The sequence below is a fragment of the Brevibacterium sp. CSND-B09 genome (genome assembly GCF_052906525.1).
The window spans coordinates 3,326,207-3,383,877 of record NZ_JBREGI010000001.1; the positions used below are offsets into that span (position 1 = coordinate 3,326,207).

Sequence of the window (57,671 nt, forward strand, 5' to 3'; positions counted from 1 at the left end):
GGTCGAGGCCGAGCTTCTCCAGGGATTCTCCGAGGGCCCGCTTGGATTCCTCCGCACCGTGGCGGTCATTCCACAGCTTGGTCGTCACGAAGAGTTCGTCGCGGGAGATCCCGGACTTCGCGATGGCCCGGCCTACGCCTTCCTCATTGCCGTAGACGGCAGCGGTGTCGATGTGGCGGTAGCCGACTTCGAGGGCGTCGGTGACGATGCGTTCGGTCTCGTCGGGGTCGACCTTGAAGACGCCGAATCCCAGCTGCGGGATCGTCTTGCCGTCGTTGAGAGTGAGTGTGGGAACCGTCATGGTGCCGCCTTTCGTCACGTATGCACTGGTCAGGACGGATCCGAGACTGATCGGGTCCGCCGGTTCGGCACCCGGTGAGGGCACCGAACCGAGCGTATAACGTCACCGGGCCCCGGAGCATTCCATGGACGGTCAGCTTCTGCCCTCGTCCTGTGCGCGCTTCTTGCCCGTGGACTCTTCGGCGGCGATCTGGGCTTCGTCGAAGACCGAAGGAGCACCGGTGCCGGTGTCGGTCTCGTCCTCGCGGCCCGGGGTGTGCAGATTGAACTTGATGATCGCCCACCGGAACAGGAAGTAGTAGATGACGGCATAGGCCAGGCCGATGACCAGCAGAAGCAGGACCGGTCCGATGCCGCCGGACAGTTCCGACGCTCGTCCGAGGTTGAGCAGATAGTCCAGCGCACCGGCCGAGAAGCCGAACCCGGATTTGATGCCGAGCGCATTCACCAATGCCAGAGATGTGCCGGTGAGTACGGCGTGGACCGCGTAGAGCGGGAATGCGACATAGGCGAAGGCGTATTCGAGCGGCTCCGTGATTCCGGTGATGAAGGCGGTCAGCGCCACCGAGAGCATGATGCCGCCGACGACCTTGCGGCGCTTGGGATGGGCGGTGCGATAGATCGCCAGGGCCGCGGCCGGCAGCGCGAACATCATGATCGGGAAGAAGCCGGTCATGAATGACCCCGTCCAGTCGGCCGTGCCGTCCACACCGGAGAAGAAGCAGGTGATGTCGCCGTGTGCGGTGTCCCCCGAGGAGGTGGTGCACGAACCCAGTTGGAACCAGGGCAGATTGTTCAGCAGATGGTGCAGTCCGAAGGGGATGAGGAGACGGTTGATGGTGCCGAAGACGAAGCCTGTGCCCGGGTTGGCTCCGTGCTCCATGAGGAAGCCGCCCACGCCCTTGTTGATGAGGGCGTCGAAGACAGGGTAGATGAACGCCATGATCACGGCGATGACCATCGACGCGACCGCAGTCACGATCGGGACGAAACGGCGACCGCCGAAGAAGCCGAGGTAGGTCGGCAGCTTGATCCGGTGATAGCGCTGATAGAGCAGGGCGGTGATGATGCCGACGACGATTCCGCCGAGCACTCCGAAGTTGATGACGTTCTCGCCTTCACCGTTGTCCGAGCCGAAGCTCGGAGCCATGGCGGTGAAGACTCCGGTGAGGACCATATAGCCGACGACGGCAGCCAGTGCCGTGGAGCCGTCGGCCTTCTTCGCGAAGCCGATGGCCACACCGACGGCGAAGATCAGCGGCAGGTTGTCGAACAGAGCCGAACCGGCGGCCGCGAAGACCGTCGCCACCGGCAGCAGCCAGTCCGCGAACTGGCCGAGTCCGTCGGCGCCGAGCATGTCCGGCTGGCCGAAGCGCATGAGCAGGGCCGCGGCCGGCAGCACGGCGATCGGGAGCATGAGGGAGCGCCCGACGCGTTGGAGCTGGGCGAATCCTGGTATCGCCTTCCTGCGCTTCTTCGGTGCCTCAGCGGATTCGGTGGTCATCGGGTTCCTCCTCGGAAATGGGGCAGTCGGTCACGAGTCGCCGTAGACTTGTGACGCAGATCGCAGAACGTGAAATCGACGCCGGCGCGTGGACGCCGGAGATGAAGGTGACAGACATGGACAAAGCAGCGCAGATCCTCGCCGGACTGGGCGGTGCCGACAACATCGACGACATCGAAGCGTGCATCACTCGCCTGCGCGTCGAGGTCGACGATGACTCTCTCGTCAACGAACAGGCGCTCACGGCAGCCGGTGCCTTCGGCGTGGTGGTGCAGGGGAGCGCGGTCCAGGTCGTCGTCGGTCCGGAGGCCGACAACCTCGTCGATGACATCGAAGACCTCATGGGCTGAGTCACGTCTTCGTCTCCTCTGCTCGCCGGTGAGCATCTGCTGGTCGACAGTGATCCTTGTCTGTAGTCTGAGGTCAGTCTAGGCGAAGTACAACTGATTTTGGAGAAAGGCGGCCTGCTGACTATGGCAGTCACGATCGCTGCACCCATCACCGGCACGGTGATCCCATTGACGGAGGTTCCCGACCCCGTCTTCGCAAAGGCGCTCGTCGGCCCCGGTGCGGCCGTCGACCCCGGCGAGGCCGCGACCCTGACGGTCACGGCTCCTGTCTCAGGAAAGCTGACGAGCCTCAAACCCCACGCGTTCGTCATCTCTCACCGGCCCGATCAGGGTGTGCTCGTTCACCTGGGCATCGACACCGTTCACCTGAAGGGAGGGGGTTTCACGCTCCGTGCCGAGGCCGGGCAGCAGGTCGAGGCCGGCGAAGAGATCGTCGTCTGGGACTTGGCCGCCGCCCGGGAGGCGGAGAAGTCCGTGGTCGTTCCGGTCGTCGTCCTCGAAGCCGACGCCGAGAACCTGACCCTCGCCGAGGCGGGTCCGATCTCTGCCGGCGACGCCCTCATCCGAATCAGCTGAGGACGTCCGAGTCAGCTGAGGCGTCTCACTCCGCGAAGAGGGTATGAACCTCGCCCGTATGCTCGCGTCCGCCGAGCGCGGTGAGCTCAAGGACGACGGCTGAGCCGATGACCTCGGCGCCGAGATCGGCGACCAGGGACTGGGCCGCTGTGAGCGTTCCGCCGGTGGCGAGGATGTCATCGATGAGCAGCACGCGCTCGCCCTCCTTCAGAACATCGGGACCTTCGATCGTGGCAGTGCCGTATTCGAGCGTGTACGACACAGCAGCCGCTGGGCGGGGGAGCTTTCCAGCCTTGCGGATCGGCAGGATTCCGACTCCCGTCATCGCGGAGATGGTACCCGCGAAGAGGAAGCCACGGGCCTCGAGCCCGCCGACGATATCGAACTGACCTGCGAAAGGCTCGATGAGCGCCTCGGTGACGGCCCGCATCGCCGGACCATCGGCGAGCAGCGGGGAGATGTCGCGGAAGACAACTCCCGGTTCGGGATAGTCAGGAATTGAGGTGATGAGGCTCTGGGCGCGGCCGAGATCAGATTGAGTCACGGCACAACGATACTCGGTGACGCCATTGTGCCCTCAGCGCGGATCGGCACAATGGGAGGTGCCGGGGGGGGTCGCTGGGGATCGGAGGAACCATGACAACGGATGAGACGCACGATCGAATCGCCGAGGCGTTCGCCCGGGTTCCGCGCGAACCGTTCCTGCCGGTGGCGGAACGTCAGAACGCCTCAGACAATGTGCCCCTGCCGATCGGGCACCGGCAGACGAATTCGCAGCCGAGCACCGTCGCGGACATGCTCCGGCTGCTTGATCCGCAGCTGGGGGACACCGTCCTCGACCTCGGATCTGGCTCCGGATGGACCTCGATGCTGCTCGCCGTCCTCGTCGGGCCGACCGGGCGGGTGCTCGGGGTCGAACGGCATCCCGAGCTCGTCGAATCCTCGCGGGCGGCCATCGAAGCTGTCACCGCCGATTCCGCTGGCCGAGAGACCCTCGCCGAGGTGGTCCTCCACGAAGCCGTTACAGGTGCCCTCGGCCTCCCGGCTGAGGCACCGTTCGACCGGATCCTCGTCTCCGCCGGGGCAGAATCACTGCCCGACCAGCTCGTCGATCAGCTGACTGTCGGCGCCACCATGGTCATTCCCGTCGCAGGGGAGATGCTCCGCGTCGTTCGAGACGGTCCTGGCTCCGACGAGCTGACGGTCACTCGTCACGGCTGGTATCGGTTCGTGCCGCTCGTCGTCGGCGAATGAACCAGGAAACAGTGATGGCCAAGCCGGCAAAGGCCATCGGCATAACCATGTACAAGTCCTCCGAGTCGTAGAGGGGAGTCCTCCACGACCACGGTAGCAGGGGGTGGCCGAGTTTCGCCTCGGCCACGATGAGTCCACAGAGTGCGGGGAAGAAGACCACGCCGATGAGCAGCCCTGACCAGGAGGTCTTCTCGGTCTCATCAATGGAAGGAACGTCCAGCTCGATTCCACGCTTGCGCGCATAGCCTTGGACCGCACGGCGTGGCAGATCGAATGTCGTTGCGACCATCACAAGCATTCCTGCCCACCACAGTCCCGAGGCAATCAAGAGCAGGGCGATGATCGCCGCGGTCCACCTCGTCACCTGACCGCCGCGGGCAATGGCGTCGCCGATGATCCGACGCTCCTCCGTTCGGCTGCTCATCTCGGCATCGCTGTCGATCTCGACCACATCGTTGATGTCGGCCGCTGCTTCGGTCTCGTTCTGTGTCTCGGAGTTCACGGGCGTCCTCCTCGTCGATTCGGCTCGTCTTATATACAGCAACATACTTTGCTGGAACTGCTGAGTCGACCACGCTGGTGATGACGAGCGGCAGGAGGACGGGAGGACTCACACGAGGGAGTCGCGCCAGGCCTGGTGCAGCTGTGCGAACTTCCCGGTGCCGGAGATGAGTTCGTCGGGTGTGCCGTCCTCGATGATCCGACCGGATTCCATGACCAGCACGCGGTCGGCGATCTCGACAGTGGACAGGCGGTGGGCGATGATGATCGCTGTCCGGCCCTCGAGCACCGTGGCCAGAGCGTTCTGCACCAGCCGCTCGGACGGGATGTCGAGGTGCGCAGTCGCCTCGTCGAGGACGACGACATCCGGATCAGCGAGGAACACCCTGGCAAAGGACACGAGCTGACGCTGGCCAGAACTCAACCGGCCGCCGCGCTTCTTCACATCCGTGGCATAGCCCTCGGGCAGTCGGCGGATGTACGCATCCAAGCCGACCGCGGTCGCGGCCGCCACGACATCGTCATCGCTGGCGCCCGGATTGCCGATGCGGATGTTGTCGGCAATGGTGCCGGCGAAGAGGAACGACTCCTGAGTTACCATGACGACCGACGATCGCAGCTGTGCATCGTCGAGGTCACGCAGATCCACCTCGTCGAGGGTGATCCGTCCAACGCTTGGATCGTAGAAGCGGGTGACGAGCTTGACCAGGGTCGACTTGCCCGCGCCGGTGGCGCCGACGAGCGCGACGATCTGTCCCGCCGGGATGTGGAGATCGAAGCGGGGGAGGACGTCGGGGCCGTCGGAGTAGGCGAAGCGGACGTCGTCGAGATCGAGGGCACGACCGCTGGCAGCCGCGTCACTGGTTGCGTGCGCAGGCAGAGCCTGCGGCTGGGTCGGTTCGACCACCTCGGGGTCGGTGTCGAGCACCGCCGCGATCTTCTCCAGCGCCGCCGAGGCGGACTGGTAGAGATTGAAAGCCTGAACGAGTTCATCGAGAGGACCGTAGAAACGACGCAGGTAGAGGATGAAGGCGGCGAGCACGCCGATCTGCGTCCACCCCTCGATGACGAGCCACGCACCGATGACGATGATGACCGTCTGCGTGACGTTGCCGATCAGCCGCGTCCACCCGGCGAACCAGGCCACCCCGCGCAGGGCATCCGTGTTCGCATCCCGATACCGGGCATCCTGATCGCTCAAGGTCCCGCGCCGCTCGGGCTGACGCCGGTACGCCTGCACGGCGCGGATGCCGCCCATCGTCTCGACGAAGTGGACGATGACCTTCGCGATCGACGTCCGCGTGCGCCGGTAGGCGCTGCGCTGAGTCGAATGCGCCGCCTTCGTGATGAAGAACAGCGGCACGAATCCAGCGAAGACGACGATCGCCAGCGGCACATCGAGGACGACGAGGGTGACGGCGATGAAGAGCATCTGCAGCACCGCCAGCGCCGTATCGAAGAGCGAATACGACAGGAACTGCTGCACCGATTCCATGTCCGAGGTCTGCCGGGACACGAGCCGACCCGAGGTCGACTTCTCGTGATAACCCAGGTCAAGACGCTGAACATGGGTGAAGACCCGCTCGCGCAGGGTGAAGAGGATCCGCTGAGCGGTGATCCCGACGAGCCTGGTCGACGTGAACGCCAAGATCGCCGAGGCGATTGCTGAGACCACGAAGAGCGTGACCGCCCGGATCAGGGGATCCATATCGCCGTCGATGGCTGCGGGCACACCTCGATCGAGGGCATCAGCGATGAACACCGGCCCGATGACCATCAGCGCAGCCGTGAGCACGACGATGACGGCGAGGAAGACGGCCATCGCCAGGTGCGGCCTGACCAGCGACATCAGCAGGGTGCGGGCCTTCTTCGCAATGTCCGGCGGCAGCGACTCGATCTCGTCGTCGCTGTCGAGACGTGGCATGCTCATGGTGTCCCTCCTTCCTTCGCCGAGGCGGCCGCACCCGGATACGTGTGTGCATCGGCTTTCGCGCTCGCCCCCATGAGTTCGCGGTAGAGCTTCGAGGACTCGAGCAGCTGTTCGTGGGTGCCGAGCGCTGCGATCCGGCCCTCGTCGAGCACCGCCACCACATCGGCCAATGCCGCTGTGGATGGGCGGTGGGCGATGATGAGAGTCGTCGAATCCGGCAGGATCTCCCGCAGGGCCCGCTGTACCCGATCCTCGGTGTCGACGTCGACGGCCGAGAGCGGGTCGTCGAGAACGAGGATGCGCGGACGCCCGATGACCGCACGAGCCAGAGCGAGGCGCTGACGCTGACCGCCGGAAAGTGACAGTCCCTGTTCGCCGACCTGCGTATCCAGACCATCGGGCAGTCGGGAGACGAAATCCTTCGCCGCCGCGATCTCGAGGGCCTCCCAGATCTCTTCCTCGCCCGCGCCCGGGGAACCCATCTCGACGTTCTCGGCCACGGAAGTCGAGAACAGGATCGGGTCCTCGAAGGATACGGACACGAGGTGACGCAGCTCGTTCACCGGCATGTCTCGGATATCGACGTCGTCGATGCTCACCGTGCCGGCGGAGACGTCCTGAAGCCTGGGCACCAGAGACGCCAGAGTCGTCTTCCCCGAGCCGGTTGCCCCGACGAGAGCGAGAGTCTGACCGGGCTCGATGGTGAGATCGAGACCGCGCAGGGTCAGTCGCTCGGTATCAGAGAAATGGAAATCGACGTCGTCGAAGCGCAGCTTCCCGCGGTAGTGGCCGACTTCGGGAGCATCGTCGACACCGCCGTCGGTATCGGTGATGTCATGGCGGATGTCGATGACCTCCCAGTACCGTCCTGCGGCGGTCAGCGCCATGAGCGCATCGGCGAGCAGGAAGCCGAGCATCTCGATGGGCATCCGCAGCACCATCGAGATCGTCACGGCCGCCACGACCGTGCCGATCGTCGTCCAACCCTCGATGACACCCCACGTGCCGACGGCGACGATCGCGGCCTGAGCCAGGGTCGGCAGCAGCAGGAGCACGCTCCACAGCCAGGAGTCGAGCTTCGCTTTGCGGATCTCCAAGGATTTCAGCCGGGTGGAGATCTCGGAGAAGCGCTCGGCGGCCCAGGGGGAGCGTCCGAACGACTTGAGGATGCGGATGCCCTGGATGGACTCCTCGACGTCGGTGGTCAGTTCGCCCATAGTGTCCTGCGACCGACGGGAGGTCTCCCGATAGTGCTTCTCGAAGACGGCGACCGCGATGATCGCCGGCACTGCCATGATGATCATGATCAGACCGAAGACGGGCTGCATGATCACGAGCATCACCGTGCCGACGGCGAGCACGATCGGTGTGGAGAGGAGGAACGGGAGCCCGAACGCGAAGAAGCGACGCAACTGAGACAGATCATTCACCGCGCGCGAGAGGAGCTGGCCGGACTCCCAGGAGTCGTGGATCGCCACCGAGGTGTACTGCAGACGATCGAACAGGCGCGAACGCCACGTCACCTCCCAATGGGAGACGACGGGAGCGACGACCATGCGCCGTGCCCACATCCCGACAGCCTCGGCGATGCCGATGAACAGGACCCCGAGGACCGGCAGCCACAGGCCCGACAGATCGCGGTGGGCGATGGGTCCGTCGACGATGTAGCCGGTGATCACGGGGACGATGAGCTGGATTCCGTTGGCCAGGAGAGTGAGGACGAGCACGAGGACGTACACGCCGATGCGGGAGCGGAGGTCAGGCCAGAAACGGAGGAGGGGGCGCACGAGAATCCAGCCTAGTCGCAGACTGTGATCTATTCCACGAATCTGGCAAACAGGCTTCCCGTTTCTCTGTGCGCTGAAAGTTGAGGTCGAGCGGAACGGCGGTGGGGAATGGGGACGCTGTGCCGCCTCGGCGAGTCTCGCCTGGCAATCATCGTCGGTCTCGAATGTCGGGACGAACGTTTGCGAGGTTTGACACTCTCGAGTGCTGCGGGGAACTATTGAGGCATGACTCACCTTCTTGTCGTCGTTATTACCCAGCGCGCGGATCTTCCGTAGCCTGTCGAGACGACACGTTCCGCGCGCCCCTACCGAATCCGGAGGGGCTTTTTTAATGCGGAGATGAGAAGGAAACCCAGGAAGGATAGGAATCGATGGCAGCCAAGCCCTCGACCGCGAAAGACACGGGCACTCAACCCGCGTCCGCACCGGTCACAGCCACACCGTCCAGCATTCGCCGCAACACCGGGCCGGAGGTCCTCACCGGCGCACAGGCGATCGTCCGCAGCCTCGAGAAGCTCGAGGTCGACACGGTATTCGGGCTTCCCGGCGGCACCATCCTTCCCACCTACGACCCGCTGTTCGAGACGGACAAGATCCGTCACATCCTCGTCCGTCACGAGCAGGGCGCCGGCCACGCGGCCGAAGGCTATGCGGCCGCATCGGGCAAGCTCGGCGTGTGCATCGCCACCTCGGGTCCGGGCGCGACGAACCTCATCACGGCCCTGGCCGATGCGCACATGGACTCCGTGCCGATGCTCGCGATCACCGGTCAGCAGGCCTCATCGTTGCTCGGCACCGACGCCTTCCAGGAAGCCGATATCGTCGGCATGACGATGCCGGTGACCAAGCACAGCTTCCTCGTCACCCGTGCCGAGGACATTCCGGCGGCGCTCGTCAACGCCCACCACATCGCGACCACCGGCCGTCCCGGCCCCGTGCTCGTCGACATCACCAAGGATGCGCAGACCGGCACGGCCCCGTTCGTCTGGCCGGAAGAGCCGGTGCTGCCCGGCTACCGCCCGATCCTCAAGCCGCACGCCAAGCAGATCCGCGAGGCCGCACGCCTGATGTCCGAGGCTCAGCGCCCGGTGTTCTACATCGGCGGCGGAGTCATCCGCTCGGAGGCCGAGAAGGAGCTGCTGCGCCTGGCAGAGGCCACGAACATCCCCGTGGTCACCACGCTCATGGCGCGCGGAGCCTTCCCCGACTCGCATCAGCTGCACCTGGGCATGCCCGGAATGCACGGCAGCGTGCCTGCCGTCACCGCCTTCCAGAAGGCCGACCTGCTCATCGCCATCGGTGCCCGCTTCGACGACCGCGTGACCGGCAAGCTGGACTCGTTCGCGCCGAACGCCCAGGTCATCCACGCCGATATCGACCCGGCCGAGATCGGCAAGAACCGAGAGGTCGATGTCGCCATCGTCGGCGATGCCCGCGAAGTGCTCGCCGAGATGCTCGCAGAGATGCGCAGCAAGTTCCCCAAGGCTCTGGAGCGCCAGCGCGAACCGTGGTGGCGCTTCCTCAACCGTCTCAAGCAGACCTACCCGCTCGGCTATGAGACGCACGGCGAACTGTGCGATCCGCAGTACGTCATCTCCCGGATCTCTGCGCTCACCGGCCCCGAGGCGGTCTATGCCGCAGGCGTGGGGCAGCACCAGATGTGGGCTGCTCAGTTCATCGAATTCGAACGCCCCAAGTCCTGGCTGAACTCCGGCGGTCTCGGCACCATGGGTTACTCCGTGCCCGCGGCCATGGGTGCGAAGGTCAGCCAGCCCGACCGCGTGGTGTGGGCGATCGACGGTGACGGCTGCTTCCAGATGACGAATCAGGAGCTGGCCACCTGTGCGCTCAACAACATCCCGATCAAGGTCGCGATCATCAACAACTCGTCGCTGGGCATGGTCCGTCAGTGGCAGACCCTGTTCTACGACGGCCGCTACTCGAACACCGACCTCAACACCGGTCACGAGACGATCCGCATTCCCGACTTCGCCAAACTGGCCGAAGCCTACGGCTGTGAGGCGATCCGCGTGGACCGCAACGAGGATGTCGACGCCGCGATCGAGAAGGCGCTGTCGATCAATGACCGACCGGTCGTCCTCGACTTCACGGTCCCACCGGATGCGATGGTGTGGCCGATGGTCGCGGCAGGCGTGTCGAACGATGAGATCGAGTACGCCCGCGGCATCCGTCCCGAGTTCGACGGAGAGGGCGAAGAGGAGGCCGAGGCCGCCATCGCCGAGGCCGGAGCGAACGAAGACGGCACGGTGCGTTCCGTGGCTCAGATCGAAGGAGGCCTGGAATGAACAGCAGCCGACACACACTCTCTGTCCTGGTCGAGAACAAGCCCGGCGTGCTCACCCGGTTCACCGGGCTCATCGCCCGCCGCGGCTTCAATATCCACAGCCTCGCCGTCGGTGTGACAGAACATGAGGAGCTGAGCCGGATCACCGTCGTCGTCGACGTCAACGACGTTCCGCTGGAACAGGTGACGAAGCAGCTGAACAAGCTCGTCAACGTCATCAAGATCGTCGAACTCGAACCCGAGTCCTCGGTGCGTCGTGCGCACATCATCTACAAGGTGAAGGCGAATGCGGCCACACGACCCCAGGTCGCCTCGGCGGTGGAGATGTTCCGGGCGAAGATCGTCGACGTCGGACCCGACTCCGTGAGCATCGAGGCCACCGGTGAGCTCGGCAAGGTCGAAGCCCTGCGCGAGGTCCTCGAACCCTTCGGGATCAAGGAGATCGTGCAGTCGGGAACCGTGGCCATCGGCCGCGGGGCGAAGTCGATCACCGACCGCGCACTGCGTGGCTGATTTCGCGTTCCAACTTGTGGAACCCCGCTCATCTCAATACGTGAACAGCAGTACCGAACTGTGAAACAATGGGGACATCACCCCGTAACCCGAAGGAGCTAGAATTATGGCAGCAGAACGCTATTACGACGACAATGCAGACCTGTCGATCATCCAGGGCAAGAAGGTCGCCGTCATCGGCTACGGCAGCCAGGGCCACGCCCACTCGCTGAGCCTGCGCGACTCCGGCGCCGAAGTCCGCATCGGCCTCAAGGAAGGCTCGGCCAGCCGCGACAAGGCCACGGCAGAGGGCCTCGAGGTCGGCACCCCCGCCGAGGTGGCCGCATGGGCCGATGTCATCACCATCGCCGCACCCGACCAGGTTCAGGCCGAGATCTTCAACAACGAGATCAAGGACCAGCTGGCTCCCGGCAAGACCCTCGTGTTCATCCACGGCTTCAACATCCGCTACGACTACATCAAGGCTCCCGAGGGCGTCGACGTCATCATGGTCGCCCCGAAGGGTCCCGGCCACGTGGTTCGTCGTGAGTTCGTCGACGGCCGCGGTGTGCCCGTGCTCGTCGCCGTCGAGGTCGACGCCTCCGGCAAGGCCTGGGAGACCGTGCTGTCCTACGCCAAGGGCATCGGCGGCCTGCGCGCCGGCGGCATCAAGACCACCTTCACCGAGGAGACCGAGACCGATCTGTTCGGTGAGCAGACCGTGCTCTGCGGCGGTGTCTCGCACCTCGTCCAGTACGGCTTCGAGACCCTGACCGAGGCCGGATACCAGCCCGAGATCGCGTACTTCGAGGTCCTCCACGAGCTCAAGCTCATCGTCGACCTCATGGTCGAGGGCGGCATCGCCAAGCAGCGTTGGTCCTGCTCCGACACCGCTGAGTACGGCGACTACGTCTCCGGCCCGCGGGTCATCACCCCCGAGGTGAAGGAGAACATGAAGGGCGTCCTCGACGACATCCAGAACGGAAAGTTCGCCGAGCGCTTCATGAACGACCAGAAGAACGGCGCACCGGAGTTCAAGGAGCTGCGTGCCAAGGAAGAGCAGCACCCGATCGAGTCCACCGGTCGCGAGCTGCGCAAGATGTTCGCATGGCTCAAGGACTCCGACGACGACTACACCGAGGGCACTGCCGCTCGCTGAGTCGGAATCATCGGCTGAGTCTCAACCTCGCCGAGGCGGCCCCAACGCTGCGATGCTGTGACCGCCCCAGCTGGGAGAGCTGAGAGAAGGAGCCCTGGACACCATTCGGTGTCCAGGGCTCCTTCACATTCACAGATCTCGGCTGGTCAGACGGCCGGTGCTGTCGCTCTGGCAGCCGGCTCGCCCGGTCAGGCGGCCAGCCGGGCAGCGCGTCTGGCGGCTTGGATCTGCGGATCCGGCAGGGGAGCGGATTCGATGAGCTCCTTCGTATACGCCTGCTGGGGCGCAGTGAGCACTTGAGCGCTCGTGCCCTGTTCGACGATCGCTCCATGCCTGAGCACGACGACGGTGGAGGCGAGCTGCTCGATGACTGCAAGGTCATGACTGATGAACAGACAGGCGAAATCGTGGACCTCGTGGAGTTCGGCCAGCAGACGCAGCACCCCGCGTTGGACCGAAACGTCGAGCGCGGACGTCGGCTCATCGGCGATGAGCAGCTTCGGATCCAGAGCGAGTGCCCGCGCAATGGCCACACGCTGACGCTGACCACCGGAGAGCTCGTGCGGATAGCGCTCGGCGAAGTCACCGGGCAGCTGCACATCGTCGAGGAGCGCAGCCACGCGTGCGTCGATCGTGTGAGAATCGAGGCGACGATGGACCCGCAGGGGCTCGCCGATCTGAGAACCGATGGTCCGCCGCGGATTGAGTGCGCCGCGTGGGTCCTGAAAGACCACACCGATATCGGCGCGGCGACGTCGCTGAGCCCGGTTCGGGCGGGTGGACACGGCCTGACCGTCGACGAAGACCTGACCGCTGCTGAGCTTCTGCCCGCCGGTGAGGACAGTGGCGATCGTCGACTTCCCGGAACCGGATTCGCCCACGAGTCCGGTGATCGAACCGGCAGGAATCTGCAGGTCGATGCCCTCGATCGCGGTGACCGGGCCCGCCGAGCTCCTGTGCACGACTGTGGCAGATCTGAGCTCGGCGGCGATTGCCGGAGCAGTTGATCCATCTGGTGCTGTCGATGCATCCGGAGCGCTGGATGAACCGGTCTCCGGTTTCGACCTTCCAGATCCGAAGTCACCGAGGCGGGGGACCGCAGCCAGCAGCTGGCGCGTATATTCTTCCTGCGGGTCCGAGAACAGTTCGTCGACCTTGCCCTGTTCGACGATGCGACCGTTCTTCATCACGGCCACTTCGTCGGCGATATCGGCGACGACACCCATATCGTGGGTGATGAGGAGGACGGCCTGCCCTTCCTCAGTCGCTTGGGAGCGGAGAAGGTCGAGGATGCCCGTCTGGACCGTGACATCGAGAGCCGTCGTCGGTTCGTCGGCGATGAGCACACGCGGGGCATTGACCGTCGCCAAGGCGATCATCGCTCGCTGCAGCTGACCACCCGAGAGCTGATGCGAATAGGCTCGCATGATCCGGTCCGGGTCGTCGAGGCCGACCTTGACCAACTGGGCTCGTACCCGGTCTCTCACCGATGTTTCGGCAGCAGATGCGGCACCGGCCCTCGCCTCCGCACCTCCAGCGGGTTCTGCTCCACCCGGCGAAGAGCCCGCGCGGTGACGGTGAGCACGAACCGCCTCGGCGATCTGATGACCGAGGCGGAACATCGGATTGAACGCGCTCATCGGCTCTTGGAAGACGACGCCGATCTCCGCCCCACGCACTCCGCGCAGCCCAGTGGGGTCGAGCCCGACGAGTTCACGGCTGTCTGCAGCTGTACCGGTTAGGCCCGCAGAGCTCAGAAGCACGGACCCCGTCTGCTCCGCGCTTCCTGCCAAGCCGAGTGCAGCCAGTGCGGTCACGGACTTGCCCGAACCGGACTCGCCGACGAGGGCGAGGATCCGGCCGGGAACGAGGTCGAAAGACACCTCACGGGTGATGACCTTCGGTCCGAACGACACGCAGTGGTCACGATAGGACAGTGCAGCGCGGTCAGTCGGAACGGTCTCAGGCGACGGCGCAGAATCGGCAACCATGGATCAGCCCTTCAGCGATGCCTTGAAGTAGACCGGGTAGGCGGGGAAGTCGCCGATGACGAAGTTCTCCACGTTCGACCCGTGCAGGTAGGAGTTCTTGTTATAGGTCAGCGGTACGATCGGCGCCTGCTCCATGATCGCCTTGTCGGCCTCGGCCCAGACCTTCTGAGCTGCGGTCGGGTCGACGGTCTCGGTGGCCTTCTTGATGAGGGCATCGACCTTCTCATCGGAGAAGTGCGAAATGTTGTAGTTGCCGTTGCCGATCTGTGAGGAGTCGAAGAGCGGAGCGATATTGCCGTTTGCCGATGGGAAGTCCGGCTGCCAGGAGCTCAGGGCGAGATCGTAGTCGCCCTTGGCATCCGTTGCGTCGGCGGAGAAGGTGTTCGAGTCGACGGATTTGATGGTCACCTTGATATCGGCGCGTGCCAGTGCTTCCTGGACAGCTTCTGCTTCGGACACGGAGGTGGCGTCATTGGCGACGAGCAGCCTGAGGTCACCGAGCTTCTCTCCGGATTCCTCGAGCAGGGACTTCGCCTTCTCCACATCGCCTTCCGGCTTCGCCTCGTACAGGTCGTAGTCGACGCGTCCGGGGATGCCTGGGGTGATGAGGGTCGAGGCGAAGTCGCCCGAGATCTCGCCTCCGGCGGCGATGCGGAACGTGTCCTTGTTCACCGCATATTTGATCGCCTGACGAACCTTGACGTTGTCGAGTCCCTTCGAATCGTTGTTCATCGCCAGGTATGACAAAGCTCCGGGGCCTGAGGTGACCAGACGCGACTTCGCATTCGGATCGTTCTGCACCTGGGCGAGCTGAGCAGCGGGCACGAAGCTTGCCGAGAAGCCGTTCTTCGCATCCCCGGAATCGGAGATGAGCGCCTGCGCAGTCACCGAAGCATCCTGACCGAGTTTGAAGACGACTTCGTCGGGGCCGGCGGTACGCACCGGATCGGTCTTCTCATCCCAATTGTCATTGCGGGTCAGCACCGCCTCGGCACCGGACTTGTTCGACTCGACCTTGTACGGACCCGATGCGATGGGATCGAGGCCGTATTTGCCCGGATCGTCCTTCGACTCGGGCACGGGGGAGAAGGCCGGCATCGACGCGATCCACGGGAAGTCGCCGAACGAGGAATCGAGGTGGAAGACGATCGTCTTCTCATCAGGAGTCTCGACGGACTTGAGCTCCTTGCCCTTGAACGGGCCCGCATAGTCATCGCCGCCCTCAAGCAGCGTCTTGTGATAGCTGAGCCCTCCGGAGAGTTCGGTGGAGAAGGAGCGTTCGATGCCGTACTTGATATCGGCCGAGGTGATCTCCGAGCCGTCTTCGTACTTCAGCCCGTCCCTCAGCGTGAAGGTCCAGGTCTTGCCGTCGTCGCTGGCTGTACCGGTGTCAGTGGCGAGATCCGGGACGACCTTCGCCTGTTTGCCTGGCTGGATGTCCCAGGTGGTCAGGCGGCGGTGGACGAACGACAGGGACGTGATCGCCAGGCCCTGGCTCTTGCCCGGATCGAAGTCCATATCCGGGGCGTCGGAGAAGATGTTGAGCGTCCCGCCCTTGTGCGTTTCGCCGAGGGTGTTGGACTCCCCGCCGTCCTCGTTCAGTTCAGGGTTGGCATTGCAGCCGCTGAGGACGAGACCCAAGGACAGGGTGGCGGCGATGAGTGCTGCGCGTTTCATGGTGTGCCTTTCGGATGTGCGGCGCTGACTGCGTCGCGAAGTCGGTCAAGAGACGAATGAGGAGGAGAGCTGGTATCGACATCGCCGCCGAGGTGGCCCCGTGCGCATGTGTTCGTGTGCGGTGCTCATCGGCCGGTCACCGTTCATCGGACGGCCTTGATTCGCGGGTCGAGCAGCGAATAGCTGAGATCGGCCAGCAGGTTGGCGATGATGACGACGGCGGCTGCGAAGAGAGTCACACCGACGATGACCTGGATGTCGAGGTTCGACACCGATTCGAGCAGCAGAGTCCCGACTCCGCCGAGCCCGAAGACCTTCTCCGTGATCACGGCCCCGCCGAGGAGTCCGCCGATATCGATGGCGAAGAGCGTCGTCAGCGGCACCACGAGGTTGCGCAGGCCGTGTTTGCCGATCACCGTCGTTTCGGACAGTCCCTTGGCCCTGGCAGTGCGGATGAAGTCCTGGCTGAGCACTTCGAGCATCTGTCCGCGAGTGAGCCGGGCATAGATGGCGCCGTTGGCGATGGCGAGCACGATCCACGGCAGGATGAGGTGGAAGGCCCACATTCCGGGGTTCTCGGTGAACGGCACGTAGCCGCCGATCGGCAGCACGTTGAGGGTGAAGCCGAAGAGGAGGATGCCGAGCAGCCCGAGCAGATAGGTCGGTGCGGAGATGCCGGTGATGGCGGCGCCCATGACCGTGCTGTCGGCGGCAGTTCCGCGTTTGAGAGCGGCGATGAGACCGGCGGCTATTCCGCCGACGCTCCACAGGACCGCAGCTCCGAGGGTGAGCGAGAACGTGATCGGCAGGCGGTCGATGACGAGATCGGTGACCGAATCGCGCAGACGGAACGAATACCCGAAGCAGGGTGCGTTGCAGTGGATTGCGGTCGCGCCCTCACCATAGGTGCGCCCGTCGACGATGCCGCCGAGGAAGTCGAAGAGCTGCTTCCACCAGGCCTGATCGACGCCGAGATAGCGCTCGACCTCGGCCAGACGTTCCGGGGAGCAGGGTTTGCCGCACGAATACTGTGCCGGGTTCGCAGGCATGAGGTAGAAGATCGCGAAGCACGCAGCGGCGATGATGAGCAGTACGAAGGCCGCGCCGAGGAGGCGCATGAGGATGAATTTCGTGCGGTTCATGCCTGCCCTCCCGCGCTCAGCGGATCAGTCGAGACGGGAGCAGCCGCGGGGGCCACCTCGGTGCTGGTGGTTGTCGGGGCCTCAGCCTCGGACGGGTCGAGGGCATCGCGGAGGCCGTCGCCGAACATGTTGAATCCGAGCGTGACGAGGAACAGTGCCATTCCGGGGAAGATGAGATACATCGGGTCGACTTGGACCCAGCTGATGGCATCGGAGATCGATCGGCCCCATGACGGAGTGGGCGGGTTGACGCCGACGCCGAGGAAGGACAGCGCAGCCTCGGCGCCGATCTTGCCCGGAATCGACACTGTCGTGAAGACGATGATGGTGGCGAGGATGTTCGGAATGATCTCACGGATGATGATGCGGCCGCTGCCGATGCCCTGCGCCGCGGCGGCGCGGACGAATCCGCGCTCCCGCAAGGACAGGGTCTCGCTGCGGACGACGCGGGCGATCGACGGCCAGCCGAAGAACCCGATGACGAGGATGAGCAGCAGCGGTCGGGGGACGCTGGCCGGGACCGTTGCGGACAATGCGATGGCGAAGATGAGGAACGGGAAGCCGAAGATGATGTCGGTCAGCCTGGAGAGCAGACGGTCAGCGACTCCACCGTAGAAGCCGGCGATGAGACCGACTGCGACGCCGACGATGATGGACACCGCGGTGGAGGCAAGACCGATGAGCAGTGACACCTGCGCCCCATAGCTGACGATGGCGAAGAGATCTCGGCCCGTGCGGGGTTCGACGCCGAACCAGTGTTGAGCACTTACTCCGCCCAATGGTCCGGTCGGGGCTGTGTCCGGGCCGAGTGCATCCGGGTTGTAGGCATACGGGCTGTTGCCGGTGATCGCAGAGAATGCGGGAGCGAGCGCAGCGAGGGCGACGAAGAAGACGACGAGCGCGAGGCCGATCATGGCGGGACGGGACCGCCTCAGGCGCGTCCAGACGGTGATGCGCTGACCGCGTGGGGGTGGTGCTTGAGCCATGTTCTGCTTTCTTCGACGGCGTCGCCGTTCTTGAGTCGAGCGGGTGTGCTCGGAGAAGGGCGGGTGCGACCCGGAGGTGGCCGGGTTCGGCTTGGTTGCCTGAACTGCTCAACAATTATTACTCCTGAATTCCTCCTGGGCAAAGTCTGGATGCTTTCTCGGTCTGCGGACGGTCGGCTCCCGTGGGCGGCGATCGGCCGGTCCGTCTGGGATCTGTGAGCCCTCTGCCTAGCCTGAGCGCAATCATTCGTGGGCATGGAGGGTGATCTGGACTACTGTGGATGTGTGACGAATTACAGATTCGAAGACTTCGAGCCCACCATCGACGAAGCCGCCGGCGAGCCGGATGAGCGCACCAAGGCGTATTTCGCCTCGACGAGTGTGGGCTTCCACGACCCGCGTTCGACGGATGCGGCCCTGGTGGGCAGGGTGAAGCGGGCGATCGCCGATGGGCGCAAGCTCACCGCCGTCTACGCCGACCAGGAGTTCGGCCACGGATTGGATTCGTCGATCCCGGTCGCGACCTTCGCTTGGTTCGAGAAACTCGTCAACGTCGGCGGCGGTCGGCTGGTCCCGGGTCACCTCATCACCTGGATCACGGTGCGACCGACCCACCGGCGGCGCGGTCTGCTGCGGTCGCTGATGACCACGGACCTCGCCGAGGCGAAGGCGGCCGGCTACCCGTTCGCCGCACTGACCGCGACCGAAGGCGGAATCTACTCGCGCTTCGGCTTCGGTGTGGCGACCTGGCTGCGTTCGATCGAGGTCGACACCTCTCCCGGCTTCAAAATGGTCCGCGAACCCGATCGCCGTGTCGAGATGTGCCTGCCCAGCGAGCTGCGCGAACTCGCTCCGAAGATCTACGACCGTTTCATGCGGACCTCGCCCGGGGCGATGGAGCGCCAGCAGACCTACATCGAACGCGCCACCGGCGCCCTGAACACTGAGACGGGCGAAGAGGACCGCGGCGTCCGCGCGGCCCTGCACTTCGACGAACAGGGCGAGCCCGACGGCTATGTGTCCTACAAGTTCGCCGGCTGGTCGAAGACCCCGCCGACCGTCGACATCATCGACTTCGTGGCCGTCACCGATGCGGCCTACGCCTCCCTGTGGTCGTTCCTCGCCGCCATCGACCTGTCGACCCGCGTGACCTTTGGCGAGTCCGCCGAATACTCCCCGCTGCCGTGGCTGCTCACCGATTCCAGGCGTGTGAAGACCGTCGCGAGCGAGGACAATATCTGGATCCGCATCCTCGACGTCAAGGCCGCACTCGAAGCCCGGCCCTGGTACGTGCCCGGAACGCTGACGATCGACATCGACGATTCCCTCGACCTCGCAGGGGGACGCTTCACGATCACCTCGGATGGTGAGAGCGCCGAGGTGACCCCTGCCTCCGATTCGACGCCGGCAGATCTGGGGCTCGGCATCGCCGAGCTCGGGTCCCTGTACCTCGGCGGCGCCGATCCCGTCATCCTCGCGCGGGCCGGACGCATCGATGAGCAGACGCCGGGATCCGCCGTACTCGCCAGCGCAATGTTCAGCCTCGGTCGGGCACCGTATTCTCCGAACGGATTCTGAGCACGCCGCGGATTCTGAGCAACCCGAACGGTCTGTTGAGCGATTCTTCCCAGAATCTGAGACCTTGTGAAGGAATTATGAAAGTCTCATAAGGTGGACGCGTCCCGGACGCAACAGGAGGAAATCAGTGCCCAAGCCCGTCGTGCTCATCGCCGAAGAACTGTCACCGGCCACCATCGAAGCTCTCGGAGGAGACTTCGAGATCCGTCACACCGAGGGCGCCGACCGATCCCAGCTCCTGCCTGCCATCGCCGACGCCGATGCGATCCTCGTCCGGTCTGCCACGCAGGTCGACGCCGAAGCCATCAACGCTGCGAAGAACCTCAAGGTCATCGCCCGCGCCGGCGTCGGACTCGACAATGTCGATGTCCCCGCGGCCACCTCGGCGGGTGTCATGGTCGTCAACGCACCCACGTCGAACATCATCTCCGCAGCCGAGCTGACGATGGCCCACATCCTCGGCTCGGCTCGCTACTTCGGTGCCGGAAACACCTCGCTGAAGGCGGGGGAGTGGAACCGGAAGAAGTACACCGGCGTCGAACTCTACGAGAAGACCCTGGGCATCGTCGGCCTCGGCCGCATCGGCGGACTCGTCGCCGAACGCGCGAAGGCCTTCGGCATGCGACTCGTCGGCTACGACCCCTACATCACCCAGGCCCGCGCGGCTCAGATGGGCGTCGAGGTCCTCGACCTGCCCGGTCTGCTCGCCGTGTCCGACTTCGTCACCGTGCACATGCCGAAGACGCCGGAGACGGTCGGCATGATCAGCACCGAGGAGCTCAAGGCCGCCAAGCCCGGAGCCCGGTTCATCAACGTCGCCCGCGGCGGCATCATCGACGAGGCAGCCCTGGCCGAGGCTGTGGCCAACGGCGAGGTCGGCGGTGCCGGAATCGACGTCTGGAACGTCGAACCGCCGGAGCACTCGGCACTCATGGATCTCGATGCCGTCAACGTCACCCCGCATCTGGGCGCCTCGACTCATGAGGCCCAGGAGAAGGCCGGCGTCGCCGTGGCGAAGTCCGTGCGCAAGGCCCTGGCCGGGGAACTCGTCCCCGACGCGGTCAACGTCGCAGGCGGCGCCATCCACGAGGATGTGCGCCCGGGCATTCCCCTGGCCGAGCGTCTGGGCCGGGTCGTCAACGCTCTGGCGGACTCCTCGGTCACGCACTTCAAGGTCGAGGTCAACGGCGAGATCGCCGACAAGGACGTCTCCGTCCTCAAGCTCTCCGCGCTCAAGGGCCTGTTCAAGGACGTCGTGTCCGATCAGGTCTCCTATGTCAACGCTCCGCTGCTGGCCGAAGAGCGCGGAATCGGCGTCGAGCTCGTCACCGATCCGTACTGCGAATCGTTCCGCAACATCACCCGACTGACCGCGACGACGAGCACCGGGCAGCGCATCTCCGTGTCCGGCACGGTCACCGGTCCGAAGCTCGTGCAGAAGCTCACCGAGGTCGACGGCTACTCGCTCGAGATCGAACTGACCGACAACCTGCTGATCTTCCGCTACGAGGACCGTCCGGGAATCATCGGTCAGCTGGGTCTGGCGCTCGGTGCGAACAACGTCAACATCGCGGGAATGCAGGTCTCGCCTGCATCGACGAGCAACGAGGCGCTGTCCGTGCTCGCCGTGGATTCGGTCGTCTCGGACGAGGTCGTCAAGGCCGTGGCCGGTGCCGTGAACGCCTCGGCCTTCACCGGCGTCTCGCTCCAGGAGGACTGAGCCCCTCAGCAGAAGACCCGTTCACCCCGCAAGCCACAGAGCGAAGCGGGGTGAACGGGTCTTCTGCGCTGTCAGGGTCCAGAATTCGTCGACGAGAACGGCGACGGCGATGCCGATGAAGGCGCCGGCGATCGTGTCGGTGAGCCAATGGACCTGGAGCGCTGTCCGCGACCACATCATGCCGAGGATCCAGATTCCGGCGAGGATGAACGACCAATGGAAGCCCATCCTCGGTGCTTGTGCTTGTGCTGCCTGGGCTGCCGATCCGCGCAGCTGATGACGGCGGCAGGCGATGATGGCCAGACTCATGGCCAATGCGGCGGCGCCCATCGAATGCCCCGAGGGATAGGAGAACCCCAAGGATTCGTAGAGCTGGTCGCCGGGGCGCAGTCGGGTGACGATGGCCTTGAGGATCTCCGAGGCGGCGATGCCGGCGAGCATCGTGGTGACGAGGAAGAGCGCCGAGCGCAGGCGTCTGCGCAGCACGAAGACGCCTGTGAGCAACGCGGTGCAGATGACCACACCCGTGCCGCCGCCGACCTCGGCGAGGACGACGGCGATCCAATACGGCACCGAGCCTCTATCGAGGCCGACGAACTCCAACCAGGACTGATCGACCGGGGTGGGCCCGATGCGCTCGAGATGCAGCCACAGTCCGAAGGCGATGACGAGCAGGACGGCGGGCAGTGTTGCCCACAGCAGCCAAGGCGGCTGTCGGCTCAAGCGTTCCAGAGACCGTAGGCGTCGGCCATGGACGCGATCTTCTTGGCGCGGGCCAGGCGCGGCAGGTAGGAGCCGTCGGTGATCTCGGATCCGCCTTCGGCGGCTTCGAGCATCTGGCGGGCCCAATCGCGTTCGTCTTCGCTCGGGCTCATGGCCTCGTTGAGGGTGTTGACCTGGTCGACGGTGAGGACGAGCTTTCCGGTCATGCCCATCATGTGTGTGACTTCGGCATCGGCCCAGACCTTCTCATCATCGGCATCGGCGGCCGAAGGGCCGTCGATGGGTCCGGGAAGGCCGCCCATGCGAGAGGCGATCGTCAGGCGTGAGCGGGCATAGGCCAGAGCCATCGGATCGCCGGAGAAGCCGGTGTCCTTGCGGAAGTCATTGGTGCCGAAGGCCAGACGGAAGGTGCCGGGCGCCTCGGCGATGCGGGTGGCGTTCTCCACTCCGCGGGCCGATTCCAAGAGGGCGAGCACGGGCAGGCCGGCCTTCGCGCGCATCGCGGTGTAGGACACCTGCTCAGGGCGTTCGGTCTCGGGCAGCATGACTCCGCGCAGGCCCGGAAGCATGGCGACGGCGGCGAGGTCGTCGGCCCAGAACTCGGATTCCATCTTGTTGATCCGCACCCAGGCGGACATTCCCGAGTCGAGGGCGCGCACGACATTGTCGCGGGCTTCGATCTTCTTGTCATCGGCGACAGAAGCCTCGAGGTCGAAGATGACGGAATCCGCTTCCGAGGTCTGCGCAGGAGTGAACAGTTCCTCCCTCGCAGCATTGACGAGCAGCCAGGACCGGGAGAGTTTGGCGGGCAGAGCTGCGGCGCGGGCGTTGCGGATGATTTCGGTCAATGATCGACTTTCTCTCGGGGCTGGTTGCGGTTGGCCCCCACGGGGTTTGGGGTGCTGTCTCCATTTTCGTCCCTGCGGCGTCGGATGTGTAGCCGAGAACAGTGATTGAGACGTGAATTTGTTCATGCCGGCACACGGAGCGCGGGGCAGCGGCGGGTGCGGCGGTCGTCGTCCGAAGTGTTCGCGCCACTGTTGCGCCGACGTCGCTGCATCTCCGCCCCTCTGCGACGGCGCAGACGACGGTTCACATTGTAAGACGCTGTAGTTGTATCGTGAGATTGAGTCCTATTCTGTGAGCATGAAGTTCTCAATCGCAGTCATGCCCGGAGATGGAATCGGCAACGAGGTCGTCCCCGAAGGCCTCAAAGTCCTCAAGCGCGCCATCGAGGTGTCCGGCGAGCCCGTCGAGCTCGAGCTCACCGATTACAAGGTCGGTGCTCAGCGCTATCACGAGACCGGTGAGACGCTCACCGACGAAGAGCTCGAATCGCTGCGTGAACATGATGCCATCTTCTTCGGCGCCTGCGGAGATCCGTCCGTGCCCTCCGGCGTGCTCGAGCGCGGAGTCATCCTCAAGATGCGCTTCGGGCTGGGGCATGCTGTGAACCTGCGTCCCTCGAAGCTGTTCGCCGGAGTCACCAGCCCGCTGGCCGAGCCCGGGAAGATCGACTTCGTCGTCGTCCGCGAGGGCACCGAGGGCTCGTACACCGGATCCGGCGGTTCCGTGCGCACGGACACGCCACAGGAAGTCGCGACCGAGGTCTCGGTCAACACCTGGTACGGCGTCGAGCGCGCCGTCCGCGATGCCTTCGCCCGCGCTCAGGCGCGGAACAAGAAGCTCACCTACGTGCACAAGCACAATGTCATGGTCCACGCCGGTCACCTGTGGCGTCGCGTGGTCGAAAAGGTCGGGCAGGAATTCCCCGAGGTGGCCGTCAACTATGAGCACACCGATGCGTGCACGATCTACATGGTCACGAATCCCGAGCGCTACGACGTCATCGTCACCGACAACCTCTTCGGTGACATCCTCACCGACCTCGCAGCCGCGGTCACCGGCGGTATCGGTCTGGCAGCCTCGGGGAACCTCAACGTCGAAGGAACGGCGCCGAGCCTGTTCGAACCGATCCACGGGTCCGCTCCGGACATCGCCGGGCAGCAGATCGCCGACCCGACCGCCTCGATCCTCTCGGGGGCGCTCATGGCCTCCCATCTGGGGCTCGAGACAGTGGCCAAGGCGATCGAGACGGCCGTGGAGGCCGACCTCGCCGAGCGCGACGGAACGAAGCGGTCCACCGCTGAGGTGGGCGACGCGATCGCGGCACGCCTCGGCTGACCGGTTCGACCGCCTCGGCGAAGGGGTGAGTGGGTGACCACGGGGTCATTTCTCCGGAGGGGGCGGGTGGGTGACCATGGGGTCACCTCTGCGAGGATGAACCCAACCGAGCGACACCCGATTTCAGGTTTGACGACATCACCCCGGTGCGACGAGCGCCGGGGTGATGGACTACCCTGAAAGTGTCACTCATCACAAGTGAGAAAAGAGTTTTCATGACAGATTTCACCGTTCTTAAGAACCTCCAGCCGCAACCCGAGCTGGTGCGCGAGAACATCAAGAAGGATCCCGGCTTCGGCCAGTACTTCACCGACCACATGGCGCACATCCGCTATACGATCGATGACGGTTGGCAGGGACACGAGGTCCGGCCGTATGGTCCGCTGCTGCTCGACCCGGCAGCCGCCGTCCTCCACTATGCCCAGGAGATCTTCGAGGGGCTCAAGGCCTACCGTCATGCCGACGGATCGGTATGGACATTCCGACCCGAGCGCAATGCCGCGCGCATCAACAAGTCTGCCGAGCGTCTCGCGCTGCCGCAGCTGCCCGAAGAGGACTTCATCAACTCGCTCAAGCACCTGGTCAGCCTCGATCAGGCATGGGTTCCGACGCCGGAGTCGGACGCCGATGAGTCGAGTCTCTACCTGCGCCCGTTCATGATCGCCACGGAGCGGTTCCTCGGCGTGCGGGCGAGCCACGAGGTCGACTACTACGTCATCGCCTCACCGGCCGGACCCTACTTCTCCGGCGGCATCAAGCCGGTGTCGATCTGGCTCTCGCCGAAGCTCAAGCGCGCCGGCGCGGGCGGCACCGGATTCGCCAAGTGCGGCGGCAACTATGCATCGTCGCTGGTGGCGACCAACGAGGCGGCCGCCAAGGGCTGCCAGCAGGTGCTGTTCACCGACTCGGTGGAGAACAAGTACATCGACGAGCTCGGCGGCATGAACCTCATGCTCGTGACGAGGAGCGGCAAGCTGCTCACCCCGGCGCTGAGCGATTCGATCCTCGACGGTGTCACCCGCCGTTCGCTGCTCGAACTGGCTCCTCAGCTTGGACTCGAAGCTGAAGAGCGTCAAATCTCCATCGAGGAGTGGCGCGAGGGCGCGGCCAGCGGCGAGATCGTCGAGGCGTTCGCCTGCGGCACCGCCGCGGTCATCACGCCGATCAGCAAGCTCGTCAGCGAAGACTTCACCATCGACCATGGTGAAGAGGCCGGTGAGAAGACCATGGAGCTGCGCAAGACGCTGCTCGGCATCCAGTACGGACGCGTCGAGGACAAGAACAACTGGCTCGTGCGGCTGGCCTGAGGGGCGGGGCTCTGGAGGGCCGGGCGTCGCGATGATCGCGGAGTCCGGCCCTTTGTGTCAGTCCGTCTGCTGTTGCGGAGCCGTTGATTACGGGGTGACCGGTCGGCAGTTATTTTACTCAGCTGTGCGTTAAATGGGGTACTGTGTCTTCGTGCACACGACCACCTCGGCGTCGGTACCGACAGCCTCCGAAGTCATCGCTCACCTGCCATGGAAGTGGCGCACTCAAGGTGCCATCTTCATCATCGGCGGGCTCGGTTTCATGTTCGACGCATGGGACGTCGCCCTCAACGGATTCCTCATTCCGCTGCTCAGCGACTATTGGAGTCTCACCGTCGGCCAGGCCGCCTGGATCGCGACCGCCAACCTCATCGGCATGGCACTTGGTGCCTTCATCTGGGGCGGCATCGCTGACGTCATCGGTCGGAAGAAGGCCTTCACTCTCACGCTCCTTGTGTTCTCGATCTTCACCGTCGCCGGAGCCTTCGCGCCCGCATATGGGTGGTTCATCCTCTTCCGCTTCTTTGCGGGATTCGGGCTCGGCGGATGTATCCCCGTCGACTACGCCCTCGTCGGGGAGTTCACTCCCAGCCGTCACCGCGGACGCGTGCTCACGGCTATGGACGGCTGGTGGCCGATCGGCGCCTCGCTCTGTGCGTTCGTGTCGGCTTACCTCCTCGGCTTCGGGGACTGGCGCCTGATCATGCTCGTCATGATCGTGCCGGCTCTGTTGACGGTGGCGGTGCGTTTCGGGATTCCGGAATCACCTCTCTATCTGGCCTCGGTCGGACGCTACGCAGAGGCCGATGCGATCATCAAGCGACTGGTCGAGCGCACCGGCGCCGACGTGCGTGAGTGGACACACGAGCCGGTCGGAGGGACTGCTGCGACGCCGACCTCGAGTGCAGAGCCCAAGGTAGGTGGGCAGCTGCGTGCGGCCAGTGGTCAGCTGGTGCAGCTGTGGCAGCATTCCGCGAGAACGACTCTCGTCGCCTGGTCGCTGTTCGTCTCCGTCCTTCTTGTCTACTATGCGGCGCTGACATGGCTGCCGGGGATCCTCAAGAAGCAGGGGCTGGCCGATCAGGCGGCATTCCTCGTCACCGGGTCGATGACAGCGGTGGGCATCCTCGGTGTGATCGTCTCCGCGCTCATCGTCGAACGATTCGGTCGCAAATGGGTGCTCGGGGTCTCGTCGATCGTGGCCGCGATCCTCCTCGTCGGATCGGCAGTGTTCATCGAAGCCTCCGGCGCCGACCTCACCTGGACCGCGAAGGCTGCAATCATCGGGTTCGGCTTCGTCATCCAGATCGCCATCCCGACGCTCTACACCTACGTTTCCGAGCTCTATCCCACCCGCCTGCGCGGATCCGGATTCGGATGGGCCTCGGCAGCGTCTCGACTGGCGACAGGAATCGCCCCGATCGTCTTCGGTGCGTTCATGTGGCCCGTGCTCGGCTTGACCCTGACGTTCGTCCTCACAGGAGTGCTCGTGGTCGTCGCCGTGCTGCTCATGGGCTTCCTCGCCCGAGAGACCACCGGCGAAGAACTGAGCTGAGGCAGCCGCGAAAGCAGCGGGGTAGCTCCACCTCGAACCGATTGGCAACGGATCTGCTTCCATGAAGCTGTGACCTGCACAGATGGTCGCGCGAAATCTCGTGTCAGTGGCGAACGATAGTGTTCTGGGCATGGAGGCAAAGCAGGTTCCAGACGTGCTCACCGAGATCGCTCGGTGGTGTGAGAGCCTGTCCGATTTGCCTCCGGCTGCGACCGAGGAAGAAGCGATCGATCGCATCTCGGCACTCGAGGAGCTGACCTCCGCCTGCGCCGCCGCGCAGGCCCGCGAAACCCTGACGTTCGATATGCACCGCAGGAATCGGGAAGCCGAAGACGGAGTCCCGAGCAAGAAGCAGGGACTCGGAGTCGGTGCGGAGATCGGCTTGGCCAGAAAGGTCTCCCGGCACCGTGGCAACGCGCTGCTCAAATTCTCTCGGACCCTGCTCTTGGATCTGCCCAATGTCTACAGGGCGATGAAAGGTGGCGACATCTCGGAGGAGAAGGCCCGCACGGTCGCAAAGGAATGCGACTGGCTTCCCCGGGAGAAGAAGCACGAGCTCGACGAGCGGATGGCCGGACGCCTCGCCGAGGTGGGTGTCAGACGACTGGGCAACGAAGTGAGGGCTCTCGCACAGAGGCTCGATCAGCAGGCTGCGGTCGACCACCTCGAGCGCTGTATCGAAGAGCGCTCGGTCAGTGTGCGTCCGGCACCGGGAAATATGGCTTACCTGACCGCTCTGCTGCCGATGTCGCAGGCTGTCGCCGCATTCGCCAACCTCAAGAAGTCGGCGCAGACTGCCATCGCCGCAGGCAACGCTGATGGCCGTGGTCAGAATCAGATCGCTGCCGACCTCTTGGTCGAGCGACTGACCGGGCAGGCTGCTGCTGCGGCAGTGCCCACCGAAGTCCACCTCATCATGCAGGACAGCAGTCTTTTCGGGCCCGGGGAAGAATCGGCGTGGTTCCCCGGAGTCGGCCCGATCCCGGCTCAAGCCGCCAGGGCCGTCGTTGCCGAAAACGAGGCCGCCACCTTCATCCGCAGGCTCTACACACGACCCGAAGACGGGCAGCTCGTGAGGATGGACTCGCGCCGCAGGGAATTCTCCGGGCTGCTTCGACGCATGGTCATCTTCCGCGACGACGTCTGCCGCTCGCCCTGGTGCGAGGCACCCATCCAGCACGCCGATCATGCCGACGCGGCTGCCGGCGGCGGCGAAACCGATTGGGACAACGCCTCTGGACTGTGCGCGGCCTGCAACTATCTCAAAGAACTCAGCGGTTGGCGCCACAAGGCAACGGCCGACGCCCTCGAAGTCGTCACGCCGACCGGCCACCACTACAGGACCCGCACCAAACCACTCAGCGGCCCCGATCCCGGACGCGCCTCTGGTCAAGACGAGGGATTCGGTGCGAGGCATGGCCCCGGCCAACAGGATCCTCCTGATCAGCAGCACGATCGGGAACGGCAGCAACTTCCCGGTCGACAACACGGTCCTGAGCCGGGACGAGGCTATGGTCCCGAAACGGGACGCGGGCCGGCTCAAGCAGCGGAGGCGACGGCGTCGACCGGTGACGGAGCTCGTGCCGCGCCGCTCGGCGAGGAAACACGTGCCGTGCCGCCCGGCGACGGAACCCGTGCCGCGCCGCCGGACGACAGAGCTCGTGCCGTTCCCCCGAGCGACCGTGACGGTGCTTCACCAGACGAAGCCGAACACGCGTTTTCGGTGCTGATCCCATGGCGGTACGTTCGCCGGACCTCGCAGCCGGCAACCGTCGAAGTCGGCGGAACCACCATCGGAATCGATATCTTTGATGCCGACGAACGCCCGATGAGTCCCACCGAAGAACTCCTCTGCGCCGCAATCCTCGAACACCGAGGCAGGCTGTGAACCGAGACTGCCGAAGCGATGACAAGTGGTCACCGAAAATTCAACTGCCCGCACCATCACGGGACTATGGTGATAGTCATGAACGACCTCAACGGGCAGCCGTCGCCCGCTGACCACATCGCGCCCTCCGGCCAAGCAGACGTTCCCGTGGTCGAAATCGTGTGGGGGATGCCGACGGGAATGGGTCCGTTGTGGCAGGGCATGCCCTCGGGGCCGGGAATCACCGGAGTCCTCCCGCCCCGCAGCGAGGTCGAAGCAATCTATGGGGCCGCTGCCGCCGAACCGCCGCTGAACGAGGACCCGAGGTTCGCGGCGGTGTTCGCCGACGTCTACGAAGTCTCCGTCCGCAACGGACAGGTCCTCATGACATTGACGCGGACCCAGCCCGACGGACGGCTGAGCTCATTCGCCTACGGCCACCATTGGAAATGGGAAGAACAGAAATATCCGTGGGCATTCGAACTGCAGCGCCGCCTCGGAGTGGCTTCGACCGAACTCGAATCGACCTTCGCTCTCAACCTGCTCGCCCGTGATCCGAACCGGCGCGAACGAGGTTTGGGACGGCGCACTCTCGAGGCGTGGATCGGGGAGGTCGGACGCTTCGGCTGTTGGCTGCAGACCGACGATATCGACAGCCCGGCACGACGGCTCTACGAGGAACTCGGCTTCACCGAACTCGGCCACGGGCCTGAGGCTCCCAACGGGCACCCCGGATTGGTCATGTTCCGCAGCCCGCGGTGAGAAATCCCCGTCAGAACAGTTCCTCGTCAGCGGCACCAAGCGGCTGAGTCAGCGGCGGTCACTAGGATGGGGTCATGCGTGAAGAAGACTCCCCAAAGACGGCCTCGACGGTGAACGCCGAACTGCCCGACGACGAAAACCTCTGGCTCGAAGACATCTACGGCGAGGAGCAGATCGCCTGGGTGAAGGACCAGAACGCGAAGACCCTCGAGCGATTCCACGATGGACTCTTCGACGACATCTCCGATGATCTGCGCATCGCACTGGACTCCGACGACCGCATCCCGATGGTCACCAAACGCGGGGACCACTTCTATAACTTCTGGCGGGACAAGACGAACCCGAAGGGCCTGTGGCGACGCACCTCCTGGGACAGCTACCGCACGGCCACCCCCGACTGGGAAGTGCTGCTCGACCTCGACGAACTGGCCGCAGAGGAAGACACCGCCTGGGTCTGGTCAGGAGCGATGGTGCGCCGCAGCGACAACCGCCGCGCACTCGTCCTCCTCTCCCCGGACGGAGGTGACTCACACCGAGTCCGCGAATTCGACCTCGACGACCGCGCCTTCGTCGACGGCGGCTTCGACATCCCCGCCGCCAAGACGCGGTTGGCCTGGCTCGACGACGACACCGTGCTCGTCGCCACCGAAACCGACGCCGACTCACTGACGACCTCGTCCTACCCACGCCAAGCCCGAGCGCTCCGCCGCGGTCAGAGCCTCGACGACGCCCCGATCGTCGCCGAAGTGCCGCGCGACCACGTGGCGATCTTCGTCGGCAGCGACATCCGTCCCGACACCGAGGCCACCGACCGCGCCGTCATCATCGACGCCATCGACTTCTTCAACTCGACGATGAGCTTCCTCGACCTCGCCGACATCACGGGCGCAGACGGTTCGCTGTCAGTCGAACCGACGGCATGGGCCGACGCGCTCAACAGGGTCGACGTCCCCACCGACGTCGAGGTCGGCTTCGAGCGCGACCTCGTGCTCTTCCGACCCCAGTCGACGTGGACGTCCGCCACCACCGAGGTGGCCGCCGGCGGCCTCGCCATCGCCGATATCGATGCAGTCAAGTCAGGCGAGATCGCTCCGCGCGTGATCTTCACCCCCGACGCCCACACCTCCCTGCAGTCCTTCACCTTCACCCGGGACTACCTCGTGCTAGAGCTGCTCGCCGACGTACAGTCGAAGCTCACGGTCCTCGACCTGAACAACGGCTTCGCCGAATCCGCACTGCCCGGAGTCCCGGCCAACCATATGGTCGGCCTCGGCGCGGTCGACAAGTACGACCCGGCCACCGCCAACGACTTCTGGATGGTCAGCACCGGCTTCCTCACGCCCTCGACATTGTCGTACGGCACCTTGGGCCCCTCGGACGAAGCTGCGGGAACGAACGAGTCCACCATCGAGGTGATCAAGTCAGCCCCGGCGATGTTCGATGCCGAAGGGCTGAGCGTCGAACAGCACTTCGCCACCAGCGCCGACGGGACGAAGATCCCGTACTTCCAGATCGGAGCCGACGACCTCCCGCTCGACGGAGAGAATCCCACCCTGCTCGACGGCTACGGCGGCTTCGAAGTCAGCCGCACTCCCGGATACTCACCCGTCGTCGGCATCGGCTGGCTCAGCCGCAGCACCACCGGCAACACCCTCCCGGCAGGTCGCCGAGGCGTCTATGTCCTCGCGAACATCCGCGGCGGAGGCGAATACGGACCCGAATGGCACACCTCGGCGATGCGGGAGAACCGCATGCGCTGTTATGAGGACCACTCGGCCGTGGCACGCGACCTCATCGCCCGCGGAGTGACGAGCCCGAAGACGCTCGCCTGCGCCGGCGGATCCAACGGGGGCCTGCTGGTGGGCAATATGCTCACCCAATATCCCGAGCTCTTCGGTGCTGTGTCCTGCGGCGTTCCGCTGCTGGACATGGCCCGATACACGAAGCTCAGCGCCGGCTATTCGTGGAAGGCCGAGTACGGAGACCCGGACGTGGCCGAGGACTGGGCGTTCATCAGAGAGTTCTCTCCCTACCACCTCCTCGAGGACGGTCAGGCCTATCCGCCGGTGCTGTTCTGGACGGCCACGTCGGATGATCGGGTGGGGCCGGTGCAGGCACGAAAGATGGGCGCCCGGATGCAGGCGCACGGAATCGAGAACGTGTGGTTCTTCGAAGACACCGAAGGCGGACATTCCGCCGCTTCGGACAATGAACAGACCGCATTCACCCGTGCGCTGAGCTACCGGTTCATGTGGAACGCACTGACAGGGGAGTAGGTTGGGAGACATGACGAACGAGACGCAGCACTTCCACGGCGAATACAAGGTCATCGGCGGCAAACTCGTCGTCGCCGATGTCACCACCGACGGTCAGACCATCACCGAGGTGAAGATCTCCGGGGACTTCTTCCTCGAACCCGAGGAAGCCTATTTCGACCTGGCGCCGGCCCTCGTCGGCGCCAGCGTCACCGCCGATAATGCGGCACTGCGCGGCCGTCTCGACGAGGCTCTGGCCGGATACGGTTCGGAACTGGCGATGCACGGCTTCTCCACCGCCGATATCGCCACCGTCGTGCGCCGAGCGTTGGGTTCGGCGGCGAACTTCACTGACTTCGACTGGCAGGTCATTCGCGGCGAGGTGCTGCCGACTCAGCTCAATGTGGCACTTGATCAGGTCCTGCTCGAGGAAGTTGCGGCAGGTCGTCGTCAGCCGACTCTGCGGTTCTGGGAGTGGGAGGACACGGCCTCCGTCATCGGGGCCTTCCAGTCCTACGTCAACGAGCTGCGGCCCGAAGGCGTGGAGAAGTACGACGTTCAGGTCGTGCGTCGCATCTCGGGCGGAGGTGCGATGTTCATGGAGGGCGGCAACTGCATCACCTATTCGATGTTCGTCCCGCCTGCCCTCGTCGCCGGCCTCGACTATGAGGAGTCGTATGTGTTCCTCGACCAGTGGGTGCTCGCGGCGCTGAAGACCCTCGGCGTGGAGGCATTCTACAAGCCGATCAACGACATCTCCTCGACCGGAGGCAAGATCGGCGGTGCCGCACAGAAGCGCAATCGCGACGGCACGCTGCTCCACCACGCGACGATGAGCTACGACATCGACGCGGACAAGATGGTCGAAGTTCTGCGCATCGGCGAAGCGAAGATCTCCGACAAGGGAGTGGCGAGCGCGAAGAAGCGCGTCGATCCGCTGCGGAGTCAGACCGGTGAGGCGCGCAAAGACATCATCGATGTCATGGCGGACACCTTCGCCACCCGCTACGGGGCCACTTACGGCACCTACACGGAGGAGGAACTCAAGCGGGCCCAGGAACTCGTCGATGAGAAGTTCGGAACCGAGAAGTGGACGCACCGAGTGCCGTGAGCACCTCTGAATCCACCGCTTTCCGGGGCACGATAGTGGCCCTCGGCGGTGGTGGATTCTCGATGTCCGCGACCGGGGAATCGGCCATTGATGACGAGCTGGTGCGCATGGCCGCCAGACGGATCCGCGCCGGCACTGAGGACGAGACCGGTGCTCAGAGCGACTTCGGCGCCTCTGTTGGACTCCCACACGTCTGCTTCGTCCCGACGGCATCCGGTGACAGCCGCGACTATATCGAGAGGTTCGAAGCGGCATTCGAGGCGCTGGCGCGAACCCATGTCCTCTCCCTGTTCGGGCAGAGTCCGTGGGACTACCAAGATCCGGCAATGCTGCTCGACATGGACCTCATCTACGTCGGCGGCGGCTCCACGGCGAACCTGCTCAGCCTCTGGCGGAGGCATGGCGTCGACCAACGGATGAGAGAAGCGGCCGCCGGAGGAACGATCCTTGCCGGCATCAGCGCCGGTGCAAACTGCTGGTTCGAGGCATCCTCGACGGATTCGTTCGGTCCGCTGGCACCGCTGAACTACGGGCTCGGCTTCCTGCGGGGGAGTGCCTGCCCGCACTTCCATGGAGAACCCGGACGGAAGGAATCCTTCCGGGAATGGATCGCACAGGGCCGACTTCCGGGCCCCGGAATCGCCATCGATGATCATGCCGCGGTCGTATACGTCGACGGTGCGGCCACCTCGGTGATGGTGGAATCTGCAGGGGCGCAGGCGTTCGTCGTTGATACGGGCGGTCGCCTGCACAACCTCGACGAACACCGCCCCGTCGCACTTGTCAGCCAAGACGGTTGAGGCGAGGAGAATTTCGGTGCGGACCGGTCGCCGCAACCAGCCGGGCTGTCTGTAGGATTGGGAATCAATCACGTCCCCTTCACTAGGAGAGCCATGCGCCAGGTCGAACCGTCCGTTGAACTGCTCGCCAAGCCCAATATCGATTGGGAAGCGATGAGGACTTACCTCGACGAGGTGGGCGGAACCTCCTGGGCGGACCGGGTCGAAGATGCGGAATCTCCCGACGCCGAGGATCTCCTCGAGTTCTCCGGACGCATGTGCTACCGCTCGTGGGAGCCGGGACTCAACCCGAACGTCTCGCGGGTGCGCACCGATTCCGCGCAGTACCTCGGCAACGTCGTGAAGTCCCAGCACGGATCCGTGCTCGAACACGCGAACTTCACCTTCGTCCTCCACAACGTCTCGCGGGTGCTCACCCACGAACTCATCCGCCACCGCGCAGGATCGGCGTTCTCGCAGGAATCGCTGCGCTACGTCCGCCTCACGGACATCCCATTCTGGTTCCCCGAGTGGGCCCGCGAAGATCCCGAACTCATGGAACGCAGCCTCAAGGTCCTCGACACCCTCGAGGAGCACCAGCAGTGGATGGCCGATCATTTCGAGCTTGACGAGGAGGGCACGAAGTTCTCCCACAAGAAGCACATGACCTCGTTCATGCGCCGCTTCGCCCCCGAGGGCCTGGCGACCGGAATCGTCTACACCGCGAACCTGCGTTCTCTGCGCCACGTCATCGAAATGCGCACTGCGAAGGGCGCTGAAGAGGAGATCCGCCTCATCTTCAACAAGATCGGCGAGGTCATGCGCGAAGAGGCACCGGCAGTCTTCGCCGACTACGAAGTCGTCGACGGAGAATGGATCCCCGGCACGCGCAAGGCCTGAGACCACGCAAGGCCTGTTGCGAAGCGTCCGGAGACCTCCGAGCGCCTCACACCTACAGACACCTGAACCGCCCAGCCACACCTGACGCCGACGTCAGACAGATTTCAGGAGGAACCGTCATGGCAGATATCTACGCAGCTCAGCTCAATCCCGGCAAGCTCGACGTCGTCACCGACTGGGTTGCCAAGCAGGACTGGGCCGCCGAGCTCGACCTCGCGGCGAACCCGCTCGAGACTGTTACCGCGTACCGCTTCGACGACCCTGCCGGCGAAGTGGGCATCGAGATCCACATCGTGAAGAGCGGCGACCAGCTGCTGCAGGTGCCGCTGACCTACCGCGGAGCACCGCTCGAAGGCGCCGACGAAGCATTCGTGGCGAACATGGATCACTCGGTGCTCGGCAAGCGGTGGGTCTACGCCGGCATGGGCGACCCGCTGTTCCGGCAGCGCCTCGACCACACCATCGCCACCGCGTCGACCGCAGCGAAGCAGTACCGCGTCGATGCTGAGGGCAACCGGGGCGAAGAGATCACCGAGGTGGCCCACGCCTTCGGGACGGGACCTCTGCCGGGTGCCGGCGACGTCGAGATCCTCTACCGCCTGTCGCCCGAGTCTCCGGCGGAGAAGTCCGACGCCGGTCTGCTGTTGGGCCGCTGGGACGGTCAGGACACGAATGTCGTCCTCGCCATCATGGTCTGAGGGCTCGTCAGCACGATCTGAGGGACTCGACCCAGCACCGAACTGGACAAGTGACTGACAGCAGGGGAGGAATCGGAACTCATGAGCAGCGACTGCATCTTCTGCCAGATCGTCGCAGGTGACGCACCGAGTGCGCCGATCGCCGAGACCGAGTCGACCTTCGCGTTCATGGACATCCAGCCCGGGTCGGACGGGCATCTGCTCGTCGTGCCGAAACGTCACAGCACGGACCTGCGGGACATCCCGGCCGAAGATCTGTCTGCGGTGGCGCTCGAATCCCAGCGCATCGCCAAGCACGCTTTCGATGCATGGGGAGCCGATGGCGTCAATCTCCTCAACTGCTGTGGTGCCGAGGCGTGGCAGACGGTCTTCCACTTCCATATGCACGTCATTCCGCGCTACCGGGATAGGGACAAAGACCACCTGCGGCTGCCGTTCGAACCCGGTATCCGCGGGAATCAGGAACTCATCGGATCGCTGGCCGCGAGTATGCGGGAGTCATTCGGCGACGAGTGAGGCATTGCCGTGACCGCCGCCGTTGCGCTCGACCTCGCCGAGGCGAGGCTCAGTGCCCGGGCCGTCGGCCGTCTCACCTGGCCAAGTCGATGATCGTCATCCCCGCCGAGGCAGAGGGTGACCCCATCGCCTCCATCGCCGCGGGCGCCTCGTCGAGTCCGATGACAGTAGTGACCAGCTCCTGCGGACGCAATCGTCCCTGAACGACAAGGTCCACGAGCTCTGGGTACTCGGCCGCAGCCATTCCGTGCGAGCCGAGCACGCTGAGCTCGAGAGCGATCACGCGCGGCAGATCGACGACCGGCTCCGCGGGCAGCAGCCCGATCTGCACATGCCGACCCAAGGGTGCCAGAGCACCGATCGCCGCCCGGATCGTGTCCTCCCTGCCCAGGGCATCAACGGTCACAGCCACCCCGTCGGGATCGGTCGACGCGAACTGCGCGACCACCTCGGCGCTCAGCTCCTCAGGGCTGAGATCCCGAGCATTGACGCATCGTGCGGCACCGAACTCACGGGCGGATTCCAAGGCCGCATCGCTGACGTCGATGGCGATCACCTTCGCACCGTGGGCCCCGGCGATCATGATTGTCGACAGTCCCACCCCGCCGCAGCCGAAGACGGCGACAGTCTCGTCCGCGGCAAGGCGAGCCCGCACTCGCAGACCATGGAAGGCCGTGGCGAATCGACATCCGAGCCCGACGACGGCCGCGGCCGGCAGGTCCTCGGGCACGGCCACGAGGTTGGCATCGGCATTGTGGATGACGACCTGATCCGCCCACGACCCGAAATGCGTGAATCCCGGTTGGGTCTGATCGGGGCACACCTGCGCATTGCCGGAAACGCACCACCGGCAGCTGCCGCAACCGCACACAAAAGGAACAGTCACCCGTTGGCCGACGTGGAAGTCCTGTACGCCCACACCCGCCGAGGCGACCCGACCGACCAGCTCATGCCCGGGCACGTGGGGCAGAGTGATCGTCGAATCGTGGCCGGCCCACGCGTGATGGTCGCTGCGGCACACCCCGGTGGCTTCGACGTCGATGACGACGCCCGCACCAGGTGCGGTCGGGGCGGGAATGTCCGTGAGTTCGGGACGGACGGAGAACTGGTCGAAGAGGACGGCACGCATACCGCCGATCGTAGGCTCGCCGGTGCCGCGACCGCGCAGACGTCCACGAAATGGCGCGGCCGCAGCGACCGGTCAGCACAGCGGGCCCGGCGCAGCCGCAGCGGCTAACCAGCGCAGCCCCCAGGCGACTCAGCGCGGATGAACTCCCGCGACCGCCAAAGCATCGAGCAGCCGAGCCCGCAGCGCCTGCGCCCTGCCGGAGAAATCCTTCTGCCGCTCCATGTATACGGCCTTGCCCGCAGCGGTCTCGATGGCGACGACCCCGTAGCCCCAACCACGCAGGTCATAGGGGGAGGCCTCCATGTCCAGGGTGCGGATGTCGAGGGCGAGGTCGAAGCAGTCGACGACGAGATCCGAATCAGCGATCGGCGAGATCTTCATCGCCCATTTGTACAGATCCATCCCCGCGTGCAGACACCCGGGCTGCTCGTTGGCGACCATGCCCTCGCGGCTCGGCTGCAAGGTGTTGAGAGGACGCGCGGGTTCGGTGAAGAAACGGAACGCATCATGATGCGAACACTGGATGCGGTGGCCTTCGACCACGGCATCGGTCTCGGCGGGGCTCAGCCGCAGCGGCACCTGCTGATGCCGGCGCTGCTCGTCGGTGAGACGGTAGACCATCGCCCATTCGTGGATGCCGAAGCACCCGAAGTTCGCTTCCCGACCCAATGTCGACGACAGCAGCGAGGCGATGAACTTTGCTCCGTCCCCACGGTCGGTGCGCCAGGACTCGAGGTCCACCTCGGCGAAATTCTGCGCATCGTCGATGCGATACCACCGACGGTCGAAATACCGACGATCTTCGGTCGTCTCAAGCGCGACGCGCACACCTGGACCGGGGTGCCACTTCTTCAGCTGCCCGACCTTGAACGGGTAGTAGGTGAAGAGGAAGTCCTCGACCGGGTGGGTTTCCTGTCGCATCCGCCGGTCGATATGCGCATCGGTGCGCTCGGCGATCCGATGTTCGTGCTCGTCACGCAGCTCGCGCCAGATCTCGGCAGGAACGACACCGTCACCGAGGCGGCCCGACGATGTGTCGGTACGCTCGGTCGCCGCCGTGGATGGGGCGGAAATCGTGGTCGAGGGTGCGGAAGTCACCGCACCATTGTCCCAGACGGTCGAGTCGGGCTCCAGCTCAGCGACCCGAGCGCTTCGTGCCCTTCGCCGCCGGTGCGGTGAGTGGATCCTCCGGCCACGGATGCTTCGGGTAACGACCCCGGTTCTCGGCCCTGACATGGGCATACGCATTCGCCCAGAACGACGCGAGATCACTGGTCACCGCCAGGGGCCGCCTGGCGGGGGAGAGCAGATGCATGGTGACCGCCACCCGGCCGTCACAGACGCGGGGCACATCGGTCCAACCGAAGCACTCCTGGAGTTTGACCGCGAGGATCGGGCTCGGGAGCTCGGCGCGCTCGGGGGCCGGATACTCGAGGCGGATGTGTGATCCGCTGGGCACCTCGATATGGGTCGGCACAAGCTCGTCGAGCCGGGCCGCCTCGGGCCAGGGCAGCAGACCGCGCAGCGCGGAGACGAGGTCCACGCGGGCAGGATCGGAGCCCTTCGCGATCCGGTCGAGTGCATCAGGACACCACTGATCGAGCGTCTCAGAGAGGTGCTCCCACGTCACGTCCGGCCACGGGTCCCCGTAGATCGGGCGAAGCAGTCCCAGCCGGGCGCGCAGCGATTCGAAAGCCTCGGAGGGACGCAGAACCTCGCGGGCTCCTCGTTCGCGCACCGATTCGGCGATGGCACGGCGGGCGAGTTCGCGACCGGCCTGGATTGGGGTGGAGGTCAGTTCGATTCCGCCGAGGCGGCTGCGCCGAACCGCACGGACCTTCCCGGACTCGAACGTCGCCGTCTCCTCCGTGTGCAGCAGTCCGGCTCCGGCGAGTTCCGCGGTGTCGACGTCGATGGGCACAGCAGATCGGATGATCGCCCGCGATCCGGCCAGGCCCACCTCGGCGATGGCCAACCATGGGCTGCCCTGCAGCGAGGAGTCTCGTGGCAGGCTCGCCGCCGTGCCGGAAGCCAGTAGGTATTCGGAATCGGAGGCGCTGCGCAGACGCGCGATCTGCAGGGGGTAGGACAGTGCCGTGACGATCCCGAGGTCCTCGGGAGTCAAAGCTGTGCCGGTACCGCGGGTGGCTTCAGCGCGGTCGCCGATTCCACCGTTCCCGGTGTCGTCTCCCGTGTCGCCGCCATCGCCGCTCGAGGCGTACTCGCGTGGGATCGACGCGAACCGTTTGCGGTCCTGAGCGAATCGAGGGTCCTTGCTGCGTCGCAGCTGCCGCAGCAGCGCGGAGAGATCGGCGCCGGGAGCCCGCTGATCGGATTCGATGACGGCGACCGCTTCTGCCGCACGCGCGGGTGAGAGCAGGGCAGCCCCGTCGAGGAGGCCACGTGCCGACCACACCGAGGCGGGAACCGCCGCGATCGCCCGCCCCGTCTGGGTGACGTTCAGTGCTGATATCGGGAACTCGGCAGTGTCGGGGAGCTCACCGGTGGGGCGCTCACCGGCGGAGCGCTCGCCTCCTGCACCGTCCATTGCCGCTGCCGAGATCTCCACGGCTCCCAAAGCGACCAGGTTGTCGACCGCCTGCCGTTTCGGTCCGGCCGGCAGCGGATCTGGCAAGAGGGTCTCGTCGCCGCCCCACACGGCGAGTGCGAGCACTGCGGAGGTGAGATCGGAGGTCGCAATTTCGGGAGGAGTGTGCTCGGGCAGGCTTGCCCAATCCACCTCTGACATGCACCGATACGCAACACCCGGTCCCTGCCGGGCGGCACGCCCGGAGCGCTGTGTTCCCGAAGCCTTCGACTCCCGCATCGTGACCAGCCCGGACATGCGACGCCGCGTATCCAGCCGTGGTCCTCGGGAGAGCCCGGAGTCGACGACGATGCGGACCCCGTCGATCGTCAGCGCCGACTCTGCCACCGAGGTCGAAACGATGACGCGACGGTTCCGTCCCTCGTCGGTGCGTGGGCGCAGGATCGTGTCCTGCTCTTTCGCGGGAGTCCGCCCCGTCAAGGTGTGCACCACGATCGTGTCACCGGTACCCGAACCACCAGAGCCGATCGGTCCGCCATCACCCGAACCGCCACCTGATTCCACACGGCGCCGCACGCGAGAGGCCACCTCGTCGACTTCGCGTGCACCGGGAGCGAAGACGAGGACGTCGCCCTCACCGGTCTCAGTCAGCGCACGCACCGTCGTCGCCGCCAGATGGTCAAGGAAATCCCAGGTCACACCCCGCGCATCAAGGGGCCGCTCCTTCGCCGGTGCCCACCGGACCTCCAGAGGATGAGTATCGGCGGCCACCGACAGCAGCGTCGCCGGCGACTGCGGTCCGTCACCGAGACGCGCGGCCCACAGCTGCGCATCCAAGGTCGCCGACATGACGACCACGGAGAGATCCTCACGCAGATCAGCCAATTCCCGGCACATCGCGAACGCGAGATCCGTATCCAGCTGCCGCTCATGCACCTCGTCGAGAATGACCCCGTCGATACCGGTCAGCTCCGGATCGCGCAGCAGTCGGGACAGCAGCACACCCGTGGTGACGAACTCGATCCGTGTCGCCCGCGAAGTCCGCGATTCACCGCGGACGGTGAACCCCATCACCTCGCCGAGGCGGGTCCCCGTCAACGACGCGAGCCGCCTGGCCGCGGCGCGGGCCGCCATCCGCCGGGGCTGGGTGACGATGATGCGGCCCGGACCAGTCAGGTGCTCAGCGATCATCGGCGGCACCACGGTGGTCTTACCGGTTCCGGGAGGAGCCTCTACGACCAATCTCGGGGCGGGGGTCGCCTCGGCGAGGCCCAACTCATCGATGAGCGCGGCGGCGGGCAGGCCAGCCCCGATGCGGGCGAGATCGAAGGTGTGCGGGAGGTGCGGATCGGGCATGCCACCAGTCTCTCAGCAGGGCGGCCCGGCCCGCACACGGGACACAGCGGGGGATCTGCTGGGATCCGATCACGGATCGATGAGCACCGACGCGCGGAAGGCACCAGGCACTGACTAGACTGTGACACATGCGTATCGCCAGATTTGTACATCAGGACGAACCCAAATACGGAGTCGTCGAAGGTGAAGTGCCGCCGATCACCGACGGAAGCTGGGACACGTCGGGACTCGAACTCGCCGTTCTCGACTCGGACCCCTTCTTCTCTCCGGCCCAATCGACAGGCGAGAGGCTGAAGATCGACGACGTGCGTCTGGTCAGCCCCATCCTGCCGCGTTCGAAGGTGATCGGCGTGGGCCGCAACTTCGCCGCACACGCAGCAGAACTCGGCAACGAGGTTCCCGTGACCCCGGTGACCTTCTTCAAGCCGAACACCGCGGTCATCGGCCCCGGCGACCCTATCCGCCTGCCTGCGATCAGCGAATACGTCTCCTATGAGGCCGAACTCGCCGTCGTCATCGGCCGTGTGGCCAAGGGTGTGAAGGCGGAGAACGCCTTCGACCATGTCCTCGGCTATACCGCGAGCAACGATGTCACCCTGCGCGACCTCCAGAAGTCGGACAAGCAGTGGACTCGGGCGAAGGGCTTCGACACCTCGGCCCCGCTGGGTCCCTGGATCGAAACCGAACTCGACGTCGACGACCTCGGCATCCGGTCCTGGGTCGACGGGGATCTCAAGCAGGACGGCACCACCGCCGACTTCATCTTCGATATCCCGACCATCATTGAACACCTGTCGGAGACGATCACCCTGCTGCCCGGCGATGTCATCCTCACCGGAACCCCGGAGGGAGTCGGCCAGATCGTGTCCGGCAACCGCGTCGACATCGCCATCGAAGGACTCGGTGTCCTGTCGAACCCGGTCATGGACGCCTAAGCACCGCGCACACCACAGACTCACACCCGAGAAGATCACGCAAAGGACAATCGTGAGCGTCAAAGTTCGTTTCTGCCCATCACCCACCGGCACCCCGCACGTCGGCATGGTCCGCACAGCCCTGTTCAACTGGGCCTATGCCAAGCACACCGGCGGCAAGTTCGTCTTCCGCATCGAGGACACCGACGCGGCACGTGACTCCGAGGAGAGCTTCGGCCAGGTCGTCGATGCTCTCAAATGGCTGGGCCTGGACTGGGACGAAGGCATCGAGGTCGGCGGCGACAACGGACCCTACCGCCAGTCCCAGCGTGGCGAGATCTACTCAGGCGTCATCGAGAAGCTCAAGGCCGGCGGCCACATCTACGAGTCCTACTCGACGAACGAGGAAGTCGAAGCCCGGCACAAGGCGGCTGGCCGTGACCCGAAACTCGGCTACGACGGCTACGACCGCGACCTCACCGACGAGCAGAAGGCCGCCTTCCGCGCCGAGGGCCGCGAACCGGTGTGGCGCGTGCGCATGCCCGATGAGGACATCACCTTCACCGACCTCGTGCGCGGCGACATCACCTTCAAGGCCGGAACCGTGCCCGACTTCGTAGTCGTCCGCGCGAACGGCCAGCCGCTGTACACCCTGGTCAACCCCGTCGACGACGCGCTCATGGGCATCACCCATGTGCTCCGCGGCGAGGACATCCTGTCCTCGACCCCGCGTCAGATCGCTCTCTACGAACACCTCAAGGCCATCGGCATCGCCGAGGCGACCCCCGAGTTCGGTCACCTGCCCTACGTCATGGGCGAAGGCAACAAGAAGCTGTCGAAGCGCGACCCCGAATCGAACCTGTTCCTCCACCGCGAGAACGGGTTCATCCCCGAGGGACTCATCAACTACCTCGCCCTGCTCGGCTGGTCCATCGGACCCGACCGCGACGTGTTCAGCGTCAAGGAATTCACCGAGGCATTCGACATCCACGATGTCCTGCCCAACCCGGCCCGCTTCGATGTGAAGAAGGCCACCGCCATCAACGCCGACCACATCCGCCTCCTCGATCCGGATGACTTCCGTGACCGTCTGGTGCCCTACCTCCAGGCCGCCGAGGTGCTCCCGGAGTCCCCGACGGAAGCTCAGCTGCAGATCCTCGACGAGGCGGCTCCGCTCGTGCAGACCCGCATGAAGCTGCTCGGAGAGGCTCCCGACCTGCTCGCGTTCCTTTTCACCTCCGATGACGACCTCGTCATGGCCGAAGACGGACTGAAGACGCTCAAGGACTCCGCCCCCGAGGTGCTCGCCGCCTCCATCGAGGTCCTCGAAGACCTCGACGAGTGGACCACGGCGAAGCTCGAAGAGGTGCTGTCGGCGAAACTCGTCGACGAGATGGAGATCAAACCGCGCCTGGCCTACGGACCCCTGCGTGTGGCCGTGTCCGGCCGCAAGGTCTCACCACCGCTGTTCGAGTCGATGGAGATCCTCGGCAAGGACTCCTCGCTGAAGCGCCTCAAGGCACTCGCGGCACAGCTGTGACCATGGTCGAGCAGAAGAACTGGACCCGTGGGGGACTGCACTTCCGTGACGTGACGGTCACCGTGCCCTTCGACCATTTCGGACGGTCGGGGGATGCCGCCTCGGCGGGGGAGAGCGCCGCGTCAGCCGCCTCGGGGAAGGTGAATCTGCCGGACACGATCGACGTGTTCGCCCGGATCATCGCCACCGAGGCGGACAGTCAGAAGCCCTACCTCGTGTACCTGCAGGGCGGGCCCGGCGTGGAAGCCCCGCGCCCGGGCATCGTCGGCGGTCCCGGCGGCTGGGTGAAGCGTGCCCTCGAGGAGTTCCAGGTCGTCATGCTCGACCAGCGCGGAACCGGAAGATCGAATCCGATCGGCTCTGTCGATGGGGCCATCACCGGGCTGAGGACGGTAGGGGAGGACCCGACCGCGATCGCCGAGGCTCTGTCGTACTTCCGCGCCGATTCGATCGTCGAGGACGCGGAGATCCTGCGCGGCCACCTCGGCGCAGAAACCTGGTCATTGTTGGGTCAGTCCTTCGGCGGCTTCACCACTCTGCGCTACATCTCCGAGCATTCGAGTGCCCTTCACGAGGTGTACTTCACCGGCGGACTGCCGGCGATCGGCCTCGACCCGGCGACCGTCTACGGACGCACGTGGGAGGGCATGATCCGCAAATCCGAGCAGTATTACGCAGCGTTCCCCGGCGACCGTGAGAAGATGCGGCGCCTCGTCGACCTTGCCTCAGTCGGTGACGGTCTCGCCCTGCCCGGGGGAGCGCGGGCGACGCCGGAGCGGATCCGTCTGCTCGGGCACTTCCTCGGCGCCTCGGATGGTCCGGAGAAGCTGCATTACCTGCTCGACCTCGACTTCTCTTCGGGGGCATTCCGGCATGACCTTGCCGCGTCTCTGCCGTTCTCGGGGCGCAACCCGCTCTATGCCGTCATCCACGAATCCTGCTGGGCCGACGGCACAGTGACGAACTGGGCAGCCAGGCGGGCGATGCCCGATGCCGTGGTCAAGGATCCGACGCTATTGGCCGGCGAGCATGCCGGGCCGGAATCGCTGCATGAGGATCCCGAACTCGCGCCCTTCGCCGAGGTGGCCGAGATCGTCGCCGCACGTCAGTGGCCCGGTCTCTACGATGTCGACGCTCTGCGGGCCGCCTCGGTGCGCGGTGCTGCGGCAGTGTACTTCGAGGACGCGTACGTGCCGGTGGAGTATTCGCTGGCCACGGCCGAGCATCTCTCCGAGGTGCAGCCGTGGGTGACGAACGAGTACGAACACAACGGTCTGCGCGCCGACGGCTACCGAGTCCTCGACCGGCTCATCGGCCTCGCCCGCGGGTGAGGCCGGGGCCTGTCGGGGCAGGCAGACCGAGCCTGCGCGCGCGGGACTACTGGCCTGTCGACGGGCCGGGTGCGGTGAGCCTGTTCTGTTAAGAAGGTCACACTGAAAAGGAGCCTCACGGATTTGTCGGGAGGCGGGGTGCTTGTGTAGAGTTATATCTCGTTGCTCAGGGAAATCTCCTCGGGGATGACCTTGAAAAACATTGGGCTATGGTGTAATTGGCAGCACGAGTGATTCTGGTTCATTTAGTCTAGGTTCAAGTCCTGGTAGCCCAGCGGACACAGTCTGGATCAGTCCAGGAGTGTTGTTCTAGCCCCCGTCGTCTAGTGGCCTAGGACGCCGCCCTCTCAAGGCGGTAACGGCAGTTCGAATCTGCTCGGGGGTACGGTTGAGCCCCGCATCGAATTTCGGTGCGGGGCTCACTCTAATTCACGGGCGTTCCTGCACCGTGTCAGCATCTGCGGGTTCAAGATTCATATGCACTGATTGAGATCACCACTTCTGCACATTGAAGCCGCTCCTGCACCAGAAATATAGGGCGCAGTGAGTCAGCGGCTGACTGAATCGGCGATGCGCTTCGTATGTTCGGCAGTCTTGATGTTGGAGACGATGAGCTCGAGCACGAGACGCACGCCGATGACCCACAGGGCCGGGACGATCCAGCCGAAGATGATCGACAGGATCAGTGGAAGCACGCTGAAGCTCGGTCCGCCGCTGAGGTAGCTCGACGCCGAACCTGCGGCGATTCCCGTGGTGATGCCGGCGACGATAGTCCCGAGGTAGGACAGGACCGCGACCACGATCGCGATGATGTAGATGAAGCCCGCCCACTTCACTGCGATGAAGTTGTCGAAGCGGATATCGAACAGCGACTTGAAGAACCCGGCCTGCTGGGGATTCGACTGCGGAGCCTGACCATACGCAGGCTGACCGTAGGCGGGCTGACCATAAGCCTGCTGCTGTGCTGCACCCTGCGAGTATGCGCCCTGCTGGTAGGGATCCTGCTGATAGGCGCCGGGCTGCGAATACCCGCCCTGCTGGTACTGCTGTCCCTGTGCCTGATAGGCATTGGGATCATAGGTGCCCTGCTGATAGGTGGGCTGATCGGGCTGGAACTGTGCATCCTGGCCAGGCTGCGATGCCGGTGCATCCTGGTTGGGCTGGAACTGAGTGTCCTGAGGATTCTGCGCCGACTGGTCCGAGGCTGACTGGGCACTCTCCGGCTGGTCGCCCGCACCGGGGTTCTGGTCGTCGAGGTTCTGCTCAGCCGAGCTGCTGTTCGGGTCGTTCGGGTTCTGCGGTGTCGACATGGTGTCCCCTTCGAGAATGGAACGCACCCAGGGCAGGGCACGCTCGCCTGATATCTGCCTGTAGTCGCAACCTATCAGGATGCGCCTACTCGCGGCAGGGCGACTGTCATTTCGGAAGGAAGCACGAAGTGTCGTCTGCCCCGGTCAGAGCGATGCTCCACTCGACGACAAGCTCGTCACCCGGGGCGACGACGTCGAAGTCCTCGCCGGCTTCGCCCGCTGCGAATGCATTCGGGGGACAGGTCATCGGCTCGATCGCAATCGCCCGACGTGCCAGATCCTCATCGAGGCCGTCGCCCGTACACGCCTGCCAGGTGCGGAACCCTGGCCCCATCCCGACGACGACCTCGCGCAGATCTGCACCCTTCAGCCGTGCCCGCGACCATCCGTCGTCACCGCGCCGAGGTGAGCCGTACGCATCATCGAGGATCGTGCCGCCGATGAGGCGCAGCGCCCGGAAGTCCTTGCACACCATGCATGCGGAATCATCGGAGGCATGATCGGCCGGGACGGCAGTGCCGTCATCGAAGGGGCGAACAGCCGTGGGGATGAGCCGCTCATCGGTCTCGTACCAGCGCGCAGCGGGAATGACGAGCTGAGCCTCGTCGACAAGGGCACCGTCAACGGGGTCGGTTGTACCCGATGGGGCCGTGCCCGGGGAGAGCCACGGATGAAATCCGAAACCGAACGGTGCGGGAGCCGACCCCGTGTTCAGGGCACGTGCGCGCATGCGCAGCTCCGCCTCGGCGAGTTCGAAATCCACCTGCAGATCGAACCTGAACGGATACCCCTCCGTCGGCTCTAGCGTGAATGCGAGACTGACCGTCGACTCGGTGCGCTCGACTACGGACCATTCGACATCGGCGACGAGGCCGTGCAAGGCAGTACCCCGCTCGGGCTCGGTGATCGGCAGCCGGTAGCTGTCCCCGGCGAAGTCGTAGCGACCCCCATCGATCCGGTTCGGCCAGGGGGCGAGCACGGCTCCGTCGAACGCGTTCATCGGCACCACGACCGGACGATCGCCGACGTTGAAGCGCACCAGGCTCGCGCCGATGGGGGAGATGACCGCCGCTGACTCGTCACAGGCGAGTTCGATGGTGGCGGTCATAGGTCTCCAGGGTGCTCGAGCGCGGGAAGAACAGTTGCAGATATTCTACGCCGTCCGTACGCATCCGGGCCGCCGAATGTTAGCATTATGATCGAAAATGATAACTTTTGGGAGGTCTGATGCCAGCGTCGCATCGCCGGGCGAACCTGTCCGATGGTCGTGAGATCCTGTTCTTCCAGGACCCCGACTCACCTGCACCGACGATCGCCGCCGACCCCCGGCCGCACGATTCGCGGCCCGACAGTGGAACCCTGCGCTTCGATGTCCTCACCGGCGAATGGGTCTCCGTGGCCACCCACCGACAGACCCGCACCCACCTGCCTGCCGCCGCCGAGTGCCCGCTGTGCCCGTCGACGCCGGACCGTCCCACAGAGATCCCGGCGGCAGACTTCGATGTCGCCGTCTTCGAGAACCGCTTCCCCTCCCTCGGCCCCGGCCTCGGTGATGTTCCGTCCGCTCAGAGCGTGGACACCACCTTCGCCGAGGCGGCCGCCGACTCCGCCGAAACCGTGACCTCCGCGCTGTCGGGACCGGGATACGGCCGCTGCGAAGTCGTCGTCTTCTCCTCGGAGCACACCGGCTCCTTCGCATGCCTCGGCACCGCACGCGCCCGCACCGTCATCGACGCCTGGGCCGATCGGACCGCCGAACTCTCTGCCCTGCCGGGCATCGAACAGGTCTTCATGTTCGAGAACCGCGGGGAGGAGATCGGGGTGACGATGAACCACCCGCACGGTCAGATCTATGCTTACCCCTATGTCTCCCCGCACACCGCGATCACCTCGGCCCGGGCGCATGAACACCTGCGCCGGACCGGTCGGCCGCTGCTCGGCGATGTGCTCGCCTTCGAACGCGAGGCAGGAGAGCGAATGATTCTTGAGACCGATCACTTCTCCGCTTTCGTGCCCTTCGCGGCCCGCTGGCCGATCGAGGTCCACCTCGTTCCGCACCGCCAGGTGGGAAGCGTCGACGAGCTCGACGAGACCGAACGCGACGACCTGGCCCGCGTCTATCCGGAGGTGCTGCGCCGCATCGACGGCCTCTACCCGAGTCCCACCCCGTATATCGCGGCCTGGCACCAGGCACCGGTCAACAGTGCCGACCGCCGCGCCGACTGGCTCCACCTCGAGATCACGAGCCCCCGCAGAGCGGAGAACAAGCTGAAGTTCCTCGCCGGTTCGGAGGCCGCCATGGGTGCCTTCGTCGGCGACGTCTCCGCCGAGGAGACCGCAGCCAGACTGCGAGCCGTGACCCTGGAACCCCTCGCCGAGGCGGCCGTACCCGTGAGCGCGAACGCGAGCACGGCTTCGGCACTCGACCCGGAAGACGATCGTTCATGACCACAGAGACCCCCGAGGCCGTATCCACACCGACCCCCGAACACCTCGCCGAGGAGTTCGAGTCCCTGTTCGGATACCGTCCGATTGGTTCCTTCCGTGCTCCAGGCAGGGTGAACTTCATCGGCGAACACACCGACTACAACGCCGGCTTCGTCCTGCCGATCGCCATCGATCGGGCGGTGTACGTCGCCATCGGTCGGCGACCCGACAACGGCGCTGCCGGGCAAGGCGGGGACGTGCCAGGGCTGCGGGGCGAGGACGCAGGGAACACGGGAACTGTGCAGCCGCCTCGGCGTGGGGAGAGCATTCGCATCGTTTCAGACCATCGCGATGACACCGGCCAGAGAATGTTCGGCCAGTTCGCGGCCGCGGAACTCGTGCCCGGAAGCCTGCCCGGGTGGCTGAGCCATCCTGCCGGAGTCGTCGATGAGATCGCGAAGACCACCGGCACGGTGGTCGGCGGAGTCGACCTCTATATCGAATCCACCGTGCCCGTCGGTGCCGGACTGTCCTCATCGCACGCACTCGAAGTCGCGGTGCTCATCGCCCTCGACGAGGTGTATGGCCTCGGTCTCGACGACCGGGAGAAAGTCCTGCTGACTCAGCGAGCCGAGAACGACTTCGTCGGTGCACCGACAGGAATCGTCGACCAGGCCGCGTCGATCATGACCGAGGCCGGGCATGCGCTCTTCCTCGACTGCCGCGACCTCAGTGCTCGCCAGATTCCCTTCGACCTCGACGCCGAGGGACTCAGACTCCTCGTCATCGACTCGAAAGTCTCTCACTCGCACAGCGAAAGCGGATATGGCGCCCGGCGGAGGACCTGTGAGGAATCCGCCGCGATCTTCGGAGTCGACAGTCTGCGGGAACTCGCCGACGACGTCGACCTGAGCGATCTGACAGAGGAGCAGCGCAAGCGGGTGCGCCATGTCATCGCCGAAAACGCCCGGGTCCGCGCCACCGTCGAACTGCTCGAGGACAATGAACGATCAACAGGCGACGACCATGACGCGCGCATCAGTGCCATCGGCGACCTGTTGGTGGCCTCCCACGAATCTCTGCAGCACGACTACGAGGTCTCGTGCGTCGAACTCGACGTGGCGGTTGCCGCCGCGATGGGAGCCGGAGCACTCGGGGCGCGGATGATCGGCGGCGGCTTCGGCGGTTCCGCGATCGCCCTCATCCACGCAGACCAGGTTGTTCAAGTTGGCGACGCCGTCACCGCGGCATTCGCCGAGCACGGCTACGGGGAGCCGGACATCTTCGCCGTCAGCGCGGGCCGGGGTGCTGCCCGTTTCGACTGAGCCCCTGAATCGGCCGAACCTGTTTCGGCTGAGCCGCCGGTGCAGCCGAGCCGGGCAGGCATTGACCTCTCGAAGCAACGCGGTTCATGCTTGAACCTCAGACGAGGATGAACTCGGAGCGGGGGAGCGGCATGGATATCTGCGACGTCAATGGAGTGAGCCTCGGCGTCGACGAGTTCGGAGAGGCGGATGCGCTGCTGGTTCTCTGCCTCGGTGCCCCGACGATGCTGTCCTGGCCCGATGCTCTGTGCGAGCAGCTGGCAGAGCAGGGACGTCACGTTGTGCGCTGCGATCTCCGGGATGCCGGGGCCTCGAGCCATGGTGACCTCGAATCACCGGACTACACCCTGCGAGACCTTGCTGCTGATGCCGCCGAACTCGCACGGACCTTCGATGGCCGACCCGCCCAACTCGCAGGAATCGGTATCAGCGGGATGGTCGCGCAGGTCGCGGCTCTCGACCATCCGAAGGCGTTTTCGGCACTCACTCTCATCGGCACCCGACCGGTCGCTCCCGGCCCGGTCGACGGTGACCTGCCGGATCATGATGAGGCGACGATGGGTCCGTTGTTCTCCCGTCCGCAGCCGGACTGGACGGACGTCGACTCGGTGGCCGACTATATGGCCGAAGGTGCACGGATCCTCGGCGACGACCCTGAAGAGGCACGGGCAGTCGCCGCGCGGATCTGGGCACGCACGCAGAGCTCTGATTCAGAACAGGGCTCAGTTCCGACACAGAACTCGGATCCGGAAGCTCATCTGGCCGATCAGCTGGGAATGGTGTTCTCCCGCCTCGATTGCCAGCCACGCTGGCGAGAACGACTGCCGCAGCTGCGAGTGCCGACGCTGGTCATGCACGGCAGGCGTGACCCGTTCTTCCCCGTGGGCAATGGAGAGGCGCTCGCCCGGGAGATTCCTGGTGCCCGCCTGCTGATCCTCGAGAACGCCTCGACCGTCGTACCGACCGCCGACATCCCCGAGGTTGCGGCGGCGATGGCAGCGCTCTGAGCGGATCGACGCAGACTGAGGCGATCAGTCGGTGCCGGCCGCGCCTGCGGTGTCGTCGGGAGTTTCGACGATGCGGATCGGGCGCAGCTTCGCCCAGATGAGGAAGACGGCCGCGGCGATGATGAGGCCGATTCCGGTCCACAGGTTCGCATCGACCCCGCCGGTGCGCTCTGCTTCGTCGGGAGTGAAGCCGACGATTCCGGCGATCGTGAGGATGACGCCGAAGATCGCCAGCAGCGCACCGATGAAGTTGCGGACGTCGAAGGCGCCTGCGGTCTTGGTCAGTTCGTTGGATTTGCTCATGGTCTCACTGGCTCCTTCAGCCGAATGTCACGTTGAGGATGATGACGAGCACCAGGGCGACACCCGCGACGGGCACGGGGCGCTTCCAGAACGGCGCCTTCGGTTCGCTGAGGTCCTCGAAATCGGACTTCGGGGTCTCCGAGTAGACGAGTCCGCGCAGCTCCGCGGCGGGCTTCGGCGTGGTGAACAGGGTGACGATCACCGACAGGACGATGTCGACGACGAACGCTGTGCTGGCCGCGAGGAATGCGGCACCCTGACCGGGCAGATCGAGGACTCCGGTCTCGGCGAGGATGAACACGAACACGGCCGAGAGCGTGCCGCCGACGAGGCCGACCCAACCGGCGGTCGCCGACATCCGCTTCCAGAACATACCGAGGATGAACGTGGCGAACAGCGGGGCGTTGAAGAAGCCGAACAGCGTCTGCAGGTAATCCATGAGGTTGGAGAAGTTGCCCGCGATGAGCGCCGTGAAGATCGCGACGACACAGGCACCGATCGTCGCCCAGCGGCCGATCTTCAGGTAGTAGTCGTCCTCGCGGTCCTTGACCACGTACTGCTGCCACAGGTCATAGCTGAAGACCGTGTTGAACGCGGAGATGTTCGCGGCCATACCGGCCATGAACGCGGCGAGGAGGCCGGCGATCGCCACACCGAGGAGACCGTTGGGCAGGACCTCGCGCATGAGCAGCAGAAGCGCGTCGTTGTACGTCACTCCCGTCTGTTCGAGCGCGGTCGCCTCGTCGATGGAGGCCGAGATCTCCTTGAACTGCGTCATCTGCGGCACGAGGACCGCGGCGATCATGCCGGGGACGACGACGATGAAGGGGATGAGCATCTTCGGGAATGCGCCGATGATCGGGGTCAGGCGCGCGGCATTGATCGACTTCGATGCCATGGCGCGCTGGACCTCGACGAAGTTCGTCGTCCAGTAGCCGAAGGAGAGGACGAAGCCGAGGCCGAAGACGATGCCGACGACCGAAAGCACGGGGTTGGAGAAGCCGGAGAGCTGCTCGCCGGGCCAGCTGCTCAGCTGCTCGGCGCCGAGCATTCCGTCATTGCTCACTCGGTCGACCAGCCCGTCCCAGCCGCCGACGCGGTTGAGGCCGATGAGGGTGAGCGGCAGGAGGGCAGCGACGATGACGAAGAACTGCAGCACCTCGTTGTAGATGGCCGCGCTCAGCCCGCCGAGGGTGATGTAGGACAGGACGATGGCGGCCGCGACGATGAGGGTGATCCACAGCGGCCAGCCGAGCAGTCGATTGACGATCGTGCCGAGCAGGAACAGGTTGACGCCGGCGATGAGCAGCTGTGCGACGGCGAAGGACAGTGCGTTGACGAGGTGGGCACCCGTGCCGAAGCGCTTGCGCATGAACTCCGGAACCGACCGGACCTTCGATCCGTAGTAGAAGGGCATCATCACGACGCCGAGGAACAGCATCGCCGGGACCGCGCCGATCCAGAAGTAGTGCATCGTCGGCATGCCGTACTGGGCGCCCGTGGCGGACATGCCCATGATCTCCACGGCGCCGAGGTTGGCCGAGACGAAGGCGAGGGCCGTGACCCAAGCAGGCAGGCTCCGTCCGGAGAGGAGGAACTCGATGCTCGAGGAGATCCCGCGCTTGGCGAACCAGCCGATGCCGAGGACGAAGATGAAGTAGATCGCTATCAGCAGATAGTCGATCCACTGTGCGTCCAAGCGGATTGCTTCCAAGGTTCCTCCATATGCGTCAGTGCATCGCTTCGTAATGCGTCAGTGCATGGCTGCGTGTGGTGTAAGACACCCGAGTGGACACTTTAGAGGATTGTGAGCCTGATCGCTAGTGATCGAACCTGAACAGTTTTGATCGTTTGCTGGCGAGGGTCAGACGACCTCGACCTCAACGCCCGCCTCGCGCAGGGCGGTGAGTTCGGATTCCTCGCTCTTCGAATCGGTGATGAGCTGCTGGATCTGCTCGGTCGGAACAGTGAGCACCGATGAGCGGAGACCGACCTTCGTGTGATCGACGAGCGCGGTGACGCGCCCTGCCCCGGCGGCCATGGCCCGATCTGTATCGGCGACAGGAAAGGCGGGAGTCGAGAGCCCGAAGTCCGCGGCCAGTCCGTTCCCGGAGAGGAAGACGGTGTCGGCGCGCAGGCCGAGCAGCTGAGACACAGTGCCGCCGCCGACGAAGGCCCGGATCGAATGGCGCAGCAGACCGCCGACGACGATGACCTCGTTGTCGGGGCAGGAGACCATGGACTCGGCGACGAGCAGCGAATTCGTCACCACGCGCAGACCCGAACGCGTCACGAGCTCCTTGGCCAGCAGTTCGGTCGTCGTTCCCGGCCCCAGCGCCACGACGTCGCCGTTGCGCACCTGGGCCGCTGCAGCACGCGCGATCGCCGTCTTCTCGGCCAGAGCCTGCTCGAGCTTCTCCGCATAGCTCGACTCCCGCGCGCTCGAGGCGAGAACGGCGCCGCCGTGGGTGCGGATGAGTCTGCCCTCCTCGGCGAGCTGATCGAGGTCCCGGCGGATGGTCACGGCCGAAGTATCGAGCTTCTCCGACAGGGAAGTGATGGAGACGGCGCCGTCTCTCTCGATCGTATCGACGATGATGTTGCGTCTCTGAGCGGCGATCATGGGGCCATAGTACAAGCCCGGAGGTCGGGCCGACTTCAAGGACGAGGCACGACCGCGGGCCTGGAGGCACGACCGCGGGCCCGGAGGGATGATCCTCCGGGCCCGCGGTCAACCCGTTCGCCGCTGGGCGAGGTGCGATGGGAGCTGAGTCGGACTCAGCCGCGCACGAGTGCCTCGGTCAGCGCACGCGCGGCGTCGATGACCGACTTTGCGTGCAGGCGACCGGGCTGGCGGGTGAGCCGGTCGACCGGCCCGGAGATCGAGACGGCCGCGACCACCCGATTGCTCGGCCCGCGCACGGGAGCCGACACCGAGGCGACGCCCCGTTCGCGTTCGGCGATGGACTGGGCCCAGCCTCGGCGACGGACCCCGGAGAGCATGGTCGCGGAGAACCGGGCACCGCGCAGGCCCGTGTGCAGACGGTCCGGCTCCTCCCAGGCCAGCAGCACCTGAGCCGCAGAACCGGCGCGCATCGACAGCGTCGCGCCGATCGGCACGGAGTCGCGCAGACCCACGGGGCGCTCGGCCGCGGCCACGCACAGGCGCAGATCGCCCTGACGGCGGAAGAGCTGAGCGGACTCACCCGTCTGATCGCGCAGCTGACCGAGCACCGGCCCGGCCGCGGCCAGCAGGCGGTCCTCGCCGGCGGCCGACGACAGCTCGGCCAGACGCGGCCCGAGGACGAAACGTCCCTGCAGGTCGCGACCGACGATGCGGTGGAATTCGAGGGCAACAGCCAGGCGGTGGGCAGTGGGGCGTGCCAGTCCGGTCAGCGTCACCAATTCGGCGAGAGAGGCGGGTCCGGCCTCAAGTGCGGAGAGAACCATTGCGGCCTTGTCGATGACCCCGACGCCGCTACCATTGCTTGTCATAGGCACCATTGTGCGCGTCTCAGTGGGCGAGATGCAAGTTCGCATTGCGATACGGGCGAGTAGATTTCGAATACGCACTCACTCCAGTGCGCACATCGCAGTTCATCGACGCGCCGTACCTCGGCCCGTCAGGTCTACATCGGGTGCAGAGATCCCTGCACCGGCGGGAGGAACCATGCCACGCACATTGGCCGAGAAGGTCTGGGCCGATCACGTCGTCTCACGAGGTGTTGACGGTGCGCCGGACCTTATCTACATCGACCTCCACCTCGTCCACGAGGTGACCAGCCCGCAGGCCTTCGACGGACTCCGACTCGCCGGGCGCCCAGTGCGCCGCCCCGACCTCACCATCGCCACCGAGGACCACAACACCCCGACGTGGGACATCGACAAGCCGATCGCCGAACCGACCTCGGCCACGCAGATCAACACCCTGCGCAAGAACGCCGATGAATTCGGCATCCGCCTGCACAGCCTCGGCGACGCCGACCAGGGAATCGTCCACGTCGTGGGACCGCAGCTGGGTCTGACCCAGCCGGGCACCACCGTCGTCTGCGGCGACTCGCACACCTCCACCCACGGCGCCTTCGGAGCGCTCGCCTTCGGCATCGGCACCTCCGAAGTCGAACACGTGCTCGCCACGCAGACGCTCAGCCTCAAGCCCTTCAAGACGATGTCGATCACCGTCGACGGCGACCTGCCCGAAGGCTCGAGCGCCAAGGACATCATCCTCGCCATCATCGCGAAGATCGGCACCGGCGGGGGACAGGGCTACGTGCTCGAATACCGCGGCTCGGCCATCCGCCAGCTGTCGATGGAAGCCCGGATGACGATCTGCAATATGTCGATCGAAGCCGGCGCCCGCGCCGGAATGGTCGCCCCCGACGAGACGACCTTCGAATACGTCAAGGGCCGTCCCCACGCCCCCGAAGGCGAAGACTGGGACGCGGCCGTCGAGTACTGGAAGACCCTCTACACCGACGAAGGCGCGGAATTCGACGCCGAGGTGGTCCTCAAGGCCGAAGACATCGAACCCTTCGTCACCTGGGGAACGAACCCCGGCCAGGGCCTGCCGCTGTCGGCGAGCGTGCCCAGCCCCGACGACTTCACCGACGAGAACGACAAAGCCGCAGCCGCCAATGCGCTGGCCTATATGGGCCTGACCCCGGGTACGCCGCTGCGCGAGATCGACGTCGACACCGTCTTCCTCGGGTCCTGCACGAACTCCCGGATCGAAGATCTCCGGGCCGCCGCCGAGGTGGTCCGCGGCCGCAAGAAGGCCGACAACGTCCGCTTCATGGTCGTTCCCGGCTCCGCGAAGGTCCGACTCCAGGCCGAAGAAGAGGGCCTCGACGTCATCTTCAAGGACTTCGGCGGCGAATGGCGCTTCGCCGGCTGCTCGATGTGCTTAGGGATGAACCCGGACCAGCTGGCCGAAGGCGAACGCTGCGCCTCGACCTCGAACCGCAACTTCGAAGGCCGCCAGGGCAAGGGCGGGCGCACCCACCTCGTCTCACCGCTCGTGGCCGCGGCCACCGCGGTGCGCGGCACGCTCTCCTCACCGGGCGACGTCGCCGACCTGCCGCGGGATGCCGAACCCGTGGAATGGGCCGACAACCGCCTGTCCCTCAACCTGACACCCGTCTCGGCGAACGACTGACAAAGGAGGACGAGCCATGGAAGCTTTCACCACCCACACCGGCATCGGCGTTCCTCTGCGCCGATCCAATATCGACACCGACCAGATCATTCCCGCGAAGTTCCTCAAGCGGGTCACCCGCACTGGCTTCGAGGACGCCCTGTTCTACCGGTGGCGGTCAGGCGACGATTTCGTCCTCAACGACCCCGATTTCGCATCCGGCTCCGTCCTCGTCGCCGGCCCCGACTTCGGCACCGGCTCCTCCCGCGAGCACGCCGTCTGGGCGCTCAAGGACTACGGCTTCCGCGTCGTCCTGTCCTCCCGCTTCGGCGATATCTTCCGCGGCAACTCCGGCAAAGAGGGCCTGCTGGCCGCCCAGCTCGAACAGGCCGATATCGAACTGATCTGGAAGATCCTCGAGAACCATCCCGGCACCTCGATCACCGTCGACCTGAACGAGAAGACCGTGACGTGCGACACCGTCACCGTGTCCTTCCAGATCGACGACTACACGCGCTGGCGCCTGCTCGAAGGCCACGACGACATCAGCCTCACCCTGGCCAAGGAAGACGAGATCGTCGCCTACGAATCCTCCCGCTTCGCCTTCAAGCCGACGACCCTGCCCGCCAAGGTCTGACCCTCACCTAAGCCGGCCCACCCGTACCGTTTCCACCCCGCCGAGGATGCCCACCGTCACACGTCCGGACGTGACGGTGGGCATCCTCGGCGAATCGGTGGGATACCGTCGGCTGGGTTAGTCTAGGACGGTGCCCGCGGCAATCGTGGGGCACCGTCTCCGGGTGGCATCCCGCCCGGATCCGATCATCGGAATCAGGGAGGAACATGCTCGAAGTACGTGGGGGAAATCCGCTGGACGGCACCGTCCGAGTCCGCGGCGCCAAGAACCTGGTGCCCAAGGCGATGGTGGCCTCTCTGCTCGGTGAGACCCCGTCCGTGCTGCGCGGCGTGCCCAACATCCGCGATGTCGAGATCGTCACCGGACTCCTTGAACTCCACGGAGTCCGCGTCACCTCCGGCCCCGACGGGGACCAGCCCGACGGCGAACTCCACCTCGACCCGGCCGATGTGGCTCAGGGCTCCATCGTCGACATCGACGCCCACGCCGGATCCTCTCGCATCCCGATCCTCTTCTGCGGACCTCTCCTGCACAGCCTCGGTCAGGCGTTCATCCCCGACCTCGGCGGCTGCCATATCGGCGACCGCCCCATCAACTTCCACCTCGATGTGCTCCGCAAGTTCGGAGCCGAGGTCGACAAGACCCCCGGCGGCATCATGCTCAAGGCGCACAGCCGCCTGCAGGGCACCAAGGTCGAACTGCCCTACCCCTCCGTCGGTGCCACGGAACAGGTGCTGCTGACCGCGGTCCGCGCCGAAGGCGTGACCGAGCTGCGGGGCGCGGCCATCGAACCGGAGATCA

49 protein-coding genes and 2 tRNA genes (2 of these 51 running past the window's edge) are annotated in these 57,671 nt (G+C 65.2%); 30 read left to right on the forward strand and 21 right to left on the reverse strand.

Annotated elements, in window-relative coordinates:
- Positions 1-301, reverse strand: the 5' portion of a protein-coding gene (locus ACU4IU_RS14880; protein ID WP_139468878.1) for an aldo/keto reductase. 521 nt of this gene lie to the left of the window's left edge; the window shows 301 of its 822 coding nt (coding positions 1-301); it begins with the start codon at positions 299-301; its stop codon lies off the left edge, out of view.
- 132 nt (positions 302-433) lie between these two features.
- A complete protein-coding gene (locus ACU4IU_RS14885) occupies positions 434-1,804 on the reverse strand; it encodes a PTS transporter subunit EIIC (RefSeq protein ID WP_446657168.1) in 1,371 nt (456 codons plus the stop codon).
- A gap of 17 nt (positions 1,805-1,821) precedes the next feature.
- Between ACU4IU_RS14885 and ACU4IU_RS14890 the strand changes: the two genes are divergently transcribed.
- A complete protein-coding gene (locus ACU4IU_RS14890; protein WP_259357855.1) occupies positions 1,822-2,154 on the forward strand; it encodes a PTS glucose/sucrose transporter subunit IIB in 333 nt (110 codons plus the stop codon).
- 123 nt (positions 2,155-2,277) lie between these two features.
- Positions 2,278-2,730, forward strand: coding sequence for a PTS sugar transporter subunit IIA (locus ACU4IU_RS14895; RefSeq protein ID WP_446657169.1), 453 nt, complete (start codon positions 2,278-2,280; stop codon positions 2,728-2,730).
- Between the two features lie 25 nt (positions 2,731-2,755).
- Here the strand turns inward: ACU4IU_RS14895 and ACU4IU_RS14900 are convergent, their stop codons facing one another.
- Entirely contained in the window at positions 2,756-3,274 is a 519-nt protein-coding gene (locus ACU4IU_RS14900) for an adenine phosphoribosyltransferase (protein ID WP_139908485.1), read from the reverse strand.
- A gap of 92 nt (positions 3,275-3,366) precedes the next feature.
- Here ACU4IU_RS14900 and ACU4IU_RS14905 point away from each other — a divergent pair, with 92 nt between their 5' ends.
- A complete protein-coding gene (locus ACU4IU_RS14905; protein WP_446657170.1) occupies positions 3,367-3,984 on the forward strand; it encodes a protein-L-isoaspartate O-methyltransferase family protein in 618 nt (205 codons plus the stop codon).
- On the opposite strand, the gene ACU4IU_RS14910 is transcribed toward ACU4IU_RS14905, so the two are convergent.
- The 3 genes from ACU4IU_RS14910 to ACU4IU_RS14920 all read right to left on the reverse strand — a co-directional run bounded on the left by ACU4IU_RS14910 (position 3,935) and on the right by ACU4IU_RS14920 (position 8,202).
- Complete coding sequence (locus ACU4IU_RS14910; RefSeq protein ID WP_446657171.1) at positions 3,935-4,486, reverse strand: hypothetical protein; 552 nt, start codon at positions 4,484-4,486, stop codon at positions 3,935-3,937. The genes ACU4IU_RS14905 and ACU4IU_RS14910 overlap by 50 nt on opposite strands.
- 108 nt (positions 4,487-4,594) lie before the next feature.
- Positions 4,595-6,415: an ABC transporter ATP-binding protein gene (locus ACU4IU_RS14915; RefSeq protein ID WP_139468871.1), complete on the reverse strand. Its 1,821-nt coding sequence runs from the start codon at positions 6,413-6,415 to the stop codon at positions 4,595-4,597.
- A complete protein-coding gene (locus ACU4IU_RS14920; RefSeq protein WP_248283983.1) occupies positions 6,412-8,202 on the reverse strand; it encodes an ABC transporter ATP-binding protein in 1,791 nt (596 codons plus the stop codon). The genes ACU4IU_RS14915 and ACU4IU_RS14920 overlap by 4 nt, the downstream gene beginning before the upstream one ends.
- 371 nt (positions 8,203-8,573) lie before the next feature.
- On the opposite strand from ACU4IU_RS14920, the gene ACU4IU_RS14925 reads away from it, so the two are divergent.
- The 3 genes from ACU4IU_RS14925 (at position 8,574) to ilvC (ending at position 12,158) form a co-directional block, all read left to right on the forward strand.
- A complete protein-coding gene (locus ACU4IU_RS14925; RefSeq protein ID WP_139468870.1) occupies positions 8,574-10,508 on the forward strand; it encodes an acetolactate synthase large subunit in 1,935 nt (644 codons plus the stop codon).
- Complete coding sequence (gene ilvN / locus ACU4IU_RS14930; protein WP_139468869.1) at positions 10,505-11,020, forward strand: acetolactate synthase small subunit; 516 nt, start codon at positions 10,505-10,507, stop codon at positions 11,018-11,020. The genes ACU4IU_RS14925 and ilvN overlap by 4 nt, the downstream gene beginning before the upstream one ends.
- Positions 11,021-11,126: 106 nt before the next feature.
- Positions 11,127-12,158: a ketol-acid reductoisomerase gene (ilvC, locus tag ACU4IU_RS14935; RefSeq protein WP_376906222.1), complete on the forward strand. Its 1,032-nt coding sequence runs from the start codon at positions 11,127-11,129 to the stop codon at positions 12,156-12,158.
- 188 nt (positions 12,159-12,346) lie between these two features.
- Here the strand turns inward: ilvC and ACU4IU_RS14940 are convergent, their stop codons facing one another.
- The 4 genes from ACU4IU_RS14940 to ACU4IU_RS14955 form a co-directional block, all read right to left on the reverse strand.
- The gene (locus tag ACU4IU_RS14940) at positions 12,347-14,149 is read right to left on the reverse strand and encodes an ATP-binding cassette domain-containing protein (protein ID WP_446657172.1); all 1,803 of its coding nucleotides are present in this window, start codon (positions 14,147-14,149) and stop codon (positions 12,347-12,349) included.
- Between the two features lie 3 nt (positions 14,150-14,152).
- Positions 14,153-15,826: an ABC transporter substrate-binding protein gene (locus ACU4IU_RS14945; protein WP_446657173.1), complete on the reverse strand. Its 1,674-nt coding sequence runs from the start codon at positions 15,824-15,826 to the stop codon at positions 14,153-14,155.
- Between the two features lie 143 nt (positions 15,827-15,969).
- Complete coding sequence (locus ACU4IU_RS14950) at positions 15,970-16,968, reverse strand: ABC transporter permease (RefSeq protein WP_446657174.1); 999 nt, start codon at positions 16,966-16,968, stop codon at positions 15,970-15,972.
- A complete protein-coding gene (locus ACU4IU_RS14955; protein ID WP_446657175.1) occupies positions 16,965-17,954 on the reverse strand; it encodes an ABC transporter permease in 990 nt (329 codons plus the stop codon). Before ACU4IU_RS14955 ends, ACU4IU_RS14950 begins: the two co-directional genes overlap by 4 nt.
- 285 nt (positions 17,955-18,239) lie before the next feature.
- Here ACU4IU_RS14955 and ACU4IU_RS14960 point away from each other — a divergent pair, with 285 nt between their 5' ends.
- Positions 18,240-19,532, forward strand: a complete 1,293-nt coding sequence (locus tag ACU4IU_RS14960) for a GNAT family N-acetyltransferase (protein WP_139908478.1) — start codon at positions 18,240-18,242, stop codon at positions 19,530-19,532.
- 127 nt (positions 19,533-19,659) lie between these two features.
- Complete coding sequence (gene serA / locus ACU4IU_RS14965) at positions 19,660-21,252, forward strand: phosphoglycerate dehydrogenase (protein ID WP_262775202.1); 1,593 nt, start codon at positions 19,660-19,662, stop codon at positions 21,250-21,252.
- Positions 21,253-21,273: 21 nt separating this feature from the next.
- On the opposite strand, the gene ACU4IU_RS14970 is transcribed toward serA, so the two are convergent.
- Together ACU4IU_RS14970 and ACU4IU_RS14975 are read right to left on the reverse strand one after the other, a co-directional pair.
- On the reverse strand, positions 21,274-21,975 hold the full coding sequence (locus tag ACU4IU_RS14970; RefSeq protein WP_446657176.1) for a phosphatase PAP2 family protein: 702 nt from the start codon (positions 21,973-21,975) through the stop codon (positions 21,274-21,276).
- A complete protein-coding gene (locus tag ACU4IU_RS14975; RefSeq protein ID WP_139468861.1) occupies positions 21,972-22,823 on the reverse strand; it encodes an HpcH/HpaI aldolase/citrate lyase family protein in 852 nt (283 codons plus the stop codon). Before ACU4IU_RS14975 ends, ACU4IU_RS14970 begins: the two co-directional genes overlap by 4 nt.
- Before the next feature lie 298 nt (positions 22,824-23,121).
- Between ACU4IU_RS14975 and ACU4IU_RS14980 the strand changes: the two genes are divergently transcribed.
- From ACU4IU_RS14980 to ACU4IU_RS15030, 11 genes are all read left to right on the forward strand, one after another.
- Positions 23,122-24,159 (forward strand): 3-isopropylmalate dehydrogenase, encoded by a 1,038-nt coding sequence (locus tag ACU4IU_RS14980; protein WP_139468860.1) that lies wholly within the window; start codon positions 23,122-23,124, stop codon positions 24,157-24,159.
- A gap of 215 nt (positions 24,160-24,374) precedes the next feature.
- Positions 24,375-25,466 (forward strand): branched-chain amino acid aminotransferase, encoded by a 1,092-nt coding sequence (locus ACU4IU_RS14985; RefSeq protein ID WP_139468859.1) that lies wholly within the window; start codon positions 24,375-24,377, stop codon positions 25,464-25,466.
- A gap of 133 nt (positions 25,467-25,599) precedes the next feature.
- A complete protein-coding gene (locus tag ACU4IU_RS14990) occupies positions 25,600-27,021 on the forward strand; it encodes an MFS transporter (RefSeq protein ID WP_446657177.1) in 1,422 nt (473 codons plus the stop codon).
- A 130-nt stretch (positions 27,022-27,151) separates the two neighbouring features.
- Positions 27,152-28,909 (forward strand): DUF222 domain-containing protein, encoded by a 1,758-nt coding sequence (locus ACU4IU_RS14995; protein ID WP_446657178.1) that lies wholly within the window; start codon positions 27,152-27,154, stop codon positions 28,907-28,909.
- Between the two features lie 78 nt (positions 28,910-28,987).
- Positions 28,988-29,650, forward strand: a complete 663-nt coding sequence (locus ACU4IU_RS15000; RefSeq protein ID WP_446657179.1) for a GNAT family N-acetyltransferase — start codon at positions 28,988-28,990, stop codon at positions 29,648-29,650.
- Positions 29,651-29,724: 74 nt separating this feature from the next.
- Positions 29,725-31,926, forward strand: coding sequence for a prolyl oligopeptidase family serine peptidase (locus ACU4IU_RS15005; protein ID WP_446657180.1), 2,202 nt, complete (start codon positions 29,725-29,727; stop codon positions 31,924-31,926).
- A gap of 10 nt (positions 31,927-31,936) precedes the next feature.
- Positions 31,937-33,016: a lipoate--protein ligase family protein gene (locus tag ACU4IU_RS15010; protein ID WP_446657181.1), complete on the forward strand. Its 1,080-nt coding sequence runs from the start codon at positions 31,937-31,939 to the stop codon at positions 33,014-33,016.
- Positions 33,017-33,078: 62 nt separating this feature from the next.
- A complete protein-coding gene (locus tag ACU4IU_RS15015; RefSeq protein ID WP_446657182.1) occupies positions 33,079-33,816 on the forward strand; it encodes a Type 1 glutamine amidotransferase-like domain-containing protein in 738 nt (245 codons plus the stop codon).
- A 93-nt stretch (positions 33,817-33,909) separates the two neighbouring features.
- On the forward strand, positions 33,910-34,695 hold the full coding sequence (gene thyX, locus ACU4IU_RS15020; RefSeq protein WP_139468853.1) for an FAD-dependent thymidylate synthase: 786 nt from the start codon (positions 33,910-33,912) through the stop codon (positions 34,693-34,695).
- Positions 34,696-34,814: 119 nt separating this feature from the next.
- Positions 34,815-35,393 carry a maltokinase N-terminal cap-like domain-containing protein gene (locus ACU4IU_RS15025; RefSeq protein ID WP_181271654.1) on the forward strand — a complete coding sequence of 193 codons (579 nt, stop codon included), beginning with the start codon at positions 34,815-34,817 and terminating at the stop codon, positions 35,391-35,393.
- An 81-nt stretch (positions 35,394-35,474) separates the two neighbouring features.
- Positions 35,475-35,909, forward strand: a complete 435-nt coding sequence (locus ACU4IU_RS15030) for an HIT family protein (protein ID WP_446657183.1) — start codon at positions 35,475-35,477, stop codon at positions 35,907-35,909.
- A gap of 73 nt (positions 35,910-35,982) precedes the next feature.
- On the opposite strand, the gene ACU4IU_RS15035 is transcribed toward ACU4IU_RS15030, so the two are convergent.
- The 3 genes from ACU4IU_RS15035 to ACU4IU_RS15045 form a co-directional block, all read right to left on the reverse strand.
- Complete coding sequence (locus tag ACU4IU_RS15035; protein WP_446657184.1) at positions 35,983-37,038, reverse strand: zinc-binding dehydrogenase; 1,056 nt, start codon at positions 37,036-37,038, stop codon at positions 35,983-35,985.
- Positions 37,039-37,167: 129 nt separating this feature from the next.
- Positions 37,168-38,136 carry a 3-methyladenine DNA glycosylase gene (locus ACU4IU_RS15040; protein WP_446657185.1) on the reverse strand — a complete coding sequence of 323 codons (969 nt, stop codon included), beginning with the start codon at positions 38,134-38,136 and terminating at the stop codon, positions 37,168-37,170.
- A gap of 37 nt (positions 38,137-38,173) precedes the next feature.
- On the reverse strand, positions 38,174-40,942 hold the full coding sequence (locus ACU4IU_RS15045; protein WP_446657186.1) for an ATP-dependent RNA helicase: 2,769 nt from the start codon (positions 40,940-40,942) through the stop codon (positions 38,174-38,176).
- A 128-nt stretch (positions 40,943-41,070) separates the two neighbouring features.
- Between ACU4IU_RS15045 and ACU4IU_RS15050 the strand changes: the two genes are divergently transcribed.
- From ACU4IU_RS15050 to ACU4IU_RS15070, 5 genes are all read left to right on the forward strand, one after another.
- Positions 41,071-41,877, forward strand: a complete 807-nt coding sequence (locus tag ACU4IU_RS15050; RefSeq protein ID WP_139468848.1) for a fumarylacetoacetate hydrolase family protein — start codon at positions 41,071-41,073, stop codon at positions 41,875-41,877.
- A gap of 52 nt (positions 41,878-41,929) precedes the next feature.
- Entirely contained in the window at positions 41,930-43,396 is a 1,467-nt protein-coding gene (gene gltX / locus ACU4IU_RS15055; RefSeq protein ID WP_446657187.1) for a glutamate--tRNA ligase, read from the forward strand.
- 2 nt (positions 43,397-43,398) lie between these two features.
- Positions 43,399-44,727, forward strand: coding sequence for an alpha/beta fold hydrolase (locus ACU4IU_RS15060; protein WP_446657188.1), 1,329 nt, complete (start codon positions 43,399-43,401; stop codon positions 44,725-44,727).
- Between the two features lie 203 nt (positions 44,728-44,930).
- Positions 44,931-45,002: transfer RNA gene (locus ACU4IU_RS15065), tRNA-Gln, on the forward strand.
- 37 nt (positions 45,003-45,039) lie between these two features.
- A tRNA-Glu gene (locus ACU4IU_RS15070) sits at positions 45,040-45,112 on the forward strand.
- 163 nt (positions 45,113-45,275) lie between these two features.
- On the opposite strand, the gene ACU4IU_RS15075 is transcribed toward ACU4IU_RS15070, so the two are convergent.
- The gene (locus ACU4IU_RS15075) at positions 45,276-46,037 is read right to left on the reverse strand and encodes a DUF4282 domain-containing protein (protein ID WP_446657189.1); all 762 of its coding nucleotides are present in this window, start codon (positions 46,035-46,037) and stop codon (positions 45,276-45,278) included.
- A gap of 106 nt (positions 46,038-46,143) precedes the next feature.
- The gene (locus ACU4IU_RS15080; RefSeq protein WP_446657190.1) at positions 46,144-47,145 is read right to left on the reverse strand and encodes an aldose 1-epimerase family protein; all 1,002 of its coding nucleotides are present in this window, start codon (positions 47,143-47,145) and stop codon (positions 46,144-46,146) included.
- A 119-nt stretch (positions 47,146-47,264) separates the two neighbouring features.
- On the opposite strand from ACU4IU_RS15080, the gene galT reads away from it, so the two are divergent.
- The 3 genes from galT (at position 47,265) to ACU4IU_RS15095 (ending at position 50,796) form a co-directional block, all read left to right on the forward strand.
- Positions 47,265-48,485, forward strand: a complete 1,221-nt coding sequence (gene galT / locus ACU4IU_RS15085) for a galactose-1-phosphate uridylyltransferase (protein ID WP_446657191.1) — start codon at positions 47,265-47,267, stop codon at positions 48,483-48,485.
- Complete coding sequence (locus ACU4IU_RS15090; protein ID WP_446657192.1) at positions 48,482-49,789, forward strand: galactokinase; 1,308 nt, start codon at positions 48,482-48,484, stop codon at positions 49,787-49,789. The genes galT and ACU4IU_RS15090 overlap by 4 nt, the downstream gene beginning before the upstream one ends.
- A gap of 131 nt (positions 49,790-49,920) precedes the next feature.
- Positions 49,921-50,796: an alpha/beta fold hydrolase gene (locus tag ACU4IU_RS15095; protein ID WP_446657193.1), complete on the forward strand. Its 876-nt coding sequence runs from the start codon at positions 49,921-49,923 to the stop codon at positions 50,794-50,796.
- Positions 50,797-50,820: 24 nt separating this feature from the next.
- On the opposite strand, the gene ACU4IU_RS15100 is transcribed toward ACU4IU_RS15095, so the two are convergent.
- The 4 genes from ACU4IU_RS15100 to ACU4IU_RS15115 form a co-directional block, all read right to left on the reverse strand.
- Positions 50,821-51,099 (reverse strand): hypothetical protein, encoded by a 279-nt coding sequence (locus ACU4IU_RS15100; protein ID WP_446657194.1) that lies wholly within the window; start codon positions 51,097-51,099, stop codon positions 50,821-50,823.
- Positions 51,100-51,115: 16 nt separating this feature from the next.
- Positions 51,116-52,813, reverse strand: a complete 1,698-nt coding sequence (locus ACU4IU_RS15105; RefSeq protein ID WP_139468839.1) for a sodium:solute symporter family protein — start codon at positions 52,811-52,813, stop codon at positions 51,116-51,118.
- A gap of 150 nt (positions 52,814-52,963) precedes the next feature.
- Complete coding sequence (locus tag ACU4IU_RS15110; RefSeq protein ID WP_446657195.1) at positions 52,964-53,722, reverse strand: DeoR/GlpR family DNA-binding transcription regulator; 759 nt, start codon at positions 53,720-53,722, stop codon at positions 52,964-52,966.
- A gap of 155 nt (positions 53,723-53,877) precedes the next feature.
- Positions 53,878-54,594: an IclR family transcriptional regulator gene (locus ACU4IU_RS15115; RefSeq protein ID WP_025777351.1), complete on the reverse strand. Its 717-nt coding sequence runs from the start codon at positions 54,592-54,594 to the stop codon at positions 53,878-53,880.
- 175 nt (positions 54,595-54,769) lie between these two features.
- Here ACU4IU_RS15115 and leuC point away from each other — a divergent pair, with 175 nt between their 5' ends.
- The 3 genes from leuC to murA form a co-directional block, all read left to right on the forward strand.
- Positions 54,770-56,254 carry a 3-isopropylmalate dehydratase large subunit gene (gene leuC / locus ACU4IU_RS15120; protein ID WP_446657196.1) on the forward strand — a complete coding sequence of 495 codons (1,485 nt, stop codon included), beginning with the start codon at positions 54,770-54,772 and terminating at the stop codon, positions 56,252-56,254.
- A gap of 16 nt (positions 56,255-56,270) precedes the next feature.
- Positions 56,271-56,870, forward strand: a complete 600-nt coding sequence (gene leuD, locus ACU4IU_RS15125; protein ID WP_139468836.1) for a 3-isopropylmalate dehydratase small subunit — start codon at positions 56,271-56,273, stop codon at positions 56,868-56,870.
- Positions 56,871-57,076: 206 nt separating this feature from the next.
- Positions 57,077-57,671, forward strand: partial view of a UDP-N-acetylglucosamine 1-carboxyvinyltransferase gene (gene murA / locus ACU4IU_RS15130; protein WP_139468835.1) — the start only. 722 nt of this gene lie beyond the right edge of the window; 595 of the gene's 1,317 nt are visible here — the first part of the coding sequence; its start codon is at positions 57,077-57,079; its stop codon lies off the right edge, out of view.

What these genes read in the sequence shown, in the direction of transcription:
- ACU4IU_RS14885 (WP_446657168.1), bottom strand. Translation starts at nt 1,804, where the DNA reads ATGACCACCGAATCCGCTGAGGCACCGAAGAAGCGCAGGAAGGCGATA.
- ACU4IU_RS14890 (WP_259357855.1), top strand. Translation starts at nt 1,822, where the DNA reads ATGGGGCAGTCGGTCACGAGTCGCCGTAGACTTGTGACGCAGATCGCA.
- ACU4IU_RS14895 (WP_446657169.1), top strand. Translation starts at nt 2,278, where the DNA reads ATGGCAGTCACGATCGCTGCACCCATCACCGGCACGGTGATCCCATTG.
- ACU4IU_RS14905 (WP_446657170.1), top strand. Translation starts at nt 3,367, where the DNA reads ATGACAACGGATGAGACGCACGATCGAATCGCCGAGGCGTTCGCCCGG.
- ACU4IU_RS14915 (WP_139468871.1), bottom strand. Translation starts at nt 6,415, where the DNA reads ATGAGCATGCCACGTCTCGACAGCGACGACGAGATCGAGTCGCTGCCG.
- ACU4IU_RS14925 (WP_139468870.1), top strand. Translation starts at nt 8,574, where the DNA reads ATGGCAGCCAAGCCCTCGACCGCGAAAGACACGGGCACTCAACCCGCG.
- ilvN (WP_139468869.1), top strand. Translation starts at nt 10,505, where the DNA reads ATGAACAGCAGCCGACACACACTCTCTGTCCTGGTCGAGAACAAGCCC.
- ilvC (WP_376906222.1), top strand. Translation starts at nt 11,127, where the DNA reads ATGGCAGCAGAACGCTATTACGACGACAATGCAGACCTGTCGATCATC.
- ACU4IU_RS14940 (WP_446657172.1), bottom strand. Translation starts at nt 14,149, where the DNA reads ATGGTTGCCGATTCTGCGCCGTCGCCTGAGACCGTTCCGACTGACCGC.
- ACU4IU_RS14945 (WP_446657173.1), bottom strand. Translation starts at nt 15,826, where the DNA reads ATGAAACGCGCAGCACTCATCGCCGCCACCCTGTCCTTGGGTCTCGTC.
- ACU4IU_RS14950 (WP_446657174.1), bottom strand. Translation starts at nt 16,968, where the DNA reads ATGAACCGCACGAAATTCATCCTCATGCGCCTCCTCGGCGCGGCCTTC.
- ACU4IU_RS14955 (WP_446657175.1), bottom strand. Translation starts at nt 17,954, where the DNA reads ATGGCTCAAGCACCACCCCCACGCGGTCAGCGCATCACCGTCTGGACG.
- ACU4IU_RS14980 (WP_139468860.1), top strand. Translation starts at nt 23,122, where the DNA reads ATGAAGTTCTCAATCGCAGTCATGCCCGGAGATGGAATCGGCAACGAG.
- ACU4IU_RS14985 (WP_139468859.1), top strand. Translation starts at nt 24,375, where the DNA reads ATGACAGATTTCACCGTTCTTAAGAACCTCCAGCCGCAACCCGAGCTG.
- ACU4IU_RS14990 (WP_446657177.1), top strand. Translation starts at nt 25,600, where the DNA reads ATGGGGTACTGTGTCTTCGTGCACACGACCACCTCGGCGTCGGTACCG.
- ACU4IU_RS14995 (WP_446657178.1), top strand. Translation starts at nt 27,152, where the DNA reads ATGGAGGCAAAGCAGGTTCCAGACGTGCTCACCGAGATCGCTCGGTGG.
- ACU4IU_RS15000 (WP_446657179.1), top strand. Translation starts at nt 28,988, where the DNA reads ATGAACGACCTCAACGGGCAGCCGTCGCCCGCTGACCACATCGCGCCC.
- ACU4IU_RS15005 (WP_446657180.1), top strand. Translation starts at nt 29,725, where the DNA reads ATGCGTGAAGAAGACTCCCCAAAGACGGCCTCGACGGTGAACGCCGAA.
- ACU4IU_RS15010 (WP_446657181.1), top strand. Translation starts at nt 31,937, where the DNA reads ATGACGAACGAGACGCAGCACTTCCACGGCGAATACAAGGTCATCGGC.
- ACU4IU_RS15015 (WP_446657182.1), top strand. Translation starts at nt 33,079, where the DNA reads ATGTCCGCGACCGGGGAATCGGCCATTGATGACGAGCTGGTGCGCATG.
- thyX (WP_139468853.1), top strand. Translation starts at nt 33,910, where the DNA reads ATGCGCCAGGTCGAACCGTCCGTTGAACTGCTCGCCAAGCCCAATATC.
- ACU4IU_RS15025 (WP_181271654.1), top strand. Translation starts at nt 34,815, where the DNA reads ATGGCAGATATCTACGCAGCTCAGCTCAATCCCGGCAAGCTCGACGTC.
- ACU4IU_RS15030 (WP_446657183.1), top strand. Translation starts at nt 35,475, where the DNA reads ATGAGCAGCGACTGCATCTTCTGCCAGATCGTCGCAGGTGACGCACCG.
- ACU4IU_RS15035 (WP_446657184.1), bottom strand. Translation starts at nt 37,038, where the DNA reads ATGCGTGCCGTCCTCTTCGACCAGTTCTCCGTCCGTCCCGAACTCACG.
- ACU4IU_RS15045 (WP_446657186.1), bottom strand. Translation starts at nt 40,942, where the DNA reads ATGCCCGATCCGCACCTCCCGCACACCTTCGATCTCGCCCGCATCGGG.
- ACU4IU_RS15050 (WP_139468848.1), top strand. Translation starts at nt 41,071, where the DNA reads ATGCGTATCGCCAGATTTGTACATCAGGACGAACCCAAATACGGAGTC.
- ACU4IU_RS15060 (WP_446657188.1), top strand. Translation starts at nt 43,399, where the DNA reads ATGGTCGAGCAGAAGAACTGGACCCGTGGGGGACTGCACTTCCGTGAC.
- ACU4IU_RS15075 (WP_446657189.1), bottom strand. Translation starts at nt 46,037, where the DNA reads ATGTCGACACCGCAGAACCCGAACGACCCGAACAGCAGCTCGGCTGAG.
- ACU4IU_RS15080 (WP_446657190.1), bottom strand. Translation starts at nt 47,145, where the DNA reads ATGACCGCCACCATCGAACTCGCCTGTGACGAGTCAGCGGCGGTCATC.
- galT (WP_446657191.1), top strand. Translation starts at nt 47,265, where the DNA reads ATGCCAGCGTCGCATCGCCGGGCGAACCTGTCCGATGGTCGTGAGATC.
- ACU4IU_RS15090 (WP_446657192.1), top strand. Translation starts at nt 48,482, where the DNA reads ATGACCACAGAGACCCCCGAGGCCGTATCCACACCGACCCCCGAACAC.
- ACU4IU_RS15095 (WP_446657193.1), top strand. Translation starts at nt 49,921, where the DNA reads ATGGATATCTGCGACGTCAATGGAGTGAGCCTCGGCGTCGACGAGTTC.
- ACU4IU_RS15100 (WP_446657194.1), bottom strand. Translation starts at nt 51,099, where the DNA reads ATGAGCAAATCCAACGAACTGACCAAGACCGCAGGCGCCTTCGACGTC.
- ACU4IU_RS15110 (WP_446657195.1), bottom strand. Translation starts at nt 53,722, where the DNA reads ATGATCGCCGCTCAGAGACGCAACATCATCGTCGATACGATCGAGAGA.
- ACU4IU_RS15115 (WP_025777351.1), bottom strand. Translation starts at nt 54,594, where the DNA reads ATGACAAGCAATGGTAGCGGCGTCGGGGTCATCGACAAGGCCGCAATG.
- leuC (WP_446657196.1), top strand. Translation starts at nt 54,770, where the DNA reads ATGCCACGCACATTGGCCGAGAAGGTCTGGGCCGATCACGTCGTCTCA.
- leuD (WP_139468836.1), top strand. Translation starts at nt 56,271, where the DNA reads ATGGAAGCTTTCACCACCCACACCGGCATCGGCGTTCCTCTGCGCCGA.